Origin of the sequence: Agrococcus sp. KRD186 (genome assembly GCF_017168255.1) — a bacterium.
GTDB lineage: Bacteria > Actinomycetota > Actinomycetes > Actinomycetales > Microbacteriaceae > Agrococcus.
In genome coordinates this window covers 1,103,342-1,159,544 of the sequence record NZ_JABFAP010000001.1, presented here as the reverse complement: position 1 = coordinate 1,159,544, position 56,203 = coordinate 1,103,342, and the positions used below count along the sequence as shown (strand labels likewise).

The 56,203-nt window shown below is 72.1% G+C and carries 50 protein-coding genes, 3 tRNA genes and 1 other RNA gene (1 of these 54 only partly in view); 37 read left to right on the top strand and 17 right to left on the bottom strand.

The annotated features are described in order from the left end of the window. A protein-coding gene (locus tag J1M46_RS05545; RefSeq protein WP_206446917.1) for a ComEC/Rec2 family competence protein crosses the window boundary here: on the top strand, window positions 1-2,233 show its 3' portion. It extends 122 nt beyond the left edge of the window; 2,233 of the gene's 2,355 nt are visible here — the last part of the coding sequence; its start codon lies off the left edge, out of view; it ends in the stop codon at window positions 2,231-2,233. 10 nt (window positions 2,234-2,243) lie between these two features. Then, a complete protein-coding gene (gene holA / locus J1M46_RS05540) occupies window positions 2,244-3,236 on the top strand; it encodes a DNA polymerase III subunit delta (protein WP_206446916.1) in 993 nt (330 codons plus the stop codon). 432 nt (window positions 3,237-3,668) lie between these two features. On the opposite strand, the gene rpsT is transcribed toward holA, so the two are convergent. After that, window positions 3,669-3,929: a 30S ribosomal protein S20 gene (gene rpsT / locus J1M46_RS05535; RefSeq protein ID WP_206446915.1), complete on the bottom strand. Its 261-nt coding sequence runs from the start codon at window positions 3,927-3,929 to the stop codon at window positions 3,669-3,671. A 231-nt stretch (window positions 3,930-4,160) separates the two neighbouring features. Between rpsT and lepA the strand changes: the two genes are divergently transcribed. The 3 genes from lepA to hemW are packed head-to-tail and all read left to right on the top strand — an operon-like array spanning window position 4,161 to window position 7,871. Next, a complete protein-coding gene (lepA, locus tag J1M46_RS05530; protein ID WP_206446914.1) occupies window positions 4,161-6,011 on the top strand; it encodes a translation elongation factor 4 in 1,851 nt (616 codons plus the stop codon). 13 nt (window positions 6,012-6,024) lie between these two features. Then, the gene (locus tag J1M46_RS15735) at window positions 6,025-6,663 is read left to right on the top strand and encodes a DUF1990 family protein (RefSeq protein ID WP_206446913.1); all 639 of its coding nucleotides are present in this window, start codon (window positions 6,025-6,027) and stop codon (window positions 6,661-6,663) included. A gap of 47 nt (window positions 6,664-6,710) precedes the next feature. Beyond that, window positions 6,711-7,871, top strand: coding sequence for a radical SAM family heme chaperone HemW (hemW, locus tag J1M46_RS05520; protein WP_206448595.1), 1,161 nt, complete (start codon window positions 6,711-6,713; stop codon window positions 7,869-7,871). Window positions 7,872-7,880: 9 nt separating this feature from the next. Here hemW and J1M46_RS05515 read toward each other — a convergent pair whose 3' ends face one another. Then, on the bottom strand, window positions 7,881-8,876 hold the full coding sequence (locus J1M46_RS05515) for a DUF4870 domain-containing protein (protein ID WP_206446912.1): 996 nt from the start codon (window positions 8,874-8,876) through the stop codon (window positions 7,881-7,883). Window positions 8,877-9,057: 181 nt separating this feature from the next. Here J1M46_RS05515 and hrcA point away from each other — a divergent pair, with 181 nt between their 5' ends. The 8 genes from hrcA to era are packed head-to-tail and all read left to right on the top strand — an operon-like array spanning window position 9,058 to window position 16,005. Next, window positions 9,058-10,071, top strand: coding sequence for a heat-inducible transcriptional repressor HrcA (gene hrcA, locus J1M46_RS05510; RefSeq protein ID WP_206446911.1), 1,014 nt, complete (start codon window positions 9,058-9,060; stop codon window positions 10,069-10,071). Further along, window positions 10,072-11,166 carry a molecular chaperone DnaJ gene (gene dnaJ, locus J1M46_RS05505; RefSeq protein WP_206446910.1) on the top strand — a complete coding sequence of 365 codons (1,095 nt, stop codon included), beginning with the start codon at window positions 10,072-10,074 and terminating at the stop codon, window positions 11,164-11,166. Next, on the top strand, window positions 11,166-11,891 hold the full coding sequence (locus J1M46_RS05500; RefSeq protein WP_206446909.1) for a 16S rRNA (uracil(1498)-N(3))-methyltransferase: 726 nt from the start codon (window positions 11,166-11,168) through the stop codon (window positions 11,889-11,891). Before dnaJ ends, J1M46_RS05500 begins: the two co-directional genes overlap by 1 nt. A 39-nt stretch (window positions 11,892-11,930) precedes the next feature. After that, window positions 11,931-12,275 carry a histidine triad nucleotide-binding protein gene (locus tag J1M46_RS05495; protein WP_206446908.1) on the top strand — a complete coding sequence of 115 codons (345 nt, stop codon included), beginning with the start codon at window positions 11,931-11,933 and terminating at the stop codon, window positions 12,273-12,275. Window positions 12,276-12,309: 34 nt separating this feature from the next. Continuing rightward, the gene (locus tag J1M46_RS05490; protein ID WP_206448594.1) at window positions 12,310-13,293 is read left to right on the top strand and encodes a PhoH family protein; all 984 of its coding nucleotides are present in this window, start codon (window positions 12,310-12,312) and stop codon (window positions 13,291-13,293) included. Continuing rightward, window positions 13,293-13,778 (top strand): rRNA maturation RNase YbeY, encoded by a 486-nt coding sequence (gene ybeY / locus J1M46_RS05485; protein WP_206446907.1) that lies wholly within the window; start codon window positions 13,293-13,295, stop codon window positions 13,776-13,778. The genes J1M46_RS05490 and ybeY overlap by 1 nt, the downstream gene beginning before the upstream one ends. Continuing rightward, window positions 13,778-15,058, top strand: coding sequence for a hemolysin family protein (locus tag J1M46_RS05480; RefSeq protein ID WP_206446906.1), 1,281 nt, complete (start codon window positions 13,778-13,780; stop codon window positions 15,056-15,058). The genes ybeY and J1M46_RS05480 overlap by 1 nt, the downstream gene beginning before the upstream one ends. Then, window positions 15,055-16,005 carry a GTPase Era gene (era, locus tag J1M46_RS05475; RefSeq protein ID WP_206446905.1) on the top strand — a complete coding sequence of 317 codons (951 nt, stop codon included), beginning with the start codon at window positions 15,055-15,057 and terminating at the stop codon, window positions 16,003-16,005. The genes J1M46_RS05480 and era overlap by 4 nt, the downstream gene beginning before the upstream one ends. A gap of 3 nt (window positions 16,006-16,008) precedes the next feature. On the opposite strand, the gene J1M46_RS05470 is transcribed toward era, so the two are convergent. Continuing rightward, window positions 16,009-16,761: an FkbM family methyltransferase gene (locus tag J1M46_RS05470; RefSeq protein WP_206446904.1), complete on the bottom strand. Its 753-nt coding sequence runs from the start codon at window positions 16,759-16,761 to the stop codon at window positions 16,009-16,011. A gap of 207 nt (window positions 16,762-16,968) precedes the next feature. Between J1M46_RS05470 and J1M46_RS05465 the strand changes: the two genes are divergently transcribed. The 7 genes from J1M46_RS05465 (at window position 16,969) to J1M46_RS05435 (ending at window position 24,873) form a co-directional block, all read left to right on the top strand. Next, the gene (locus J1M46_RS05465; RefSeq protein WP_206446903.1) at window positions 16,969-18,210 is read left to right on the top strand and encodes a sensor histidine kinase; all 1,242 of its coding nucleotides are present in this window, start codon (window positions 16,969-16,971) and stop codon (window positions 18,208-18,210) included. 10 nt (window positions 18,211-18,220) lie between these two features. Beyond that, window positions 18,221-18,868: a response regulator gene (locus J1M46_RS05460; RefSeq protein WP_206446902.1), complete on the top strand. Its 648-nt coding sequence runs from the start codon at window positions 18,221-18,223 to the stop codon at window positions 18,866-18,868. A 211-nt stretch (window positions 18,869-19,079) separates the two neighbouring features. Then, a complete protein-coding gene (locus J1M46_RS05455; protein ID WP_241249026.1) occupies window positions 19,080-19,868 on the top strand; it encodes an ABC transporter ATP-binding protein in 789 nt (262 codons plus the stop codon). Further along, a complete protein-coding gene (locus tag J1M46_RS05450) occupies window positions 19,865-21,331 on the top strand; it encodes an ABC transporter permease (RefSeq protein ID WP_206446900.1) in 1,467 nt (488 codons plus the stop codon). The genes J1M46_RS05455 and J1M46_RS05450 overlap by 4 nt, the downstream gene beginning before the upstream one ends. Before the next feature lie 252 nt (window positions 21,332-21,583). Further along, window positions 21,584-23,344, top strand: a complete 1,761-nt coding sequence (leuA, locus tag J1M46_RS05445) for a 2-isopropylmalate synthase (protein WP_206446899.1) — start codon at window positions 21,584-21,586, stop codon at window positions 23,342-23,344. Next, window positions 23,345-24,076, top strand: coding sequence for a DNA repair protein RecO (gene recO / locus J1M46_RS05440; protein ID WP_206446898.1), 732 nt, complete (start codon window positions 23,345-23,347; stop codon window positions 24,074-24,076). Further along, window positions 24,073-24,873 carry an isoprenyl transferase gene (locus J1M46_RS05435; protein ID WP_206446897.1) on the top strand — a complete coding sequence of 267 codons (801 nt, stop codon included), beginning with the start codon at window positions 24,073-24,075 and terminating at the stop codon, window positions 24,871-24,873. The genes recO and J1M46_RS05435 overlap by 4 nt, the downstream gene beginning before the upstream one ends. A gap of 28 nt (window positions 24,874-24,901) precedes the next feature. On the opposite strand, the gene J1M46_RS05430 is transcribed toward J1M46_RS05435, so the two are convergent. Then, window positions 24,902-25,513 carry a nucleotidyltransferase domain-containing protein gene (locus tag J1M46_RS05430; RefSeq protein ID WP_206446896.1) on the bottom strand — a complete coding sequence of 204 codons (612 nt, stop codon included), beginning with the start codon at window positions 25,511-25,513 and terminating at the stop codon, window positions 24,902-24,904. 183 nt (window positions 25,514-25,696) lie between these two features. Between J1M46_RS05430 and J1M46_RS05425 the strand changes: the two genes are divergently transcribed. From J1M46_RS05425 to dnaG, 4 genes are read left to right on the top strand one after another with little or no spacing between them, the layout of a single operon-like run. Next, the gene (locus J1M46_RS05425; protein WP_206446895.1) at window positions 25,697-27,076 is read left to right on the top strand and encodes a glycine--tRNA ligase; all 1,380 of its coding nucleotides are present in this window, start codon (window positions 25,697-25,699) and stop codon (window positions 27,074-27,076) included. 17 nt (window positions 27,077-27,093) lie between these two features. Then, complete coding sequence (gene dusB / locus J1M46_RS05420) at window positions 27,094-28,242, top strand: tRNA dihydrouridine synthase DusB (protein WP_206446894.1); 1,149 nt, start codon at window positions 27,094-27,096, stop codon at window positions 28,240-28,242. Beyond that, window positions 28,232-29,476 carry a deoxyguanosinetriphosphate triphosphohydrolase gene (locus J1M46_RS05415; protein ID WP_342384286.1) on the top strand — a complete coding sequence of 415 codons (1,245 nt, stop codon included), beginning with the start codon at window positions 28,232-28,234 and terminating at the stop codon, window positions 29,474-29,476. Before dusB ends, J1M46_RS05415 begins: the two co-directional genes overlap by 11 nt. A gap of 10 nt (window positions 29,477-29,486) precedes the next feature. Next, window positions 29,487-31,337: a DNA primase gene (gene dnaG / locus J1M46_RS05410; RefSeq protein WP_206446893.1), complete on the top strand. Its 1,851-nt coding sequence runs from the start codon at window positions 29,487-29,489 to the stop codon at window positions 31,335-31,337. Window positions 31,338-31,342: 5 nt separating this feature from the next. Here the strand turns inward: dnaG and J1M46_RS05405 are convergent, their stop codons facing one another. Together J1M46_RS05405 and J1M46_RS05400 are read right to left on the bottom strand one after the other, a co-directional pair. Then, window positions 31,343-32,041, bottom strand: coding sequence for a hypothetical protein (locus tag J1M46_RS05405; protein WP_206446892.1), 699 nt, complete (start codon window positions 32,039-32,041; stop codon window positions 31,343-31,345). A 97-nt stretch (window positions 32,042-32,138) separates the two neighbouring features. Beyond that, complete coding sequence (locus J1M46_RS05400; protein ID WP_206446891.1) at window positions 32,139-33,908, bottom strand: HNH endonuclease signature motif containing protein; 1,770 nt, start codon at window positions 33,906-33,908, stop codon at window positions 32,139-32,141. 118 nt (window positions 33,909-34,026) lie between these two features. Between J1M46_RS05400 and J1M46_RS05395 the strand changes: the two genes are divergently transcribed. After that, window positions 34,027-34,099 (top strand) — tRNA-Asn (locus J1M46_RS05395). An 87-nt stretch (window positions 34,100-34,186) separates the two neighbouring features. Here J1M46_RS05395 and def read toward each other — a convergent pair. Continuing rightward, window positions 34,187-34,750 (bottom strand): peptide deformylase, encoded by a 564-nt coding sequence (def, locus tag J1M46_RS05390; RefSeq protein WP_206446890.1) that lies wholly within the window; start codon window positions 34,748-34,750, stop codon window positions 34,187-34,189. A 42-nt stretch (window positions 34,751-34,792) separates the two neighbouring features. On the opposite strand from def, the gene J1M46_RS05385 reads away from it, so the two are divergent. From J1M46_RS05385 to J1M46_RS05370, 4 genes are all read left to right on the top strand, one after another. Then, entirely contained in the window at window positions 34,793-35,734 is a 942-nt protein-coding gene (locus tag J1M46_RS05385; RefSeq protein WP_342384285.1) for a DMT family transporter, read from the top strand. Next, complete coding sequence (locus J1M46_RS05380; RefSeq protein WP_206446889.1) at window positions 35,727-36,926, top strand: glycosyltransferase; 1,200 nt, start codon at window positions 35,727-35,729, stop codon at window positions 36,924-36,926. The genes J1M46_RS05385 and J1M46_RS05380 overlap by 8 nt, the downstream gene beginning before the upstream one ends. Before the next feature lie 26 nt (window positions 36,927-36,952). Further along, a tRNA-Ile gene (locus J1M46_RS05375) sits at window positions 36,953-37,026 on the top strand. Between the two features lie 35 nt (window positions 37,027-37,061). After that, window positions 37,062-37,886: a phosphatase PAP2 family protein gene (locus J1M46_RS05370; RefSeq protein WP_206446888.1), complete on the top strand. Its 825-nt coding sequence runs from the start codon at window positions 37,062-37,064 to the stop codon at window positions 37,884-37,886. Between the two features lie 75 nt (window positions 37,887-37,961). Here the strand turns inward: J1M46_RS05370 and J1M46_RS05365 are convergent, their stop codons facing one another. Beyond that, window positions 37,962-39,146: a low temperature requirement protein A gene (locus J1M46_RS05365; RefSeq protein WP_206446887.1), complete on the bottom strand. Its 1,185-nt coding sequence runs from the start codon at window positions 39,144-39,146 to the stop codon at window positions 37,962-37,964. 72 nt (window positions 39,147-39,218) lie between these two features. On the opposite strand from J1M46_RS05365, the gene J1M46_RS05360 reads away from it, so the two are divergent. After that, window positions 39,219-40,301 carry an alanine racemase gene (locus J1M46_RS05360; protein WP_206446886.1) on the top strand — a complete coding sequence of 361 codons (1,083 nt, stop codon included), beginning with the start codon at window positions 39,219-39,221 and terminating at the stop codon, window positions 40,299-40,301. A gap of 64 nt (window positions 40,302-40,365) precedes the next feature. Here the strand turns inward: J1M46_RS05360 and J1M46_RS05355 are convergent, their stop codons facing one another. After that, a complete protein-coding gene (locus tag J1M46_RS05355; protein WP_206446885.1) occupies window positions 40,366-41,190 on the bottom strand; it encodes an LLM class flavin-dependent oxidoreductase in 825 nt (274 codons plus the stop codon). Between the two features lie 65 nt (window positions 41,191-41,255). Here J1M46_RS05355 and J1M46_RS05350 point away from each other — a divergent pair, with 65 nt between their 5' ends. Together J1M46_RS05350 and J1M46_RS05345 are read left to right on the top strand one after the other, a co-directional pair. After that, window positions 41,256-42,080 carry a DUF1684 domain-containing protein gene (locus J1M46_RS05350; protein WP_206446884.1) on the top strand — a complete coding sequence of 275 codons (825 nt, stop codon included), beginning with the start codon at window positions 41,256-41,258 and terminating at the stop codon, window positions 42,078-42,080. A 94-nt stretch (window positions 42,081-42,174) separates the two neighbouring features. Further along, the gene (locus tag J1M46_RS05345; protein ID WP_206446883.1) at window positions 42,175-42,702 is read left to right on the top strand and encodes a DUF3145 family protein; all 528 of its coding nucleotides are present in this window, start codon (window positions 42,175-42,177) and stop codon (window positions 42,700-42,702) included. A gap of 71 nt (window positions 42,703-42,773) precedes the next feature. Here the strand turns inward: J1M46_RS05345 and J1M46_RS05340 are convergent, their stop codons facing one another. The 6 genes from J1M46_RS05340 to aceE all read right to left on the bottom strand — a co-directional run bounded on the left by J1M46_RS05340 (window position 42,774) and on the right by aceE (window position 50,264). Further along, entirely contained in the window at window positions 42,774-44,009 is a 1,236-nt protein-coding gene (locus J1M46_RS05340) for a beta-ketoacyl-[acyl-carrier-protein] synthase family protein (RefSeq protein WP_206446882.1), read from the bottom strand. A gap of 67 nt (window positions 44,010-44,076) precedes the next feature. Further along, on the bottom strand, window positions 44,077-44,325 hold the full coding sequence (locus J1M46_RS05335; RefSeq protein WP_072313678.1) for an acyl carrier protein: 249 nt from the start codon (window positions 44,323-44,325) through the stop codon (window positions 44,077-44,079). 36 nt (window positions 44,326-44,361) lie between these two features. Then, window positions 44,362-45,348: a beta-ketoacyl-ACP synthase III gene (locus tag J1M46_RS05330; protein ID WP_241249025.1), complete on the bottom strand. Its 987-nt coding sequence runs from the start codon at window positions 45,346-45,348 to the stop codon at window positions 44,362-44,364. A 5-nt stretch (window positions 45,349-45,353) separates the two neighbouring features. After that, window positions 45,354-46,274 carry an acyltransferase domain-containing protein gene (locus J1M46_RS05325; RefSeq protein ID WP_206446880.1) on the bottom strand — a complete coding sequence of 307 codons (921 nt, stop codon included), beginning with the start codon at window positions 46,272-46,274 and terminating at the stop codon, window positions 45,354-45,356. A gap of 5 nt (window positions 46,275-46,279) precedes the next feature. Then, the gene (locus J1M46_RS05320) at window positions 46,280-47,461 is read right to left on the bottom strand and encodes a PucR family transcriptional regulator (RefSeq protein ID WP_342384284.1); all 1,182 of its coding nucleotides are present in this window, start codon (window positions 47,459-47,461) and stop codon (window positions 46,280-46,282) included. Between the two features lie 85 nt (window positions 47,462-47,546). Further along, window positions 47,547-50,264, bottom strand: a complete 2,718-nt coding sequence (gene aceE / locus J1M46_RS05315) for a pyruvate dehydrogenase (acetyl-transferring), homodimeric type (RefSeq protein WP_206446879.1) — start codon at window positions 50,262-50,264, stop codon at window positions 47,547-47,549. Window positions 50,265-50,414: 150 nt separating this feature from the next. Here aceE and J1M46_RS05310 point away from each other — a divergent pair, with 150 nt between their 5' ends. Next, a complete protein-coding gene (locus tag J1M46_RS05310; RefSeq protein WP_206446878.1) occupies window positions 50,415-50,873 on the top strand; it encodes a peroxiredoxin in 459 nt (152 codons plus the stop codon). 14 nt (window positions 50,874-50,887) lie between these two features. On the opposite strand, the gene J1M46_RS05305 is transcribed toward J1M46_RS05310, so the two are convergent. Then, window positions 50,888-50,963 (bottom strand) — tRNA-Val (locus tag J1M46_RS05305). Between the two features lie 56 nt (window positions 50,964-51,019). Between J1M46_RS05305 and J1M46_RS05300 the strand changes: the two genes are divergently transcribed. From J1M46_RS05300 to rnpB, 4 genes are all read left to right on the top strand, one after another. Then, window positions 51,020-51,856 carry a Nif3-like dinuclear metal center hexameric protein gene (locus J1M46_RS05300; RefSeq protein WP_206446877.1) on the top strand — a complete coding sequence of 279 codons (837 nt, stop codon included), beginning with the start codon at window positions 51,020-51,022 and terminating at the stop codon, window positions 51,854-51,856. Continuing rightward, a complete protein-coding gene (locus J1M46_RS05295) occupies window positions 51,847-52,587 on the top strand; it encodes a zinc ribbon domain-containing protein (protein WP_206446876.1) in 741 nt (246 codons plus the stop codon). Before J1M46_RS05300 ends, J1M46_RS05295 begins: the two co-directional genes overlap by 10 nt. Window positions 52,588-52,650: 63 nt before the next feature. Further along, on the top strand, window positions 52,651-53,742 hold the full coding sequence (locus J1M46_RS05290) for a GNAT family N-acetyltransferase (RefSeq protein WP_206446875.1): 1,092 nt from the start codon (window positions 52,651-52,653) through the stop codon (window positions 53,740-53,742). 34 nt (window positions 53,743-53,776) lie between these two features. Beyond that, window positions 53,777-54,140: RNase P RNA component class A (gene rnpB, locus J1M46_RS05285), an RNA gene on the top strand. A 60-nt stretch (window positions 54,141-54,200) separates the two neighbouring features. Here the strand turns inward: rnpB and J1M46_RS05280 are convergent. After that, a complete protein-coding gene (locus tag J1M46_RS05280; RefSeq protein WP_206446874.1) occupies window positions 54,201-56,189 on the bottom strand; it encodes a PTS fructose transporter subunit IIABC in 1,989 nt (662 codons plus the stop codon). Window positions 56,190-56,203 lie beyond the last annotated feature (14 nt).

Here is a 56,203-nt window from a genome sequence, read left to right as displayed (position 1 = left end):
CCTGCTCGCGGCACACCTGCTGGAACGGCACGGAGCGAGCCGCAGGGAGCGCCATGGCGTGCGGCCGGGCGCCGCGGGCGCACTCGGTGCGCGGCTCGCCCTCGTCGCCACCGCGCCGCGCACCGTCGCGGCCCTGCGCACCGTCGGATTCGGCGCCGCGCTCGCGTGCCCGCTGCTGGCGGGCGCCGACGCGGTCGTCGCGACCGACCTCGAGGCATGCGACTCGCTCACGCTGCTGCTGCTCGGGCAGGCCGCGCCCACCGAGGTGCTGGTCACCGGTTGCGACGGGCGCGGCCTGCTGCGCAGCGCGATGCTGCTGCGGGTGACGGATGCGTCCCTCACCATCGGCGGCACCGCATCCGGGTCGTGCGACGCGTGGCTCGACGGCTCGCGCTGGCTGCTCGCCTGCACCGAGCTCGAGGTGGCGCAGCCGCAGGCGTGGGCGTCGTGGGCGGCGCCGCTGCGCGACGGGCTGCTGCGGGCCTCGGCGCAGCTGCCGGGGGTGGGCGGCGAGCTGCTGCCGGGACTGGCGATCGGCGACGAGCGACGGGTGAGCCCGATGCTGCGCACCGCGATGCTCGACACCGGCCTCTCGCACCTCACCGCCGTCTCCGGCGCGAACTGCGTCATCGTGGTCGGCATCGCGTTCCAGGCCGCGGCAGCGCTCGGCGCGAGGCGGGCCGTGCGCGTCGGTGCGGCGGCCGCGGCGCTGGCGGCGTTCGTGGTGCTCGTCACGCCAGAGCCCTCCGTCGTACGGGCGGCCACCATGGCCTCGATCGGACTGCTCGGCATCGTCACGGGCCGCCGGGCTGGCGCGATCGCGCTGCTGTCGCTCGCGGTGCTGGTGGTGCTCGCCCTGCAGCCGCACATGGCCACCAGCGTCGGCTTCGCGCTCTCGGCGCTCGCCACCTGCGGGCTCATCGTGCACGGCAGGCCGATCACGACCGTGCTCTCGCGCTGGCTGCCGACGCCGATCGCCGCGCTCATCGCCGTGCCGGTCGCCGCGCAGCTGTGGTGCCTGCCGGTGCTCGTCGCGCTCGACGCGCGCGTGAGCCTCGTCTCGGTGCTCGCGAATCTGCTGGCGGGTCCCGCCGCGCCGCTCGTGACCGTGGTGGGACTGGTCGCGTGCCTGGCGTCGCCGCTCGCTCCGGCGGTCGCGATCGGGCTCGCCTGGGTCGCGTGGCTGCCGGCCGCGTGGATCGCCGAGGTCGCGATGGTCTCCCAGCAGCTCCCTGCCGCCCAGGTGCCCTGGCCGGTCGCGCCCTGGGGCGTCATCGCCGCATCCGCCATGCTCGCGCTCGTCACGATCGCCCACGCCCGGCGCCGGCTCGCGCGCGGGATCGCCGCCGCACTGGTGCTCGGACTCGTGGTCGGCCTCGGCGCCGCGTGGCCGAGCATCCGACTGGGCACGCTCGCCGACTGGCGCATCGCGCAGTGCGACGTCGGGCAGGGGAGCGCCACGCTCGTGCGGCACGAGGGCGCGGTCGTGCTCGTCGACGCCGGGCCCGATCCCGCGCGAATCGACGGCTGCCTGCGCACGCTGGGCGTCGAGCGCATCGACCTGCTCGTGCTGACGCACTTCGACCTCGACCACGCCGGCGGCTCGTCGGCGCTGGCCGGTCGCGTGGGGCTGGTCGTGCACGGACCGCTCGATGAGCGGGCGCTGCCGGTGGTCGAGGCGCTCGCGGCCGGGGGTGCGGCGACGCAGGAGGCGCGGCGCGGCGACGCGTGGCAGGTGGGCGGCATCCGCGTCGAGGCGCTCTGGCCGGTGGGCGAGCACGAGCCCGGCAACGATGCGAGCGTCGCCGTCAGCATCGACCTGCCCGACGACGGCGGGGGCGGGGGCACGGCTCCCGCTCCGGGCGCTCGCGAGGGCATGCTCGAGCTCATCGTGCTCGGCGACCTGAGCGCCCAGCCGCAGTCGCGGCTGCTGCGCGCCGGCATCCCGCCCGCCGCCGTGGTGGTCGTCGCCCATCACGGCTCGGCCGATCAGCTGCCGGCGCTGTACCGCGAGGTCGGCGCCGTCGCCGGGCTCATCGGCGTCGGCGAGAACGACTACGGACACCCGACGGATGCGGCCCTGCGGCTCGTGCAGGAGGCCGGCGGCGTGCCGCTGCGCACGGACGAGCTCGGCATCATCGCCCTCGCCGTCGACGGCGACGGGGTGCGGGTGTGGTCGGAGCGGACGGCATCGGAGGAGGGAGGGTCGGTCGGGGTGGGCGGCTCCCCGTAGGCTGGTGCGCATGGCGCAGAGCATCCCCAAGATCGGCTGGGAGCAGGTGTCGCCGGCGCCGGTCGTGCTGGTGTTCGGCAAGGAGTCGTTCCTCGCCGACCGCGCCATGCAGCGGCTCAAGTCGCTGCTGGTGCTGGAGGATCCGGAGCTCGAGGTGAGCGACCTCGACGCCGGCCAGTACAGCGACGGCGCGCTCGAGCTGATCGCGAGCCCCTCGCTCTTCGACGAGCCGCGCCTGGTGCGGGTCGCGAACGGCGTCAAGGCGACGGATGCGTTCATCGCCGACGTGCTCCGCTACCTCGAGCAGCCCGTCGACGGCACCACCCTCGTCATCCGCCACGACGGCTCGACCGTGCGCGGCAAGAAGATGCTCGATGCGATCCGCACGACGGCGGGCGCGCTGGAGGTCGTCTGCCTGCCGCTGGGCAAGGGCGACATGGTGCCCTTCGCCCGCAACGAGCTGCGCATGCTCGAGCGCGAAGCGACCCCGGGCGCGATCGCGGCGCTCGTCGACGCCTTCCACACCGACATCGCAGAGCTCGCCAACGCCATCCGCCAGGTCGTGCTCGACACCGAGGGCCCGGTCACCGAGCAGGTGGTGCGCACCTATTACGCCGGCCGGGTCGAGACCACCGCCTTCGCCGTCGTCGACGCCGTGATCGCCGGTGATGTCGCGCGAGCGCTCGTCACGCTGCGGCAGGCCATCCACACGGGCGCCGACCCGGTGCCGATCGTCGCCGCGTTCGCGATGCGCTACCGCCAGCTGGCGAAGGTCACCGGTGCCACCGGCAGCGGCCCGCAGGTCGCGCGGCAGCTCGGCATGCAGGACTGGCAGCTGAACAACGCCCGCAAGGATCTGCGCGGCTTCACCGACGCGAAGCTGTGCGACGCGATCGAGGCGATCGCGCACGCCGACCACGCCGTCAAGGGCTTCGAGCGCGACCCGCAGCACGCGGTCGAGCGGCTCGTGCGTCAGCTGGCCGAGAGCCGCGCCGCGGCCTGAGCCCGTCGGCCGCGCGGCTCTGCGCGTCGGCTCGCAGCATCGAGTGGCGGCCTGCGGCCCTGCGAGGCAGAAGCCACTCAAGCGCGGACGCGGCCACTCAAGCGCGGAAGCGGCCACTCAAGCGCGGACGCGGCCACTCAAGCGCGGACGCGGCCACTCAAGCGTGGACGCGGCCACTCAAGCGCGGAAGCGGCCACTCAAGCGCGGACGCGGCCACTCAAGCGTGGACGCGGCCACTCAAGCGCGGAAGCGGCCACTCAAGCGCGGACGCGGCCACTCAAGCGCGGAAGCGGCCACTCAAGCGCGGACGCGGCCACTCAAGCGCGGACGCGGCCACTCGATCGCGGCTCGACGCGGCGCAGCGGAGACGCAGAAGAGGGGCCCCGTCGGGACCCCTCTTCGAGCATGCGGCTGGGCCGCGTGCGGCTCAGCTCAGAGCGCTGCGACCTGCTTGGCGATCGACGACTTGCGGTTCGCCGCCTGGTTCTTGTGGATGACACCCTTCGACACAGCCTTGTCGAGCTTGCGCGTGGCAACGGTGACCTTCGCCTGTGCGGCGTCCTTGTCGCCGGCCGCGATGGCCTTGTTGGCCTCGCGCACAGCGGTGCGGAGCTCGCTCTTCAGCGCGCGGTTGCGGTCGGTGGCCTTCTGGTTCGTCAGAATGCGCTTGATCTGCGACTTGATGTTCGCCATGGTGTCCTGTCTTGGTTGAAACGTGATGTGGCGGCGGCTTGCGCTCGAGCGAGCCCGCCGCGACCCGGTCCCGCACGACGGACGCGCAGGAACAGGGGAAGCCAACGAATGATGCTATCAGCGGGCGGGCGGCGCTCGCAACGCGAGCCGACGCATCCGCTGTGGAAGAATGGCCTTTTCGCACCGCCCACTCCGGCGGCCGAGCGTACGCCTCCCAGACGAGAAGGACCCGTGAGCCCCCGAGCGACCAAGGCACTCCAGCCTGCCGCGACCGACCCGGCGCAGATCCGCAACTTCTGCATCATCGCGCACATCGACCACGGCAAGTCGACCCTCGCCGACCGCATGCTGCAGCTGACGGGCGTCGTCGATGACCGCTCGATGCGGGCTCAGTACCTCGACCGCATGGACATCGAGCGCGAGCGCGGCATCACCATCAAGTCGCAGGCCGTGCGCATGCCGTGGGAGCTCGAGGGGGAGACCTTCGCGCTCAACATGATCGACACCCCCGGTCACGTCGACTTCACCTACGAGGTGAGCCGCTCGCTCGCCGCGTGCGAGGGCGCGATCCTGCTGGTCGACGCCGCGCAGGGCATCGAGGCGCAGACCCTCGCCAACCTGTACCTGGCGATGGAGAACGACCTCGAGATCATCCCGGTGCTCAACAAGATCGACCTGCCGGCCGCCGACCCCGAGAAGTACGCGGCCGAGATCGCCGGCCTCATCGGCGGCGACCCGGCAGACGTGCTGCGCGTGAGCGGCAAGACCGGCGAGGGCGTCGAGGCGCTGCTCGACCGCGTCGTGCGCACCATCCCGGCACCGGTGGGCGATGTCGACGGGCCCGCCCGCGCGATGATCTTCGACTCCGTCTACGACGCCTACCGCGGCGTCGTCACCTATGTGCGCATGGTCGACGGCACGCTCCGCCCGCGCGAGCAGGTCGTGATGATGTCGACCGGCTCGAAGCACGAGGCGCTCGAGATCGGCATCTCGAGCCCCGAGGCGATCCCGTCGAACGGCTTGAGCGTCGGCGAGGTCGGCTACCTCATCACGGGTGTGAAGGATGTGCGCCAGTCGAAGGTCGGCGACACCGTGACGACCGTGAAGACGCCGGCGACGACCGCGCTCAAGGGCTATGCCGACCCGAAGCCGATGGTCTTCTCGGGCGTCTACCCGCTCGACGGCGGCGACTACCCGGTGCTGCGCGAGGCGCTCGACAAGCTCAAGCTGTCGGATGCGGCGCTCGTCTACGAGCCGGAGACCTCCGTCGCGCTCGGGTTCGGGTTCCGCTGCGGCTTCCTGGGCCTGCTGCACCTGGAGATCATCACCGAGCGCCTGCGCCGGGAGTTCGACCTCGACCTCATCGCCACCGCCCCGAGCGTGATCTACGAGGTGCAGACCGAGGATCGCGGCGTGCACACGGTGACCAACCCGTCGGAGTTCCCCGACGGCAAGATCCACTCGATCGTCGAGCCGATGGTGCGGGCGACGATCCTGGCGCCGAAGGACTACGTGGGCGCGATCATGGAGCTGTGCCAGTCGCGCCGCGGCACCCTGAACGGCATGGAGTACCTCTCGGAGGACCGCGTCGAGCTGCGCTACCGGTTGCCGCTGGGCGAGATCGTCTTCGACTTCTTCGACCACCTGAAGTCGAAGACGCAGGGCTACGCCTCGCTCGACTACGAGGTCGACGGCGAGGAGGAGGGCGACCTGGTGAAGGTCGACATCCTGCTGCAGGGCGAGCAGGTGGATGCGTTCAGCGCCATCGTGCACCGCGACAAGGCCTACGCCTACGGCGTGCTGATGGTCGGCAAGCTGCGCGAGCTCATCCCGCGGCAGCAGTTCGAGGTGCCCATCCAGGCCGCGGTCGGCGCCCGCATCATCGCCCGTGAGACCATCCGCGCCATCCGCAAGGACGTGCTCGCCAAGTGCTACGGCGGCGACATCTCCCGCAAGCGCAAGCTGCTGGAGAAGCAGAAGGAGGGCAAGAAGCGCATGAAGATGGTCGGCCGCGTGGAAGTGCCGCAGGAGGCGTTCATCGCCGCCCTCTCCAGCGGCGAGACGAAGAAGGACGCCAAGTGACGAGGACGGCATCGTGAGCACACCCATCCGCGACCGCGCGACCAATTACGGCTCGGTCGGCGCCACCGCCCACTTCGACTTCCACCGCTTCCCGCCCAAGGGCTTCGAGGTGGTGCAGCTGCGCAGCCGCATCGGCCACGGGCGGCCGCGCTACGACGCGGCGGTCGCGGCGCTGCGCACCTGGAAGATCCAGCGGCTCGCCGGCATCGAGGTCGACGTGGTCGGCACCGAGGAGGGCACCGTCTACCGCCCGGTCGGCTTCGACGGCGACGAGGCCACCCGCGCCGCCAGCATCGAGCCGCAGCAGGACTTCGGCCCTGACGGCGAGCCGTTCCTGCAGCCGGGCGACTCGGTCGATCAGCGCATCAGCCTGCTGGGGCTGCAGATCCACGCCCCCATGCGCGTCATCGCGGTGGAGGATGAGGCGTCGAGCCACGGTGTCATCCTCGGCACCCTCGAGGGCCATCCGGAGGCCGGCGAGGAGCGCTTCACGATCGAGATCGTCGAGGACGAGACCGTCTTCCTGCACTTCCGCGCCATCGTGCGCAACGCCAAGTGGTGGGTCAAGCTGGGCGCACCGGCGGCCAAGGCCACCCGTGCGAAGTACCACGACCGCTACATGGATGTGCTGCGGTCGATCGACGTGCGCTGACCGTGGGACGCCTGCCTGAGGGCGAGCCCGCACCGGCCGACGGTGCGATGCCCGCCGGCACCGCGGCCGACGCGCCCTTCGGCGCCTACATCCACGTGCCGTTCTGCTCGGTGCGCTGCGGCTACTGCGACTTCAACACCTACACGGCCGATGAGCTGCGCGGCGCGACGAGGGCCGGCTACCCGGGCGACGTCGCGAAGGAGATCGCGCTCGCCCGCACGGTGCTGGGGGAGCTCGGGCCCCTGCGCCCGATGCAGACGGTCTTCTTCGGCGGCGGCACGCCCACGCTGCTGCCCGCCGGCGACCTCGTCGCGATGCTCGAAGGGGTGACGGATGCGTTCGGCCTGGCCGAGGGCGCGGAGGTCACCACCGAGGCCAATCCAGACTCGATCGACGCGGCCGGCCTGCGACAGCTCAAGGCCGGCGGTGTCACGCGCGTCTCCTTCGGCATGCAGTCGGCGGTGCCGCACGTGCTCGCCGCCCTGGATCGCACGCACGATCCCGCCCGCGTGCCGCAGGTCGTCGACTGGGCGCGGGATGCTGGGCTCGAGGTGAGCCTCGACCTGATCTACGGCGCGCCCGGCGAGACGCTCGACGACTGGCAGCGCTCGCTCGACGCCGCGCTCGCGATGGCGCCCGATCACGTCTCCGCCTACGCGCTGATCGTCGAGGAGGGCACCGCGCTCGCCCGCCGCATCCGGCGGGGTGAGCTCGTCGCCCCCGACGACGACCTGCAGGCCGCCATGTACGAGGCGGCGGATGCGACGCTCGGCGACGCGGGCTACACCTGGTACGAGATCTCCAACTGGGCACGGGGCGAGCAGGTCGCCCGGCACAACCTCGCCTATTGGCGCGGCTACGACTGGTGGGGCTTCGGCCCCGGCGCGCACAGCCATGTCGGCGGCGTGCGCTGGTGGAACGTCAAGCACCCCGCCGCCTACCGCGACCGGCTGCTCGCCGGCGCCTCACCCGCGCTCGCGCGCGAGGTGCTCGACGACGAGACACGACGCGTCGAGCGCGTGCTGCTGGAGTCGCGCATCGCCGAGGGGCTGCCGATCGACGTGCTGGAGCCAGAGGGCCGCAAGGCCGTCGCGGGCCTGGTCGCCGATGGCCTGGTGGACGGACGAGCCGCCCTCGCCGGCCGGGTGATCCCGACGCTGCGAGGGCGGCTCCTGGCCGACGCGGTGGTGCGGCAGCTGCTGCCCTGAGCCGCTCGCCTACTTGATCATGCGCCAGTTGAACGGGTAGCGGTACGAGCCGCCGTTGTTGACGCGCATGGCACCGATGATCGAGAAGATCACCTGCAGGAGACCGGGGACCCACCACAGCGACGGGATGAAGAACAGCAGGCCGAAGCTGACCGCGGTCAGGATCGTGCCGATGATCGTGATGCCGAGCGCCAGGATCGTCATGAAGATGCCGAAGTTGAGCGCCTCCTTCGCCTCCTGCTTGGCGAACGCGCTGCGGTCCTTGTAGATCATGTAGACGATCAGCGGGCCGATCCAGCCGCCGAAGCCACCCGTGACGATGGTCGAGAGGCCCGAGAGGTGGCCCCACATGCCGGCGTTCTTCTCGTCGACCGGCGACATGGGTGCTGCGGCCGCGTACTGCGGCTGACCGGGTGCGCCATACTGCGGCTGACCGGGTGCGCCGTACTGGGACTGACCGGGTGCGCCGTACTGCGGCTGGCCCGGCTGGCCCGGCTGACCGGGCTGGCTGTACGGCGGCTGCTGGCCGGCCTGACCCGGCTGGCCGTAGGCCGGCTGCCCAGCCTGACCGGGCTGCCCGTACTGCGGCGCGCTGGACGAGCCGTACTGCGGTGCGCTGGGCGCGCCGCCGGGCTGACCCTGCTGGGGCTGACCGAAGCCGGGAGCACTCGGGTCGTGGCCCGGCTGCTGCTGCCCGTGCTGCCACTCCTGGCCGCCGGCGGCAGGCTGCCCGAAGGCGGGCTGGCCGGGGGCCTGAGCCGGGTCGCCGGCAGGGGAGGAGAACGACTGCGCGGGCTCGCCGACAGCGGGCGCGCTGGGAGCGGCGGGCGCGCTGGGCGCCGCGTGCTGCTCGTGCGTCACCGCGAAGCCGTCGACAGGCTGCTCGCCGTCCACAGGCTGCGCGGGGTCGGCAGGCTCCGACGGGTGGATCGGCTGCGCCGGATCGACGGGCTGCCGCGCTGCGGGATCGTGCTCCTCGGGACGGGGCGCATTGGGATCGGACATGGCTTGCCTTTCGTGGGTGGTGATCGCGGAGCCGCCGGGGACGGTCCCACTGCGCCCATTGTGCGCCCTCCCGGCTGAACGCCGGATGCGAGCGGTGCGGGTCGCGATAGGATTGGCAGTCAGCAGTCGAGAGTGCCAGGGCACGGCGAAGCGCCGCCGCCCGCAGCGGAGAGGAGCGCGGATGGTCTCGGATCGCGGCCTCGAGGTCCTCCGCGCGATCGTGCAGGACTACGTGGCGATGCGCGAGCCGGTCGGCTCGAAGTCCATCGTCGAGCGCCATGCCTTCGGCGTCTCCGCCGCCACCATCCGCGGCGACATGGCGCTGCTGGAGGAGGAGGAGCTGATCGTCGCTCCGCACACCTCCTCCGGGCGGGTGCCCACCGACAAGGGCTACCGGGTGTTCGTCGACCGGCTGCAGCGCATGCAGCCGCTCACGCACGCGCAGCGCGTCGGCATCACCCGCTTCCTCGACGAGGCGGTCGACCGCGCCGACGTGCTCGACCGCACCGCGCGGCTGCTCTCGCAGCTGACCAACCAGGTGGCGCTCGTGCAGGTGCCGATCCGCCGCCACACGCTCGTGCGGCGCGTCGAGCTCGTCGCCGTCGTCGAGCACAAGCTGCTGGCGGTGCTCATCCTCGACTCCGGCAGGGTCGAGCAGCGGGTGGTCGACGCGCAGCAGCGCATCGAGCCCGACGAGGCGAACGCCCTCGGGCGGGCGTTCACCGAGCAGGTCGCCGAGCACTCGCCGGCCGAGGCCGTCCAGCGCCTTGCCGGCGCAGCCGCATCCGCCCCCATGTCCTTGAAGGCCGCGACCGCCGCCGTCGCGCAGGCGCTCACCGAGATGCTGCAGACCGGCGGCGGCGACCGCATCGTGATGGCCGGCGCCTCGCACCTGGTGCGCGAGGAGCGCGACTTCCACGGCACGGTCACCCCGGTGCTCGACGCCATCGAGGAGCAGGTGACGCTGCTGCGGCTCTTCGACGAGATGGGCGCTGAGGGCGAGGTCGCGACCCGCATCGGGCGCGAGCTCACCGGAGCGCTGGGGGAGGCGTCCGTCGTCGCCTCCACCTACAGCACCGACGGCATCGAGGGCCACGTGGGCGTCCTCGGGCCGACCAGGATGGATTACGCAGGGAACATGGCCGCGGTGCGCGCAGTTGCGCGCTACCTGACGCGGCTGCTGAGCGAGGACTGAGTGACAGACCACTACGAGACCCTCGGCGTCGCGCGCGACGCCGGCCAGGACGAGATCAAGAAGGCCTACCGCAGGCTGGCCCGCCAGCTGCACCCGGATGTGAATCCGAGTGCGGATGCGGCGGAGAAGTTCAAGGACGTCACGCACGCCTACGACGTGCTGGGCGACGCGCAGTCGCGCGCGGAGTACGACCGCGGCCCGATGCCGGGCATGGGCGGCGCGGGCGGCTTCGGCTTCGGCGACATCTTCGAGCAGTTCTTCGGCGGGGGGCGCTCGAGCGGCCCGCGCTCGCGCCGGCAGCAGGGGCAGGACAGCCTGCTGCGCGTCGACCTCGACCTGGCCGACGTGGTCTTCGGCGTGCACCGCGAGCTGCGCGTGCAGACCGCCGTGCTGTGCGAGACCTGCGACGGCGCCGCCACCGCGCCCGGCACCAGCCCCGAGCGCTGCACCCAGTGCGGCGGCTCCGGCCACGTGCAGCGGCAGGTGCGCTCGCTGCTCGGCAACGTCGTCACCAACCAGCCGTGCACGATCTGCCAGGGCTTCGGCACCGTCATCCCGCAGCCGTGCCACACCTGCGCCGGCCACGGCCGCGTGCGTGCCGAGCGCACCATCCCGATCGACATCCCCGCCGGCGTCGACACGGGCCTGCGCATCCAGCTGCCCGGTCAGGGCGAGGTGGGCGAGGGCGGCGGCCCCGCAGGCACCCTCTACCTCGAGATCAACGTGCGCCACCACGACGTCTTCAGCCGCGACGGCGACGACCTGCTCGGCACCCTCGAGGTGTCGATGCCGGATGCGGCGCTCGGCACCCGCGCGAGGTTCGAGGGCATCGACGGCCCGGTCGACGTCGAGGTGCGCCAGGGCATCCAGTCGGGCGACGTCATCACCGTCGGCGACCGCGGGGTGACCCGCCTGCGCGGCGCGGGCCGGGGCGATCTCAAGCTCGGGGTGCAGGTGGTGACGCCGACCAAGACCGACCGGCGCACCGAGGAGCTGCTGCGCGAGCTGAAGGAGCGCACCCGCGCGCCCGAGCCGCAGCTGGCGCAGTTCAAGCAGGGCCTGTTCGCGAAGATGCGCGACCGCTTCCACCTCTGATGGCCCACTGCTACTGGCACGACGCGCTCGCGGGCGCGGCAGCCGGCGATCTCGTCACGCTGACGGGCGAGGAGGCGCACCACGCCGCCGTCGTCTCGCGGATGCGTCGGGGCGAGCGGGTGCTGCTCAGCGACGGCGCCGGCGTGCTCGCCGAGGGTGTGATCGACCGGGCCGAGCGCGAGGGCGTCGACGTCGTGCTGCACGACGTGCGGTCGGTGCCCGCGCCGAGCCCGCGCATCGGCCTCGCGCAGGCGCTCGCCAAGGGCGACCGCGCCGAGCTCGCCGTGCAGGCCTCCACGGAACTGGGCGTCGACGCGATCGTGCCGTGGCAGGCGCGGCGCAGCGTCGTGCAGTGGAAGGGCGAGCGGGGCGAGAAGTCGCTCGAGCGCTGGCGGAAGGTGGTGCGGGAGGCCGGCAAGCAGGCGATCCGCGCCCGCCTGCCCGAGGTGGGCGCCGTCGTCGACACCGCGGGGCTCGCGGCGCTGGCGGGAGACTGGCAGCTGCTCGTGCTCGAACCCACCGCATCCGCCTCGATCCTCGAGGTGCCGATCGAGCGGGACGCGCTGCTGATCGTCGGGCCCGAGGGCGGCATCGACCCTGCCGAGCTCGAGGCGCTCGAGGCGGCCGGCGCCGTGCCGGTGCGCATGGGCGAGCACGTGCTGCGCACCTCGACCGCCGGGCTCGCGGGCATCGTCGCGCTGTCGGCGCGGCTGGGTCGCTGGTGAGCCAGGATGCCGACAGCGGCGCGAAGGTAGGCTGACGGCATGGCTGAGACCACCGTGTTCGAGAAGATCGTCGCGCGCGAGATCCCTGCGGAGATCGTGCTCGAGAACGACCGCATCATCGCGTTCACCGACATCGCGCCGAAGGCCCCCATGCACGTGCTGGTGGTGCCGAAGACGCCGCAGTACCGCGACGTGGTCGAGCTCGCCGCCGGCGACCCCGAGCTGCTCGCCGAGATCGTGCAGGCGGCGCAGGCGATCGCTCGCGAGCGCGCGGAGGGCGACTTCCGGCTCGTGTTCAACACCGGCGAGCTCGCCGGGCAGACGGTGTTCCACGCGCACGCCCACGTGCTCGCGGGAACCCTTGGAGAGGACTCGCTTGCCTGACGCAACGCAGTCGATCGAGATCGACGGCATCGAGATGGTGCGGCTGCTGGGGCCGCAGGACCGGCTGCTCACGCGCCTCGAGCACGAGCACCCCGCCGTGCAGGTCGCGGTGCGGGGCAACCAGGTCACGCTCACCGGGCCGGAGGAGGATGTCGAGGTCGCCGGCCGGCTCGTGCAGGAGCTCGTCGACCTCGTCCGGCAGGGCACCGAGCTGACCGGCACCGAGGTGGGCGAGGGCTCGCGCATCCTGCGGCAGGATTCCTCGCGCAGCCTCTCCGACGCGATCGGCGAGGTGATCCTCACCTCCAAGGGCAAGTCGATCCGCGCCAAGACCGAGGGGCAGCGCGCCTACGTCGAGGCGATCGAGACGAGCACCATCGTGTTCGGCATCGGTCCCGCAGGCACCGGCAAGACCTACCTGGCGATGGCCAAGGCGGTGCAGGCGCTGCACCGCAAGGAGGTCAGCCGCATCATCCTCACGCGACCCGCCGTCGAGGCAGGCGAGCGGCTCGGCTTCCTGCCCGGCACGCTCACCGACAAGATCGACCCCTACCTGCGGCCGCTGTACGACGCGCTGAACGAGATGATGGATCCCGAGCTGCTGCCGAAGCTGCTCGCCACCGGCGTCGTCGAGGTGGCGCCGCTGGCGTACATGCGCGGCCGCACCCTGAACGACTCGTTCATCGTGCTCGACGAGGCGCAGAACACCAGTCCCGAGCAGATGAAGATGTTCCTCACCCGCCTCGGCTTCGGCTCGAAGATGGTCGTCACCGGCGACGCGACGCAGGTCGACCTGCCGGCGGGCACCTCCGGCCTGCAGGTGGCCAAGCAGGTGCTCGGCCGCATCGAGGACATCCACTTCGCCGAGCTCACCAGCGCGGATGTGGTGCGGCACACGCTCGTGGGAGAGATCGTCGACGCCTACACCGAGCACGACCAGCGACAGATGGCGCGCCAGGCCCGCAAGGGGCAGTCGAACCATCGCGCGCAGGAGCACCACCGAGGGAGGCGCGGCTGATGGCCATCGATGTGCTCAACGAGTCCGGCGCCGAGGTCGACGAGGCGCAGCTGCTGCGGCTGGTCGGGTTCGACCTCGAGAAGCTCTTCGTGCACCCCGACGCCGAGGTGTCGATCGCGCTCGTCGACGTCGCGACGATGGAGCAGCTGCACGTGCAGTGGATGGACGAGCCCGGCCCCACCGACGTGCTCTCCTTCCCGATGGACGAGCTGCGACCCGGGTCGCTCGACCGGGTGACGCCCGCCGGCCTGCTGGGCGACATCGTGCTGTGCCCCGAGGTCGCCGCCGAGCAGGCGAAGGAGGCCCGGCACGGCCTCATGGCCGAGCTGCGCCTGCTCACCACCCACGGGCTGCTGCACCTGCTCGGCTTCGACCACGCCGAGCCGGCCGACCGCGACGAGATGTTCACGCTGCAGGACAAGCTGCTGGCCGCCTTCGAGGACCGCGAGCGCAGCGCACAGGGCGAGCCCGGCCGCACCGCCTGATGTTCGAGACCCTCCTCTTCATCGTCGCGGCGCTGCTGGTCGCCTTCGGCGCCTGGCTCGCCGCCTGTGACGCGGCGCTGAGCGTCGTCTCCCGCGCCGAGCTGCAGGAGGCGGCCGGGCAGGCCCGGCGAGGCAGGGCGATGCTCGCCATCGCCGACGACCTGCGCAGCCACAGCATGACGCTGCAGTTCGGCCGCATCATGTGCGAGACGGTCGCTGCGGTGCTCATCACGCTCGCGGTCGACTCGCTCGTGGTCGAGTGGTGGATCACGCTGCTGGTCGCCGGCGGCGCCATGATCGTCATCTCCTTCGTGCTGGTCGGCTCCAGCCCTCGCGCGGTCGGCCGCACCCACGCCGTCGGCCTGCTGCGCGCATCCGCCGGCTTCATCCGCTTCTGGCGGGTGCTCACCGGTCCGATCGCCTCGCTGGTCGTGACGATCGGCGACAAGGTGACGCCCGGCAGGCAGCGCGAGACCGCGTTCTCGACCGAGGCGCAGCTGCTGTCGATGGTCGACGCGGCCACCGAGAGCGAGGTGCTCGAGGACGACGACCGCGAGCTCATCCACTCGATCTTCGAGTTCAACGAGACGCTCGTGCGCGAGGTGATGGTGCCGCGGCCAGACATGATCGTCGTCGAGCGCGACACCAGCGCGCAGGACGCGCTGCGGCAGTTCCTCGACAACGGCCTCTCGCGCATGCCCGTGGTGGGGGAGTCGAGCGACGAGATCGACGGCATCCTCTACCTGCGCGACGTGGTGCGCAGCCGCACCTGGCGCCCCGACGCGGTCGAGACCGCAGCAGAGCTCGCGCGCCCGGCGATCCTCGTGCCCGAGTCGAAGAAGGCCGACGACACGCTCGCGCTCATGCAGGCTGAGCGGATGCACGTGGCGATGGTCGTCGACGAGTACGGCGGCATCGCGGGCCTGGTGACGCTCGAGGACCTGGTGGAGGAGCTCGTCGGCGAGATCCACGACGAGCACGACCGCGGCCGCGCAGAGGCGGTCGACGCCGGCGACGGCGTCTGGCATGTCTCCGCCCGGCTGCAGATCGACGAGCTCGGCGACCTGTTCGGGCTCAACCTGGACGACGAGGACGTCGACACGGTCGGCGGACTGATGCAGAAGGAGCTCGGCCGCATCGCGGAGGTCGGCGACATCGTCACCGTCGAGGGGCTGCGGCTGGAGGTGCGATCGCTCGACGGGCGCGGCCGCAGCGTGGGCGAGATGGCGGTGCAGCGCGCGGCCGAGCCGGCCCCGCGCACGGGCGGAGGAGCAGCATGACCGACGACGACCAGCATGAGGACACCGGGCGCGCGGCGCAGGAGGCCGCGGCGCGGGCCGAGCGCCACCGCAGCGGCTTCGTCACCTTCGTGGGTCGCCCGAACGCCGGCAAGTCGACGCTCATGAACGCGTTGGTGGGCGAGAAGATCGCCATCACCTCGTCGAAGCCGCAGACCACCAGGCACGCGATCCGCGGCGTCGTGCACCGCGACGACGCGCAGCTCGTGATCGTCGACACCCCCGGCATGCACAAGCCCCGCACGCTGCTGGGGCAGCGCCTCAACTCGGTCGTGAAGACCACCCTCGGCGACGTCGATGTGATCTGCCTGTGCATCCCCGCCGACGAGCCGATCGGCCCGGGCGACCGCTACATCGACCAGCAGCTCGAGGGCTTCCCGCGCGCGCGGAAGATCGCCATCGTCACCAAGACCGATCGCGCCTCCAAGAAGGCCGTCGCCGCGCAGCTGCTGGCCGTCTCCGAGCTGCGCGAGTGGGATGCCATCGTGCCGATCTCGTCGGTCACGGGCACGCAGCTCGACGTGCTCGTCGAGCAGCTGATCGCGCTGCTGCCGGTCGGCCCGCCGCTCTACGAGGCCGACACCACCACCGAGGAGTCGCTCAGCGTGCGGCTCGCCGAGCTCATCCGCGAGGCAGCGCTCGAGGGTGTGCGCGACGAGCTGCCGCACTCGATCATGGTCACGATCGACGACATCGTGCCTCGCGAGGGCCGCGAGCTCACCGACGTCTACGCGAATCTCTGGGTCGAGCGCGACAGCCAGAAGGGCATCGTCATCGGCAGGGGCGGCTCACGCCTGCGGCAGGTGGGGGCGGATGCGCGGGCCGAGATCGAGCGCGTGCTCGGCACGCAGGTGCACCTCGACCTGCGGGTGAAGATCGCGAAGGAGTGGCAGGGCGACCCGAAGCAGCTCGGCCGCTTCGGGTTCTGAGGCTCACCCCTGCGGCGCCTGGAACAGGTAGTTCCGCGTGCCGGTGACGACCCGGTCGGCCGCCTGCCAGGCGCCGCCGCGCCAGACAGCCATCTCGTAGCCGCGGTCCCGCAGGCTGTCGGCGACCTCGGCGCCGGTGAGGCCGTAGCGCTGCAGGTGCCGGTCCTCGATCTCGAGCAGCACCGCCGGCCGGTCTCGCTCGAGCGCCTCGGCGGCACCCTCCAGCACGGCGTGCTCGAAGCCCTCCACGTCGGCCTTCACGAACCGCACCCGCTCGATGCCCTGCTCGCGGCACACGTCGTCGATCGTCGTGACCGGCACCCGCAGGCGGTCGGCGTCGCGGCTGCCGGCGCTGCCGGCCAGGTGCGCGTGGCCGCTGATGCGCAAGCCGTAGCGGGTCACCAGCACCAGCTCGTGCTCGCCGGCGACGCGCCCGACCGCCGAGTGCGAGATCCGCACGTGCGCGGCGCCGAGCAGGGAGCGCGCTGCCGAGAGCACGGCCCGCGGGCGGCGCTGAGGCTCGAACGCATGCACAGCACCGGTCGGCCCGACGGCTGCCGCGAGCGGGATCGCGTACATGCCGTAGGCGGCGCCGACGTCGAAGCAGACATCGCCCGGGCCGACCACGCCGCGCAGGCCCTCCAGCTCGGGCTCCAGCAGCCGCAGCCGCGCTGCGCCGCGCATCACTCGATCCGCCGTCTGCAGCCGGCCGGGCAGTGCCCAGCCGGCGCTCGTCGCCGTGGTCGTTCGCGTCATCGAAACCTGCTTCCGCATCGGTCGCGCCGCAGTGGCCGTCTCAGGAGCGTACGGTCGAACGCTGCGATCGGCCTGGAACCTCCTCCCGGAGGAGGAGCAGACGGCATCGGCGGTCGGAGGGCGCAGCCGCTCGCGCGCCGTCCGACCAGCGGATGATTCCGCGTCCGCCGCGCGGTCGGCCAGACCGGCGCGACGTAGCCTGAAGCCATGTCCACCGACGTGCGCCCGGAGGCCGAGCCCGCCCCGGCGGCGGCGGCAACGCATCCGCCGGCCCGTCCGTGGATCGACCGCTCGGCGCTGAGGGCTGACGGCATCCTGGCCGCCGTCACCGTCGGCGTGCTCGCCATCCCGTCGCTGCTGCTGGCGATCGTGATGACCGAGAGCATCCAGTGGGCGCTCTCGCTCGTGGTGACGGCGGCGATCATCGGCGCCATCCTGCTGCGCCGCACCCGCCCGGTGCTGGCGCTCGCCGGGCTGACGCTGCTCGCCGTCGCCCATGTCGCGATGCACGCGTGGATGTACCCGGTCTGGTTCGGCGTGCTCGTGGTGCTCTACTCGGTCGGCCGCTTCAGCCGCTGGCCGGGCAGGCTCATGGGCTTCGGCCTCGCCCTCGTCGCATCGCTGCTCGCGGCCTACTGGCTGGTCGTCGAGACCTCCGTGCAGGGCTTCGAGACCGTGGTCGGGGTGCTGGACGTGCTGGCGTTCCTGTGGATCCCGCCGATGCTGCTGTTCAGCGTCGCCATCCTGACCGGCTGGGGCGTCGCCGCCGTCGACCGCTCGACCGCCGCCACGCAGGTCGCGCAGGTCTCGCTGCGGCGCGCCGACCAGGAGGAGGAGCGCGCGGCGCTCGCCCGCGACATGCACGATGTCGTCGCGCACTCGCTCGCGGTGGTGATCGCGCAGGCCAACGGCGCGCGGTACACGCAGGACCCGGCCGCGAAGGACGCCTCGCTCGCGTCGATCGCGGGCACCGCGAAGGAGGCGCTCGGCGACGTGCGGCTGCTGCTCGCGCAGCTGCGGCACACCGAGGCGCCCGACCCGATCGCGTCGCTCGCCGGCGTCGACGCGCTCATCGAGCGGATGCGCGAGGCCGGCCTCGACGTGCGGCTCGAGCACGTCGGTGTGCCGGTGCCGCTGCCGCGCACGGCCGACATCGCCGCCTACCGCATCCTGCAGGAGGCGCTGACGAACGCGCTCCGGCACGGCGACCGCGACCAGCCGGTCCACGTGCGGATGCGCGGCGTGCCGCTGCCGGGCGGGCAGGGTGGCATCGTGGTCGATGTGCACAACCGCGTCGTGACCGCGCTCGGCCAGCAGGGGCCGGGCCAGCCCGGCCACGGCGTGCGCGGCATGCACGAGCGCGCCCGGCTCGCCGGCGGCGAGGCGTGGACCGGCATCGAGGACGGCTGGTTCCGCGTGCGCGCGGCCTTCCCGGCCGGGCTGCAATGAGGGAGCGGGCGTGATCCGGGTACTGATCGTCGACGACCAGGCGCTGTTCCGCGGCGGCATCCGCATGCTCATCGAGTCGCAGCCAGACCTGACGTGCGTGGGCGAGGCCGCCGACGGCGCGCAGGCCGTGCGGCTCGCCGACGAGCAGCAGCCCGACGTGGTGCTGATGGACGTGCGGATGCCGGTGCTCGACGGCATCTCGGCGACCGCCCGTATCGTCGCGGCGAGACCGCAGAGCCGGGTGCTCGTGCTCACCACCTTCGATCTCGACGAGGCCGCGGCGCGCGCCATCCGTGCCGGCGCATCCGGCTTCATCCTCAAGGACGCCGAGCCCGAGCTCGTGCTCGCCTCGGTGCGCACCGTGCACGCCGGCAACGAGGTGGTCGCCGCGAGCGCGACCCGCGAGCTGTTCAAGGCCTTCGGCGCGCAGCGCCGCTCGGCGCCGGCCGCCTTCGACGCGCTCACCGACCGCGAGCGGCAGATCTTCGCCCTGGCGGCGAAGGGGCTCTCGAACACCGAGATCGCCCGCAGCGAGTTCGTCTCGGAGGCGACCGTGAAGACCCACATCTCGCGCATCCTGACGAAGCTCGGGCTTCGCGATCGCGTGCAGCTGGTCGTGTTCGCCTACGAGCACGGCCTGACCGGCGAGCGCGCATGAGCCGACCGCGCCACGTTCCGACAGGTATAGGGCGGTTTGCTCAAAAATCGGGCCGGATAGCGCGGATCGCCCTATAGCTGTCGCTCGAAGCGGCCCGACGTGTTGGCGCGCACCCCCCATCAGCGAAGCTGTCGGGCTCATCCCAGCGGATGACGCCGGTTCCGACCAGCGCCTGACGATGCCGGCCCCGCGCATCCGTTGAATGGGAACCATGCACAGCACCGCACCGCGCACCCCCGCACTGGCCACCCCCGCACTGGCCACCCCCACAATGGTCCCTCCCGCACTGGCGATCCGCGACGTCTCGAAGCGCTACGGCACCGGCGACGCCACCGTCACCGCCCTCGACGGCGTCGACCTCGAGATCGCGCCGGGCACGCTCACCGCCGTCATGGGGCCGTCGGGCTCGGGCAAGTCGACCCTGCTGCACCTGGCCGCCGGGCTCGACGCGCCCACCGCCGGCGACGTCGTCATCGGCGGCACCTCGGTGGTCGGGCTCGACGACGACGCGCTCACGGCGCTGCGCCGCGAGCAGGTGGGCGTGGTGTTCCAGTCGTTCAACCTGGTGCCGAGCCTCACGGCGCTCGAGAACGTCGAGCTGCCGGCGCTGCTCGCCGGACGCGCGCCCGACCGCGCCCGCATCGCCGAGCTGCTCGCCGACCTGGGCGTCACCGGGCTGGAGTCGCGCCGCCCGCACGAGCTCTCCGGCGGCCAGCAGCAGCGGTTCGCGATCGCCCGTGCGCTCGCGCAGCGGCCCGCGATCGTGCTCGCGGATGAGCCGACCGGCGCGCTCGACTCCGTCACCTCGATCGAGGTGCAGGAGATCCTCGTGCGGCAGGCCGCGGCCGGCCAGGCCATCGTCGTCGTCACGCACGACCCCGCGGTGGCCGCCCGCGCCGAGCGCATCGTGCTGCTGCGCGACGGCCGCATCGACGGCGACCTGCCGGCGACCGACGCCGCCTCGATCGCGCAGCGCATGCTCGCGGCAGGCGCCCGATGAGCGCGATCGTCCTGCCGACAGCACCGCAGCGCGGGCACAGCGGCGCCGTGCGGCGCGACACCGACACGCGCCGCGCCGACGGCGCCTCCCGCGCCGGGCAGGGCCTCGCCTTCGCGGTGTCGGTGCTCGCCGCAGCCTTCGGCACCTCGCTCGCGACGCTCATGGAGCACGCCGCCCGCGCGCTCTACGGCGAGGCGATGATCGCCGGCAGCGGCACCGCCCGCATCATGCTCGCCATCGCGGGCGTGCTGCTGATCGGCGTCTCGGTGGTGGTCGGCGCGATCGTCGCCCGGCAGGCCTTCACCGGTGCGGTGGAGGACCTGCGCGGCGAGCTCGCACTGCGCCGGCTGTTGGGCGCCTCCTCCCGCGGCGAGCGGCGCCGGGTGCTGCGCGGCTTCGTGCTGGTCGGCACCGGCGGCGCAGTCGCCGGCTGGCTCGCCGGGGTGCTCATCGCCATCCCCGTGAGCGCGCTGCTCGCCTCGCTCGGCGAGCGGATGGACCTCGCGGGCATGCCGGTGATCGAGCCCTGGGCGACGGTGCCCGCGATCGCGGTCGCGGTCGCAGCTGCGCTGTCGGCGCTGCTCGCCACCCGCGACGTGCTCGCCGTGTCGCCGCTCGAGGCGCTGCGGGGGGCAGGCGTCGACGTCGAGACCACCGTGCCGCGGCGTCGCACGGGCGGCGTCGTGACCCTCGCCATCGGCGCCGCGCTGCTGGCCGGCTCGGTCGCGCTGTCGCTGCTGAGCCCGCTCGCGGTGCTGGTCGGCTTCGCCGGCGGCGTCGTCTCCGTCGCGGGCATCATCGCCCTCGCCCCCGCCATCGCGCCGCCGCTCGTCGCGATCGCCTCGCGGGCCTTCGGCCGGGGTGTGCCCGCGCGAGCCGCCGCCGGCACCCTGGCGACGCATCCGGGTCGCACCGCTGCGCTCGTGCTCTCGCTGTTCGCCGGCGCGGCGGTCGTCACCATGATGGTCACCGCCGGCTCATCGCTCACCTCAGCGGTCGTGTCGATCGAGCGCACCCCCGAGTTCAAGGCGGAGCTCGAGTCGATCTACGGGGGAGTGACGACCGTGATCACCGCCATCGTCGGCTTCTCGGCGGTGCTCGCCGTGCTCGGCTTCGTCGCCGCGATGCTGCTGTCGGTGCGGCGCCGCACGCGCGAGATCGGGCGGCTGCGCATGCTCGGCCTGCGCCGCGGCCAGACGCGCACGATGCTGCTCGCCGAGGCCGGCGCGATCACCCTCGTCGCCGTCACGACCGGCTTCGGCGTGGGCGTGCTCTACGGCTGGATCGGCACGCAGTCGATGGTCGCCTCCGTCGCCGGCGTCGTCTCCGCCGCACCTGTCATCCCCTGGGGGCTGCCCGTCGCGCTGCTCGTCGGCGGCTTCGTGGTCGCGCTCGCCGCGAGCCTGCCCGCGGGCGCGCGCGCCGCATCCGTGCCCCCGCTCGCCGCGGTCGCCGCGGACTGAGCGGTCTTCGGCGTGCGCCCGACGGCGCGGCGCCGCCCGACCGCGATGCCTGGCCGACCCGACCGCGATGCCTGGCCGACCCGGCGGCGAACGCCCGGCCGCGATGCCTGCGCGCGCTCGGCGGTGGGTATACGCTGGAGGCATGCAGAGCGTGCTGCTCCTTCGTCGCCGCGACGAGGCCTGACTACCCGGGCTTCCTCGTCGCGGAGGCTGTCCTGCCCGGACTCAGGAGCAAGCGACAGGAGCACAACGATGAAGAACATGCAGCAGCCGAGCGGAATGCCGGCGCACCGCTACACCCCGTACCACGAGCAGATCGCGGTCGACCTCCCCGATCGCACGTGGCCGACGAAGCGCATCGAGCGCGCGCCGCGCTGGTGCGCCGTCGACCTGCGCGACGGCAACCAGGCGCTCATCGACCCGATGACGCCCGACCGCAAGCTGATGATGTTCCAGCTGCTGGTGCAGATGGGCTACAAGGAGATCGAGGTCGGGTTCCCCTCGGCGAGCCAGACCGACTTCGACTTCGTGCGCAAGCTGGTCGACGAGGGCCTCATTCCCGACGACGTCACCATCCAGGTGCTGACGCAGTGCCGCGACCACCTCATCCGCCGCACCTTCGAGTCGATCGAGGGCGCCAAGCAGGCGATCGTGCACATCTACAACTCGACCAGCGTGCTGCAGCGCGACGTGGTCTTCCGCAGCGACCGCGAGGGTGTCAAGCAGATCGCCACCGACGGCGCGAAGCTGTGCCTCGAGCTCGAGGGCATGCTGCAGGGCACGAAGGTCTTCTACGAGTACAGCCCCGAGTCCTACACCGGCACCGAGCTCGACTACGCGCTCGAGGTCTGCAACGCCATCATCGAGACGCTCGACGCGCGCCCCGAGCGCCCCGTCATCATCAACCTGCCCTCGACGGTGGAGATGGCGACGCCGAACGTCTACGCCGACTCGATCGAGTGGATGCACCGCAACCTCGCACGCCGCGAGTCGGTCATCCTGTCGCTCCACCCGCACAACGACCGCGGCACGGGCGTGGCGGCGGCCGAGCTGGGCTACCTGGCCGGCGCCGACCGCATCGAGGGCTGCCTGTTCGGCAACGGCGAGCGCACCGGCAACGTCGACCTGGTGGCGCTGGGGCTCAACCTCTTCACGCAGGGCATCGACCCCGAGATCGACTTCTCCGACCTCGACCACGTGCGCCGCGTCGCCGAGCACTGCAACCAGCTCAAGGTGCACGAGCGCAGCCCCTGGGCCGGCGACCTGGTCTACACCGCCTTCTCGGGCTCGCACCAGGATGCGATCAAGAAGGGCTTCGAGCGGATGGCCTCCGACGCCGCCGCTGCCGGCAAGACCGTGGACGAGATGACGTGGGCGGTGCCGTACCTGCCCATCGACCCGAAGGACGTCGGCCGCAGCTACGAGGCAGTCATCCGCGTCAACTCGCAGTCGGGCAAGGGCGGCGTCGCCTACCTGCTGAAGGCCGACCACGGGCTCGACCTGCCTCGCCGGCTGCAGATCGAGTTCTCGAACATCGTGCAGGCCCGCAGCGACAGCGAGGGCGGCGAGGTCTCGAGCGACGAGATCTGGTCGATCTTCGGCGACGAGTACCTGCCGAACCCCTCGCGCCTCGCGACCGACCAGTGGGGCCGCTTCGAGCTGCGCGAGGTCTCGGCCTCGTCGACCATGGGCGGCGACACCACGCTCGAGGTGGTGCTGCGCGACGAGCAGACGCTGCGCAACGTCACCGCGAGCGGCAACGGGCCGATCGACGCGCTGCTGTCGCTGCTGCGCGCCGAGGGCGTCGAGGTCTCGCTGCACGACTACGTCGAGCACACGCTCTCGGCAGGGCAGGATGCGCAGGCGGCCGCCTACGTCGAGCTCGAACTGGGCGGGGAGCGCTACTGGGGCGTCGGCATCGACCACTCCTCGAGCCACGCCTCGCTCGCCGCGATCGTCTCGGCTGTCAACCGCGGGCTGCGCACCCGAGTCATCGAGCACGCGACGGTCTAGGTGCCCACGTACCGCGACGAGGGCGTCGTCCTCCGCACCCACCAGCTGGGGGAGGCCGATCGCATCGTCACGCTGCTGACGCGCGAGCACGGCAAGGTGCGCGCGGTCGCGAAGGGCGTGCGGCGCACCTCGTCGCGGTTCGGCGGCAGGCTCGAGCCGTTCATGGTCGCCGACCTGCAGTTCGCGGTCGGCCGCAGCCTCGACATCGTCACGCAGGCGGTGACCATCGGCTCCTACGCGCCGGTGATCGTCGCCGACTACCGCGCCTACACGGCGGCAGCGGCGATGGTCGAGACCGCCGACCGGCTCACCGACGAGGACGGCTCCAGGCAGCAGTACCTGCTGCTGGTGGGCGCGCTGCGCAGCCTCGCGCGCAGCGAGCACGACCCCTCGCTCACGCTCGACTCCTACCTGCTGCGGGCGCTGTCGGTGGCTGGCTGGGCGCCCTCCTTCGGCGACTGCGCCGTGACGGGGGAGCCCGGCCCGCACCGCGCGTTCGTGCCGCAGCTCGGCGGCGTGGTCTCCGACAGTGCTGCCCCGCCCGGTGCGCTGCGCATCGATGCGCCGACGCTCGAGCTGCTGACGGCGCTGCTGACCGGCGACTGGGCCGCCGCAGAGGCGACGCACCAAGGCGTGCGCAGCCGCGCGTCGGGCGCGGTCGGCGCGTACGTGCAGTGGCACCTCGAGCGCGGGCTCCGCAGTCTCGAGCACGTCGATCGGGGCGGCCGGTGAGCGGTCAGGACCGCGACCCGGGCATCGAGCGCAAGCCGATCGACTGGACGGGCGAGCATCCGCCCGCCTACGAGCGGGACAGCCTGCCGAAGCACGTCGCGATCATCATGGACGGCAACGGCCGCTGGGCCAACCAGCGCGGCCTCACCCGCACGCAGGGGCACGCAGCCGGCGAGGCGGTGCTGCTCGACGTGGTCGCCGGTGCCCTGCAGGCTGGCATCCAGCACCTCTCGGTCTACGCCTTCTCCACCGAGAACTGGAAGCGCAGCCCCGACGAGGTGCGCTTCCTGATGGGCTTCAACAAGGCGGTGCTGCGCCGCCGGCGCGACCAGCTCGACGCCTGGGGCGTGCGGGTGCGCTGGGCCGGCAGGCGGCCGCGCCTGTGGGCCTCGGTCATCAAGGAGCTCGAGGAGGCCGAGCGGCGCACGGCCGGCAACCGCACGATGACCCTGCAGATGTGCGTGAACTACGGCGGCACGGTGGAGATCACGGATGCGGTGCGCTCGATCGCCGCGGACGTCGCGGCCGGGAAGGTGAAGCCCTCGGGCGTCACCGAGCAGCTGCTGCGCAGCCGCATGTACAACCCGGATGTGCCGGACGTCGACCTGTTCATCCGCTCCTCCGGCGAGCAGCGGATCTCGAACTTCCTCACCTACCAGGGCGCCTACGCCGAGATGGTCTTCCTCGACCGGCTGTGGCCCGACTTCACGCGCAACGACCTCTGGCACGCGCTCGACATCTACACCGGCCGCGACCGCCGCTTCGGCGGCGCGACGGACACCCCGGTCGCCGAGTAGCCGACGCAGTCGGCGTATCGAGGCGGGATCAGCGGGCGGGCGCCTGCAGCCGCTTCCGCCAGGGATGGTCGTCGGCCAGCCGCTCGGCGAGCCACGCGCGCGCATCGGCGTCGAGCGAGGGCAGCGCCTCGTCGAGCCACTCCACGTCGGCATGGTCGGCGGCCGCATAGGCCAGCACGACCTGGGGCTGGGCGAATCGGATCCCGTCCTGCACCGTGAGCGCGTCCGCCAGCGGCATCGTCACCGCGGTGTCGCGGCGGAAGCGCCAGGTCTCGGCGTCGCTGGGGTCGAGCAGCACCTCGTACTCCCACAGCCCGTAGGCGCTGCGGCGCAGCCAGATGCTCGTGGTGCCGATCGGCAGCACGTCGGAGTCGTGGGTCAGCAGCGGCTTCAGCGCACCCTGGAAGGCGCACCACAGCTGCCACTTGCCGCCCAGCCAGCCGCGCAGCAGGCTCAGCTCGCTGCGGGGGATGACGATGTCGATATCGCCGTGCCGGCGCTCGCGGCCGAGCGCGGTGTCGATCGCCCAGCCTCCGCCGACCCACCAGGCTCCCGAGTAGCCGTCGAGCAGCTCCGCCGCATCCCTCGGCCAGCGTTCGGCCCAGGCGCCATAGAGCTCAAGCTGCTCGTCGCTCTGCATCAGCCCTCCTCGCCGTGGGATCCGGGCGCGCGCGCCCAAGCCGTGAGCCTATCCCAGGGCGCTATGCCGTGGCAGTCCACGGATGCGCTGCCGGCGGCCACGCGCACGGCGCCCGGTCGGTAGAATCGAAGTTCACGTGCCGCGCTCCAGCCAGGGGCGCACGGCCGACCCTGAGGAGCATCCGTGGCCCAGAACCGTCTCGACGCCGTCATCAACCTCGCGAAGCGACGCGGCTTCGTGTTCCAGGCGGGCGAGATCTACGGAGGGTCCCGCTCGGCGTGGGACTACGGGCCCCTCGGCGTGGCGCTGAAGGAGAACATCAAGCGCCAGTGGTGGAAGACGTTCGTGCAGGGCCGCGACGACATGGTGGGCCTCGACTCGGCGATCATCCTCCCGACCCCGGTGTGGAACGCATCCGGTCACGTCGCCACCTTCACCGACCCGCTGGTCGAGTGCCTGCAGTGTCACAAGCGGCACCGCCAGGACCACCTCGAGGAGGCGTACGAGGCGAAGAAGGGCCGCGCCGCCGCCTCGATGGAGGACATCACCTGCCCCGACTGCGGCACCACCGGCAAGTGGACCGAGCCGCAGCTGTTCTCGGGCCTGATGAAGACCAACCTCGGCCCGGTCGACAACGAGACCGGCCTGCACTACCTGCGCCCGGAGACGGCGCAGGGCATCTTCACGAACTTCCTGAACGTCGTGACCGTCTCGCGCAAGAAGCCGCCGTTCGGCATCGGCCAGGTCGGCAAGGCGTTCCGCAACGAGATCACGCCCGGCAACTTCATCTTCCGCACCCGGGAGTTCGAGCAGATGGAGATCGAGTTCTTCGTGCCGCCGGCCGAGGCGCCCGAGTGGTTCGACACCTGGGTCGAGGCGTGCTGGGCGTGGTTCCTCGACCTCGGCATCACCGAGGCGAACATGCGCCGCTTCGACGTGCCGGAGGACGAGCGCGCGCACTACTCGGCCGCCACCATCGACTTCGAGTACCGCTTCGGGTTCCAGGGCTCCGAGTGGGGCGAGCTCATGGGCGTCGCGAACCGCACCGACTACGACCTGGGCGCGCACTCGAGCGCATCCGGCAAGGACCTCGTCTACTTCGACCAGGCCTCCGGCGAGAAGTACACGCCGTACGTGATCGAGCCATCCTTCGGCCTCACCCGCAGCATGATGGCGTTCCTGGTCGACGCGTACGACGAGGAGGAGGTGCCCAACGCCAAGGGCGGCACCGACACCCGCACGGTGCTGCATCTCGACGCGCGCCTGGCGCCCGTCAAGGTCGCCGTGCTGCCGCTGAGCCGCAACGAGCAGCTCTCGCCGCTCGCGCGCGAGATCGCCGGGCGGCTGCGGGGCCACTGGGCGATCGACTTCGACGACGCCGGCGCCATCGGCCGCCGCTACCGCCGGCAGGACGAGGTGGGCACGCCCTACTGCGTCACGGTCGACTTCGACTCGCTCGAGGACGGCGCCGTGACGGTGCGCGAGCGCGACTCGATGCAGCAGACGCGCGTGAAGGTCGACGAGCTCGAGGCGCACCTGGCGCAGGGGCTCATCGGGGCGTGAATGTGGGGAGCGTGAGCATGGCGGCGAGCACACTGCCGGCGCTGTCGATCGGGCCCATCGCCCTCGACACGCCCGTCGTGCTCGCGCCCATGGCGGGCATCACGAACACGGCCTTCCGGCGGCTGTGCCGCGAGTACGGCGCCGGGCTCTACGTGAGCGAGATGATCACCACCCGCGCGCTCGTCGAGCGCACGCCCGCGACGATGCGGCTGATCAGCCACCACCCCTCGGAGTCGCTGCGCTCGGTGCAGCTCTACGGCGTCGACCCGAAGACCGTCGAGCAGGCCGTCGCCATCCTGGTCGACGAGGATCGCGCCGACCACATCGACCTGAACTTCGGCTGCCCGGTGCCGAAGGTGACCCGTCGCGGCGGCGGCAGCGCCCTGCCGTGGAAGCGCGAGCTGTTCGCCGCCATCGTGGAGCGCGCGGTGCAGCGCGCCGGCGACATCCCCGTCACCGTGAAGATGCGCAAGGGCATCGACGACGAGCACCTCACCTACCTCGACGCCGGCCGCATCGCCGAGGATGCCGGCGTGGCAGCCGTCGCCCTGCACGGCCGCACGGCCGCGCAGCACTACTCCGGTCAGGCCGACTGGGATGCCATCGCGGCGCTGAAGCAGCACGTCACCTCGGTGCCGGTGCTCGGCAACGGCGACATCTGGCAGGCGGAGGATGCGCTGCGCATGCTCGAGCAGACCGGCGCCGACGGGGTCGTGGTCGGCCGCGGCTGCCTGGGCCGTCCGTGGCTGTTCGGCGACCTCGCCGCGGCCTTCTCCGGCAGCGACGAGCGGCACCGCCCGAACCTCGGCCAGGTGGCGGATGCGTTCCGTCGCCACGCCGAGCTGCTGGTCGAGTTCTTCGACGAGGAGGATCGCGCCTGCCGCGACATCCGCAAGCACGTCGCCTGGTACTTCAAGGGCTACCCGATCGGCGGCGACGCCCGGCGCGCGCTCGCAGCGGTCTGGTCGCTCGCGGAGCTCGACGAGCTGCTCGGCGCGCTCGACCACGCCTCGCCCTACAACGCCGAGGGCGTCGAGGGGCAGCGCGGCCGCGCCGGCAGCCCGCGCAAGCCGGCGCTGCCCGACGGCTGGCTCGACAGTCCCGAGCTGAGCCCCGCGCAGCGCGAGGCTCTGATCGAGGACGAGAGCGATACCCGTGGCGGCTGACGAGCGGGGCTACGGCGAGCACGACGCCGAGCGGCGCCTGCCCGAGGTGCATCGCTCCGCACGCACCGACTTCGCGCGGGATCGCGCGCGCCTGCTGCACTCGAGCGCCTTCCGCAGGCTCGGGCAGAAGACGCAGGTGCTCTCGCCCACCATGGGCTTCGACGACTCCCGCACCCGCCTGACGCACTCGCTCGAGGTCGCGCAGGTCGGCCGTGAGATCGCCGTCGAGCTGCGCCTCGACCCCGACGTCGTCGACACCGCGTGCCTCGCCCACGACATCGGGCATCCGCCCTTCGGCCACAACGGCGAGAAGGGCCTCAACGAGTGGGCGCTGGCGATCGGCGGCTTCGAGGGCAACGCGCAGACGCTGCGGGTCATCACGCGGCTCGAGCCGAAGGTGCTGCAGGGCGGCCGCCCGTACGGCTTGAACCTCACGCGCGCGAGCGTCGATGCCGCGTGCAAGTATCCGTGGCCGGCCGCGTCCGACGTCCACGACGCATCCGGCCGCATCAAGTTCGGCTTCTACGCCGACGACCGCGAGGTCTTCGAGTGGATGCGTCAGGGCGCGCCCGAGGGCAGGCCGTCGATCGAGGCGCAGGTGATGGATCTCGCCGACGACATCGCCTACTCGGTGCACGACTTCGAGGATGCGGTGGTGGGCGGCTACGTCGACGTCGCGAAGCTGCAGAGCCGCGTCGGGCACGACGAGCTCGTCTCGATGATGATGACCTGGGTCGGGCCCGAGTTCACGCGCGACGACCTGCTCGCCGCCTTCGACCGGCTCGACGACCTCGAGACCTGGGTGCGCTCGTTCGACGGCTCGCGCGCCGACCACGCCCGCCTGAAGAACCTCACCTCCAAGCTCATCGGGCGCTTCGCCAACGCGGCGATCCGGCTCACGCGCGAGTCGCACGAGGGGCCGCTGGCGCGCTTCGGCGGCACGGTCGAGGTGCCGAGCGAGGTTCGCGCCGAGATCGCGGTGCTGAAGGGCACGGCGGCGAGCTTCATCCTCGCCGAGCGGCGCCAGCCCGTGTACGCGAGCCAGCGCCGGGTGCTGCAGGAGCTGGCGGATGCGCTGCTGCGCATCGGGCCGGACGCCCTCGATCGCGCCTACGCCGACGACTGGGCGCACGCTGGCGACACGGCCGCGCGAGCACGGGTCGTCGTCGACCAGGTGGCGAGCCTGACCGATCGCGGCGCCTTCGCGTGGCATGAGCGGTACGTCGGGGACTGAGGGAGCGGCGATGGCGGGGAGGATCCGGCGCAGCGACATCGACGAGCTGCGCGCACGCATCTCGATCGTCGACGTTGTCGGCGAGCACGTCACGCTGAAGAACGCGGGCGTCGGCAGCATGAAGGGGCTGTGCCCGTTCCACGACGAGCGCACTCCGTCGTTCCACGTGCGGCCTGCTGTGGGCCGCTACCACTGCTTCGGCTGCGGCGAGGATGGCGACGCCTTCCAGTTCGTGATGGCGATGGATCACACCTCGTTCGCCGAGACGGTCGAGCGCTTCGCGGCGCAGCTCGGCTACACGCTGCACTACGAGGACGGCAAGCCGCAGGAGGAGACCAGCGGCCGGCTGCGGCTGCTGGAGGCGAGCCGGGCCGCAGAGACCTTCTTCCAGGAGCAGCTGCTCACGCCTGCCGCCGCGCTCGGCCAGCAGTTCCTGGGGGAGCGCGGCTTCGACCTCGCGGCGGCGCAGCGCTTCGGCGTGGGCTACGCCCCGGCGTCGTTCGAGGCGCTGAAGCAGCACCTGCGCGGCAAGGGCTTCACCGAGGCCGAGCTGCTGAGCGCCGGTCTGCTCAGCGAGGGGCAGCGCGGCAGCTACGACCGGTTCCGCGGCCGCTTGATCTGGCCCATCCGCGACGTGGCGGGTGCGACGGTCGGCTTCGGCGCGCGCCGGCTCTCGGATGACGACAAGGGCCCGAAGTACCTGAACTCGCCCGAGACGCCGATCTTCCGCAAGAGCCAGGTGCTCTACGGCCTCGACCTCGCCAAGCGCGACATCGCCAAGGGGCACGAGGCGGTCGTGGTGGAGGGGTACACGGATGTGATGGCCTGCCACCTCGCGGGCGTCACGACCGCGGTCGCCACCTGCGGCACGGCCTTCGGCGTCGACCACATCAAGGTGCTGCGTCGCGTGCTCGGCGACGTCTCCACCACCGACACGCGCTCGCTCGGCCGCGTCATCTTCACGTTCGACCCGGATGAGGCGGGGCAGCAGGCCGCCGCGCGCACCTTCGCGGAGGAGCAGCGCTTCGCGGCGCAGACCTTCGTCGCGGTGCCGCCGGAGGGCCTCGACCCCTGCGATCTGCGGCTGGAGCGCGGCGACGACGCGGTGCGCAAGTTGGTGCAGCAGCGCCGCCCGCTGTTCGAGTTCATGCTGCGGCGCATCGTCGCCGAGCACGACCTCGAGACCGTGGAGGGGCGGGTCGCAGCCATGCGGCGCGCGGCCCCGGTGCTGCAGTCGATCCGCGACCGCGCGCTGTCCGACGGCTACGTGCGCACGGTCGCCGGCTGGCTGGGGGTCGGTCCGGATGAGGTCAGCCGCGCGGTGCGGCAGGCCGGGCCGCGCCCGACGCCCACCTCCGACGGCGCCGCACCCGCGCATCCGCCGGCCGATGTGGCGCTGCAGCAGCTCGAGCGTGATCCGGCGTCACGGCTGGAGCGCGATGCGGTCGCGGCGCTCCTGCAGCAGCCTGCCGTGCTCGGGAAGGATCTCGCCGCTCGCGGCGCCTCGGCGTACATCGCCAACCCCTCGCTCGCCGTGGTGCGCGACGGCGTGCTGGCCTCGTTCGATGCGATCGAGGCGTCGGACTTCTCGGAGCGCGTGGCAGAGACCGTGCCGGCGGAGATCGTGCCGCTTGTGCGCACGCTGGCGATGTCACCCATCCCGCAGGGATCGGCCGAGGGTGTGAAGGCCTACGTGCGCGGTGTCGTCTCGTCGCTCGTCGACCGTGACATCCTGCGACGCAAGGCCGAGATGCTCGGCAGCTTGCAGCGGCTGGGCGCGAGCGATCCCGAGACTGCGAAGCGACTGCAGGAGCAGCTGGTCGAGCTCGAGCGCGAGCGGCGGTCGCTGCGCTCGGAGTGACGTGCCTACGGCACCAGGAAGTTGATCTGGAAGTGCTCGCCGACGACGGCGTCCACGTACTCGATGTCTCCGGCACCCGCCGGGCACTCCGCGCGGATCGAGCTGGTCATCGAGCCCGACTGGAAGTTGCGGGCGTACCAGGCCTGCACGCTGCCGTCCTCGGGCTCATCGAAGATCGAGAGCATCTCAACGGATGAGCCCTGCGACGATGCATCGAGCGTGAAGATGTCGGCCTCCCACTCGTCGGGGCTCGAATTCGAGAGGATGCCCAGGGTGACCTCCGAGTTCTCGCCCTCGTCGGTCGAGTCGCTGTCCTGCGCGCCCTGGTAGGCCCAGAAGGAGCAGCCGGTCGCGGTCTCGACGACGCTGATCGTGGGGCCGACGGGGAAGTCCGAGTCGGGTTGCAGCTCGAAGGCATCGTTCGTGATGATGCTGGGCTCCCAGCCGCCGACCGTGCCAGGTGGCAGCTCGGTGCCGATCGCGACGAGCTCGGGCAGCGCACCGTCCGCACTCGGGGGCGGCGTCGGAGCCGAGGTCGTCTCGACCGGGTCGGTGGTGGCCGTGGGCTGCGGTGAGGCCGACGGCGCCTGTGGCGGGGCAGTCGGCAGCGCCGGCGGCATGATGCATCCGGAGAGCGAGACGGCGATCCCCGTGGCGAGGACGACGAGCGGAAGCGCCTTCGACGGGCGAGTGACAGGCGACATGCGAACTCCAAGGCGCGGTGCAACGGGTTGCTCGCACGCTAGCGCAGGCGCGCTCACAGTCGGGTGGGAACGGGCCAGTGTGGTCGAAGCCGCCGCGTCACAGCCGCATCACGATGTGTGCCGGTGGCCCGAGATCGAGCGCCACCTTCGGATCGGACGGGCAGGACCGGTGGTCGACGAGCGCGCGGAGCCGCGACTCGATGCCACGCGGTCGCGGTCGCGGTCGCGCGACGCTGCCATGCGATTGCGATTGCGATTGCGATTGCGATTGCGGTTGCGGTTGCGGTCGCGGTCGCGCGGCTGTGCGACGGCGCGGCGGCCGGGTCACGGGTGTCGATGGAGATGTTGGGGCGCCGAACGCCTCGTCGGGCAGCTTGACGGCGAGTGACGGCATCGCCTCTGCCGCGACGCTGCCGGGGCTGCGCTGCGCCGGCGCCGCGCCGTTGCGGCTGGTGCGTGCGTAGCGGTCGGTGGTGCGCAGCTGGGGGATGATGCGCCAGTTGCCGGGTTCGGGTCCTGCGGCTTCGATGCGGAGGCGGCCGGCGTGGATCTCGTGGTGGTGGTAGACGCAGACGAGGATGCCGTTGTCGATGTCGGTGGGGCCGCCGGTCTCCCAGGGGGTGATGTGGTGGGCCTCGCACCAGGAGGCGGGCAGGCCGCAGCCGGGTACCCGGCAGCCCTTGTCGCGGGCGGCCAGCGCGCGCCGCTGGGCACGGTTGAACAGCCGCTCGGTGCGGCCGAGGTTCAGTACCTGGCCGGCGCTGTTGACGACGGCGTGGTGGATGACCGCGTCGCAGGCGAGCCGGGCGGCGGTCTCGATCGGCACCAGATCACCCGTGTGCTCGATCGTGAGGGTGCGATCGGGCGAGGGCCGGTCGTGGAGGTAGGCGTTGAACGCGTCGATGGTGCCGGTGAGCACGAGGGTGGGCGCTTCGCCGCCGGCGACCGGCGCGTCTCCGGAGGCGGCGTGGGCGCGGGCGAGGCCGATGAGCACGTCGTGGGCGCGCTGCTCGCGCGTGCGGTCATCGACCACGTTCGAGTCGTCGCCGGCGGGGGTGCCGTTGGCGTCCACCTGCCGGCCAGCGTCGCAGTCGTCGCCGCAGTCATCGCTGCAGCCGTCGTGGCCGGTGTCTCGGAAGGCGACCTTCACCCGCGGCCCCTGGTGCGCGTCGACCACCGACTTCAGCGAGGAGCCATCCTCCGCCGGCGACCAGCCGCGGTAGCCCCAGCCGCCGCGCTCGCGCCAGATGCGGAACGAGCGCTCCGTGCGCTGCCGCTCGGCCGCCGGCAGCACCCCGTCCGGGTCGATCGCCGCCGCGTAGAGGCGCGCCTGATCGGCCAGCAGCTCGGGCACCAGCGGGAAGTCGGGATCGGTGGCGGCATCGACCAGCAGGCCCTCCGCCCACGCCAGCCGCTCCAGATCCGCCCGCGGCGCCGCCGGCTCCAACGTGCCGACGATCACGCGCGCCTGCGCGAGCGAGAGGGCACCGGCGTCGATCGCTGCCGCCACCCGCGGGTACTTGACCGCGATCTCGCCACCAGTGAGCGACATCCCCGGGCTCGTCATCGCCGCCAGCGACAGCAGCTGGTGCGCATCCCGGGCATGGATGCCGAACGACTGCGCGATCGCCTCCTTCGCGCTCCGACGACCCATCGCGCGACAGATCTGCTGATCGGCGGGGCCCTTCGAGCCCTCATCGATCACGCCCGCCAGCCGCACCTGCAGCGCATCCACGATCCGGGAGAGCGCTGCCGTGCCCTCCAGCACGTCCTCGACCTCGACAACCGACGCGGTCACCAGAGAGTCGACCCGCGCGAGCACGGCACGCGCGGCATCCACTGCTGCGCCCATCTGCTGCTCGGTCATCATCGACTCCGTCCGTTGCGACGAGAGTAGATCGGGCCACTGACACGGCAGGCCGACGGGCGCTCGATGTGACCTGAGCGAGTGAGTGATGCTACGATTGACGTCGCTCCTGCAGCGATCCTCGATAGCTCAATTGGCAGAGCAGCCGGCTGTTAACCGGCAGGTTGATGGTTCGAGTCCATCTCGGGGAGCGATCGGCCCTCACCCCTCGGGGTGGGGGCCATTATCGTCCGTGTCGGCGGTGGCGCTGCCGACGCGATCGCCTTCCTGTCGAGGCGTCAGTCCTCCAGGTCGTCGACACCGGGCATCCAGCTCAGGCCGGGCACGCCCCACTTGTTCTTCTTGATCGCCTTCTGCACGCCCTTCGTGCCGAACGCATCCAATCGGTCCGCATAGAGGACGCCGTCGAGGTGGTCATACTCATGCTGGAGGATGCGCGCGAGCCAGCCCGAGGCCTCGAGCTCGTAGTGCTCGCCGTGCTCGTCCTGCGCGTGCAGGATCGCACGGTCGCTGCGCTTGAGGGCGAAGCGCTCACCCGGGATGGAGAGGCAGCCCTCCTCGTCCTCCTCGTCGGGGATCCCGAGCGGCGGGGGAGAGATCCACAGCTCGGGGTTCGCGGCGACCCCGCGCGTTCGCATGCCTTCCGCATCCGTCCAGTCGTAGACGAACAGCCGCCGGCCGATGCCGATCTGCGGCGCTGCCAGGCCCACACCGGGGGCTGACCCCATGGTCTCGAACATGTCGGCGACGAGGGTCTCGAGCTCGGCGTCGAACGCGACGACCGGCTCAGCGGCCTGGTGCAGCACAGGCTCACCGGTGATGTAGATGGGCAGAACAGTCATGTCCTCCAGGGTATCGATGGCCGCGCAGAGTACTGTCTTCAAGTGCACTTCACCGCGCTCGACGACCTGGCTGCTGAGATCTCGCTCACGCCGCTCCAGGCCCTCGGGATCCCGGTCGCCATCGTGGGCGCGATCTTCCTCTCGGTGGGCACGCAGTTCCAGCATCGCGGCGTCGGCCACTTCGAGGGCGGCGACCAGCGCGGCGCCCAGCTGGGCGGCTCAGCGCTGCTGCGGCTGCTGCGGAACCCGGCATGGGTGATCGGCACGCTGCTGCTGGGTCTCGCGATCGTGCTGCAGCTCGGAGCGCTCGCCCTCGCGCCGCTGATCGTCGTGCAGCCGCTCGGCGCCGTCGCGCTGGTCGTGACGGCCATCCTGAACTCGCGCCTCGCGAACATCCGGCTCGACCACCGCACCATCCGCGCGATCGTGACCTGCCTGGTCGGCATCGGCCTCTTCGTCACCGTCGCCGCGATCTTCGCGGTGGAGCGGCCGATCCAGGATCGGCAGCTACTGACGGTGCTGTCGCTGCTGGTGGTCGCGCTCACGGGGCTCGGCATCGTGTGGTGGGTCTACCGCAGCCGGGCGAACGCTGTCTTCTATATCGTCTCCGCCGGCGTGCTCTACGGCTTCGTCGTCACGCTCTCGAAGATCGTCATCAACCGCATCATCTCCGGCAACTTCGACTGGCTGACGATCGTCTGCGGCGCAGCCTTGCTCGTCGCGATGCTCGTCGGCAGCTACGCCGTGCAGCTCGCGCACGCCTCCGGCCCGCCCGATCTCGTCATCGCCGGTCTCACCGTGGTCGACCCGCTCGTGGCCGTCCTCATCGGCGTGACCGTGCTGGGCGAGGCCGCCGAGACGCCGCCCTGGGCGATCATGGTGTTCGCCGCAGCCGGGGCACTCGCCGTCTGGGGCGTCCTCCAGCTCGCCAGGCACCACCCACAGATCCGGACGCTCGAGTCGTCCGAGGAGACCAATGACTGAACGCCCCCTGCGCATCCTGATCGCCACCGACACCTTCGCCCCCGACGTGAACGGCGCGGCGAAGTTCACCACGAGGCTCGCGGCCAGACTGACCAAGCGAGGGCACGAGGTGCACGTGGTGGCGTCGGCGCTCGGCCGCGGAAAGCAGGGCACCCGTGTCGAGGAGCACGAGGGTCAGCGCTTCAGCGTGCACCGCCTGCGGTCGATGCTCTACCCGGGCCACGAGTGGCTGCGCTTCGCCCACCCGTGGCGGATGTTCGCGAACGCCGCCTCGCTCCTGGACGCCCTCAAGCCGGATGTCGTGCACTTCCAGTCCCACATCATCCTGGGCCGCGCGTTCTCGACCGAGGCCAAGAAGCGCGGCATCCGCGTCGTCGGCACCAACCACCTGATGTTCGAGAACCTCATGGACCACTCGAACATCCCCGCCTTCCTGCAGCACCAGACGGTCGACCGGCTCTGGCAGGACGCCGCGACCGTGCTGAGCCGCTGCGACGTCGTCACGACGCCGACCCGGCGCAGCGCCGACTACCTCGAGCTCAAGACCGGGCTGCGCGACGTGCACGCCATCTCGTGCGGCCTGCCTGGCGACGAGTACAGCCCGAACCCCGAGCGCCAGCGCGGGCGCATCGTGTTCGTCGGACGCGTCACGAGCGAGAAGCGGCTCGAGACGCTCGTGCACGCCGTCGCCCAGCTGCCGCAGGATCTGCCGTGGCACCTCGACATCGTCGGCGGCGGCGACCAGATCGACGAGCTCGGCGCGCTGGCGCGCAGGCTGCACGTCGCCGACCGCGTGACGCTGACCGGCTTCGTCTCTGACGAGGAGCTGCGCCAGCGACTGCGCTCCGCCGAGGTGTTCGCGATGCCGTCGACGGCCGAGCTGCAGTCGATCGCGACCATGGAGGCCATGGCGACCGGACTGCCCGTCGTGGCCGCCGACGCCATGGCGCTGCCGCACCTGGTCACCGACGGCGTCAACGGCTGGCTCTTCCGACCCGACGACGCCGCCGACCTCGCCCAGAAGCTCGAGCGCATCCTGCGCCTGAGCGACGAGGAGTACGCGATGTATCAGCAGCACAGCCTGCAGATGGTCGCGCCGCACGACATCGAGGCGACGATCACCGCGTTCGAGCGCTTGTATCGCGGCGAGCACGTCGCCGATCCCGACACGCACGTCGAGATCGCCGACTAGGCTCGATTCCCGGGCCGAAGGCCCACGGGGCGGTAGCTCAGCTGGTTAGAGCAGCGGACTCATAATCCGTCGGTCACGGGTTCAAGTCCCGTCCGCCCTACACATCTGCTCGAGGCACGGGAGGACGGAAGACCCATGCCCACCGATCGCGCCCAGCCCGAGCACGGCCCCGCTGGCGAGCGCCGGCAGGACACCAGCGTCGGCTCGATCGAGCTGACCCACTGGCGCCGCCGGCTCGGCCACCGCATGGCGCAGCTCGCGCGCTGGCTCGGCGAGGTCGTGACGCCCTACGGCATCCTGCTCATCACGCTCGCTGTCGGCGCGGCGATCGCCTTCGGCTTCAGCCTGCTGGCCGTCGAGGTCTACGACGCGGTCACCGACGAGGACGGCATCGCAGGCATCGACCGGCCGGTGCTCGATGCGATCCTCACCATCCGAAGCCCTGGGGCGGATGCGTTCGTCACCGGTTTCACGGATCTCGCGGGCACGGTGGGCATGCCGCTCGTCGCGGTCGCGGCACTCCTGATCCTCAGCATCCGCCGCCGCTCGTGGACGCCGACGGTGCTCATCGTCGCGACCGGCGCCGGCTCGCTGCTGATGACGGTCGCGGGCAAGCTGCTCATCGGCCGCGACCGTCCGCCGATCATCGATGCCGTGCCGCCCTACGAGGTCTCCGCCTCGTTCCCCAGCGGTCACACGCTCAACGCGGCGGCGATCCTGGGCGTCATCGCCTACCTGCTCATCCTCCGCCGGCTCACGACCTGGTCGAGGGTCCTCATCGTCGTGGTCGCCGTGGTGGCATCGCTGCTCGTGGCGGCCAGCCGCGTCTACCTCGGCCACCACTGGGTGACGGATGTGGTCGCCGGCTGGGCGCTCGGTGCGGCCTGGCTCGCACTGGTCATCACCGCGCATCGGCTCTACCTCACCTCGCGGCTCCGGCACGACGAAGCGGCCGCCTGAGCCGTCTCGGCTGCCGGCGCGTGGCACCTCCGCACGGGCGCGCTCGGCTGCCGTGCGCGGCGCGAGCGGGTGCGCTCAGCCGCCGCTGCGGCGCCGGCGCCTGATGCGCTGCACGGTCTCCATGGCCGCCACGCCGACCAGCACGAGCGTCGCGGCAGCGCTCGTGCCGAGCGACGACAGCAGCGGCGACACGCAGGCGACGGCGACGAGCGCGAGCGCGCCCACTGCCTGCGGCACGATCCAGCGGCGCTCGAGCAGCCGCCGGAACCAGAACGTGCCCACGAGGAACAGCAGCGGGCCTCCGACCACCGCGACGACCGCCGAGACGCTCTGCTGGTCGGGATGCGCGAGCACCTCCTTGTCGCCCACGCTGACGAGCACGATGCCGGCGATCACGAGCAGGTGCACGTAGGTGTAGGCCGTGCGCGCGAGGCGACCGGGCGCCTCTGACGCCTCCATCGCCTCCGAGCCGATGCGCTCGCCGTGGTCGAAGTAGACCCACCAGAGCGCGGCCGCGGTGCAGAACGCCAGCAGCATCGCGATGACCGCCTGCGGCGTGATCTCGAGGTCGACGAAGGCGAAGCCGGTGACCAGCAGCCCCTCCCCGAGCGCGATCAGCACGAACAGCGCCGAGCGCTCGGCGATGTGCGCACCGGAGAGGTCCCACCGGCCCATCTCGACCCGGCCCGTGCGCGGCACCGGGAACCCGAGCCTGGTGCCCAGCAGCTCGATGCCGAGCGCGGCGGCCCACAGCGGCAGCTGCGCGGGCAGCGGCAGCAGCGCCCCGACGATCCAGAGCACGCTGCTGGCGGCCGTCCAGACGAGCACGCGCGTGAAGTCCAGCGCCACCTCGCGATCCTCCCGCCGGGTCGCGAGCACGATGAAGCCCGTGCGCCCGAGCTGCATGACGACGTACGCCGCGGCGAACACCCACGCCCGCTCGCCGAAGGAATCGGCGATCGACACGCTCATCACGAGCGCCACGAGCGCGATCGCGATGACCGCGCCGCGCACCGGCAGCTTGATCGGGTCGAGCCAGTTGGTCACCCAGGTGGTCGCGACCCACGCCCACCACAGCGCAGTCACCATGATGGTGCCCTCGAGCGCGCCCAGCGGCGTCTGATGCTCGTACAGATAGGCGGAGAGCTGGGTGAGCGCGAAGACGAAGACGAGGTCGAAGAACAGCTCGACGTAGGTGACGCGATCGGAACGCGATGCGTCCGCGGGCCGGAGCAGGGCGTCGCGTGCGTCTGCGGTCATGCCAGATGATCGCACGCGCTGCGGCATCGCCGCCGCACGCCGTGGCGCGCCGCCGCCGCCTAGCATCGAGCCATGGCTCTCAGCACGCCCTTCCTGGCGATCGATCTCGAGCGCATGCAGGCGAACATCGCGCGCGTCGCCGAGGCGGCCACCGCCCGCGGCATCGCGCTCCGCCCGCACGCGAAGACCCACAAGACGATCGAGATCGGGCGGATGCAGGTGGCAGCCGGCGCGCACGGCCTCACCGTGGCCACGGTGGGGGAGGCGGAGGTCTTCACCGCTGCCGGCCTCGACGACCTCTTCATCGCCTACCCGCTCTGGCTCGACGCCGGCAAGGCCGCCAGGCTCAGCGCGCTCGCCGCCCGCGGCGCGTCGATCTCGATCGGCGTCGACTCGGTCGAGGGCGTCGCCCGGCTCGTGCACGCGGGCCTCGCCGGCCGCGTCTCGGTGCGGGTGGAGGTCGATGCCGGTCATCACCGCTCCGGATGCGCTCCGGCAGCAGCAGGGGAGGTCGCCTCGGCCGCGGTGCGGGCGGGCGTCGACGTCGAGGGCGTCTTCTCCTTCCCCGGCCACTCGTACGCGCCGGAGGCGCGCGAGCGCGCCGCCCGCGACGAGGCGGAGGCGCTCACCGCCGCCGCGGCGTCGCTGCGCGCGGCCGGCATCGAGCCGATGGTGGTCTCCGGCGGCTCGACGCCCAGCCTCGCCGCTTCGCTCGAGCTCGACTCGCCGGTGAACGAGCTGCGGCCGGGCGTCACCGTCTTCGGCGACGCGCAGCAGTGGGAGCTCGGCTCGGCGGAGCCTGAGGACATCGCGCTCACGTGCCATGCCACCGTCGTCTCGCACGCGGGCGGGCGGCTGGTGCTGGACGCCGGCTCGAAGGTGCTCGGCCCGGACCGCGCCGACTGGGCAAGCGGCCACGGGCGGCTCCTCGATCATCCAGACGCGCGCATCGTGCAGCTGAGCGAGCACCACGCGGTCGTCGAGCTGCCCGGCGGTTCCGGCGAGCTGCCGGCGCTGGGCACCGTGGTGCGCGTCGTGCCGAACCACGTGTGCATCGCGGTGAACATGGTCGACGAGCTCGTCGTCTACGACCGCGGCGGCGATAGCGAGCCCGCGGCGCGCTGGCGCGTGGCGGCGCGAGGGCGCAACGCGTAGGAGAGCGGCATCAGGCGCCGGGGGCCCCGCCGGCGCATCAGGCGTCGGCGGCTTCGCCGGCGACTCAGGTGCCGATGGCGCCGATCGTCTCGGTCAGCCGCAGGATCCCGTCGCCCGCCTCGATGCGCCCCTCGCCGTCCGTGGCGATCAGCCCCAGGTTCGTCACGCCCAGCTCCCCGTACTCGGCCGCGAGCCGCGTGATCTCGGACGACGACGCATCCGCCGGCACGCTCGCGAACAGCACGATCGCGTACGGCTCGTCGAGGCCGACCGCCGCGCGCGCCTCGCGCACGGTCGCGATCGCGGCACGCGTCACCTCGAGCTGCTCCTCGGGCGCCGCGTCGCTGGTCAGCAGCACGCCGTCGCCGAGCTCACCGGCGAGCGCGAGGGTCTTCGGCTTGAGGCCGCCGATCAGCAGCGGCGGCACCTCGCTCGGCGGCCAGCGCAGCTGCACGCGGTCGAGGTGCACGTAGCGGCCGTCGACGCTCAGCTCGTCGCCCGCGAGCAGCGTGCGCAGCGCGGTGGCATGCTCGGTCAGCAGCGTCAGCGGCGACGCCTCGCGCACACCGGCCTGCGCCATCCAGTCGAGCACGCCGTGGCCGATGCCCGGCAGCAGCCTGCCCGGAAACATCCGCGCGATGGTGGCGATCTCCATCGCGGTCAGTGCGACGGTGCGCAACGGCACCGGCAGCAGCCCGATGCCCACCCGGATGCGCTCGGTCGCGGCGAGCACGGCGGCCGCGGTCGAGGTGCCCGACTGCCCGAAGCAGTCCTCCCAGAGCCAGAGCTCGGCGAGGCCGACGGCATCGGCGGCGCGGGCGACATCGAGGAAGCGCTCGGGCGCCTGATCGGGCGGGAGGACGAGGCCGAGCACAGGTGAGTTCTGCATGGCTCGACCGTACGCGAGGCCCCTGACGGCCGCTCCCACCGGGTCGCCGTCGGTAGACTCGAGGCATGACCGACTCCGCCGTGACCGCTCCCGCCGACGCCGCCATCGCCCAGCACGAGGCCTTCCGCCGCAAGCGCGACCAGAGCGTGCGCGCGCCCCAGGGAGCGCTCGCGCTGACGACCACCGCGTGGGTCTCCGCGGCCACCGAGGTCGAAGGCGTGGCCGGCACCTGGGCGCCCTCGCCGACCGGCGACGGCCTGCAGGTGACGGCGGATGCGTCGGCCGAGATCATCGTCGACGGCGAGACCGTCGACGGCACGGTGAGCGTCTACGCGCAGGAGTCGATGACGCCCAGCACGGTGCGCTTCGACGATCGCCGCACGGCCTTCGTGATCGGGCCAGACTTCAAGGGCCGCTTCGCGCTGCGCGTGTGGGATGCGGAGGCGGCGACCGAGCGCGGCTTCGAGCAGATCACCGCCTTCGACTACGACCCGGCATGGCACGTGCAGGGCACCTTCGAGCCCGTCGAGGGCGGCGTCGACTTCGAGTACGGCAAGTCGCAGGGTGGGTCGCTGCGCCGGGCGACCTCGCCCGGCACGATCCGCTTCGAGCACGAGGGCGAGCAGGTCGAGCTCGTCGCGCTGCCCGACGGCGACAGCCTGCAGATCGTCTTCGCCGACGCCACGACGGGCGAGGAGACCTACGACGTGGGCCGCTTCCTGTTCGTGCGCCCGCGCCACGACGGCACCGTCGACCTCGACTTCAATCGCGCGATCGTGCCGCCGTGCGCGATGAGCGACCAGTACAACTGCCCGCTGCCGCCGGCCGGCAACCGCCTCGCCTTCCCGATCCGCGCGGGCGAGCAGCGACCGGTGTTCACAGGCGAATGACAGGCTTGTCACTCCCGCGCGCCATGTGAGACACTCAAGGCGTCTCGAGCCCGGTTCGACCGATGGGGAAGTCGCATCGAACGAGGGAGAGACGATGACTGCTGCGAACACGCTCAGGCGACGCTCCGCGACCACCGCGGGGGTGGCCTGGATCCACGCGTCCCCGCGCGCGATGCGCACGCATCTGGAGTGGGCGATCGGCCAGGCCGTCGGCGACGCGCTGCGCTTCCTCTGGCAGCCGCAGCCGGTCGAGCCGGGCATGGAGCGCACCGAGGTGCACTGGTCCGGCCCCGTCGGCACCGGCGCCGCGATCGCCTCCGCCCTCGCGGGCTGGCGCGACGTGCGCTTCGAGGTGACCGAGGATCCGACGCCCGGCAGTAACGGCATGCGCTGGATGCACACGCCGCAGCTCGGCATCAGCGCCCAGCGCATCGACGCCGCCGGCTCCCTCGTGGTGCCGGAGGAGCGCATCCGCGGTGCCATCGAGGCCGCAGGGCCTGATGCCCGCGCGCTGCTCGCGGCGCTCGACGACGCCATGGGCGGCGCCTGGGATCGTGAGCTCGAGTCCTATCGGCACGCTTCCGACGGCTCGCCCGTCATCGCGCTGCACCGGGTCGGCTGACGCCCCGCCACCGCCCCACAGACCGCTGAGGCCCCCGCTGAGTACAGCGGGGGCCTCAGCTATGCACGGACTCAGACCGAGCGGATCGCCACGACCGCGTTGTGCCCGCCGAATCCGAACGAGTTCGACACGGCCAGCTGCGGTCCGTCGTCCAGCGGCATGGGCGTGCCCGAGATGCGCAGCGGCGCCTCCGGGTCCTGCTCGGTCACGTTGATCGTCGGCGGAGCAGTGCGCTCGTGCAGGGCGAGCACGGTGAAGGCCGCCTCGAGCGCACCCGTGCCGCCCAGCAGGTGGCCGTGCGCCGCCTTCGTCGCCGAGACGGGGATCTCGCTGATGCGCTCACCGAAGATGCGGTGCAGCGCGCGCACCTCCGCCACGTCGCCGACGGGCGTGGAGGTGGCGTGCGCGTTGATGTGGGTCACGTCGTCCGCGCTGGCATCCGCGTGGTCGAGCGCGAGCTGCACGGCGCGGCTGGCGCCCAGGCCCTCGGGCTCGGGCGCGGTGATGTGGAACGAGTCGGCGGTGACGCCGCCGCCGGCGAGCTCCGCGTAGATGCGGGCGCCGCGGGCGAGCGCGTGCTCCTCGGTCTCGAGCACCAGCGCGGCTGCGCCCTCGCCCATGACGAAGCCGTCGCGGGTGATGTCATAGGGGCGGGATGCGGTGGCCGGGTCGTCGTTGCGGCGCGAGAGCGCTTGCATGGAGGCGAAGGACGCGAGCGTGATCGGGTGGATCGCCGACTCGCTGCCGCCCGCGATCACGACATCCGCGAGCCCAGCCTGCAGGTGCTCGAAGGCGTTCACGAGCGCCTCGGTGCTGGAGGCGCAGGCGGAGGCGACGGTGCGCGCGTAGGCGCGCGCCTGGAAGTGCATGGAGATGGCCGCGGAAGGACCGTTCGGCATCAGCATCGGCACGGTCATGGGCAGCACGCGGCGCGGGCCCTTCGCGCGCAGGGTGTCCCAGGCGTCGAGCAGGGTCCAGAGACCGCCGATGCCGGTGGAGAAGTCGACGCCGAGGCGCTCGGACGGCAGCTCGGGGGAGCCGGCGTCGGCGAACGCCTCCTTGGCAGCCACGAGCGCGAACTGGCTCGAGGGGTCGAGGCGCTTGGCGACCGGCCGCTCGAGCACCGTGTCGGGGCGCACCTTCGCCTGCGCGGCGAACGTCACCGGCAGCTCGTACTGCGCGACCCAGTCGTGCTCGAGCGTGCTCGCGCCGGATTCGCCGGCCAGCAGCGCCTCCCAGCTCTCGCGCATGGTGCCGCCCAGCGGCGATGACGCGCCCAGGCCGGTGATGACGATCTTCTTCGTCATGACTCTCCTCGCAGATGCCGCGTGCGGCCGGTCGCCCGGCCGCACGCGCGTTCGATGAACGTGGGGCTCAGGCCTGTGCGCCCGTGATGTAGTCGACGGCGTCCTGCACGGTCTTGAGGTTCTTGACCTCGTCGTCGGGGATCTTGACGTCGAACTTCTCCTCGGCGTTCACGACGATCGTCATCATCGAGATCGAGTCGATGTCGAGGTCGTCGGTGAACGACTTCTCGAGCTGCACGTTCTCGGTCGCGATGCCGGTCTCGTCGTTCACGAGGTCGGCGAGTCCGGCGAGGACCTCGTCCTTGGTGAATGCCATGGGGTGTCTCCTTCTGATGGATTGGACGGGTTGAGTCTAAGGGAGCACGACGACCTGGGCGCCGTACACGAGCCCGGCGCCGAAGCCGATCTGCAGCGCGAGGCCGCCCGAGAGCTCGGGCTGCTCCTCGAGCAGGCGGTGCATCGCGAGCGGGATCGAGGCGGCGGATGTGTTGCCGGTCGTCTCGATGTCGCGCGCGATCGCGACGGTGTCGGGCAGCTTCAGCTGCTTGGCGAACTCGTCGATGATGCGCATGTTCGCCTGGTGGGGGATGAAGGCGGCCAGGTCGCCCGGCTCGATGCCGGCGGCGTCGAGCGCCTCGCGGGCCTTCTTCGCCATCTCCCACACTGCCCAGCGGAAGACCGTCGGGCCGTCCTGCCGCAGCGTCGGCCAGGGCGCGCCGTCGCGCATCGAGCCGAGCGTGTTCGTCATCCGGATGGTCTCCCAGTGGGAGCCGTCCGAGCCCCACACCGAGGGGCTGATGCCGGGCTCGTCGGAGGGGCCGACCACCACGGCGCCGGCGCCGTCGCCGAGCAGGAAGCTGATCGAGCGGTCGGTCGGGTCGACCACCTCAGAGAGCTTCTCGACGCCGACCACGAGCACGTGCTCGGCCATGCCGCTGCGCACGAGCGCGTCGGCCTGCGCGACGCCATAGGCGTATCCGGCGCACGCGGCCGAGATGTCGAAGGCGGGGGCCGGCGTGGCGCCGACCCGCTCGGTGAGCAGCGCCGCCATCGACGGCGTCTGCACGGTGTTGCTGATGGTCGAGACGATCACGGCGCCCAGCTGCGAGCCGTCGATGCCGGCGCGCTCGATCGCCTCCTTGGCGGCGGTCTCGGCCAGGTCGACCGCCTCGCTGCCGTCGGAGACCCGCGCGCGGGTGATGATGCCGGTGCGCTGCCTGATCCACTCGTCGGAGGAGTCGATCGGGCCGACGAGCTCGTCGTTCGGCACCAGTCGGTCGCCGCGCGCGGCGCCCACGGAGAGGATGCGCGATCCGGCTCGGGTGGGAAGGCTCTTCATCGTGGTCATGCTGCCGCTCCGCTCTCCAGCAGCGCGACGGCTGCCTCCAGGTCGTCAGGGGTCGTGATGCCGGCGGCGGGCACGCCGCGCAGGCCGCGCTTGGCGAGGCCGGTGAGCGCGCCGGCGGGCGCCAGCTCGACGATGCCGGTCACGCCGGCCTCGGCGAAGCCGGCCATGCACAGGTCCCAGCGCACGGGGCTCGAGACCTGGCCGACGATCAGCTCGAGGAATTCGGTGCCGGATGCGACCACGCCGCCGTCCCGGTTCGTCCAGAGCGTCGTGGTCGGGTCGGTCGTCGCCGTGGCGGCGGCCTGCGCGCGGAAGCGCTCGACGGCGGGAGCCATGTAGTCGGTGTGGAAGGCGCCGGCGGTCTGCAGCGGGATGACGCGCGCGCGCTCCGGGGGAGCCTCGGCCAGCGCGGCGAGCGCGTCCAGCGCGCCGGCGACGACGATCTGGCCGCCGCCGTTGTAGTTCGCCGGCTGCAGGCCCAGCTCGGCCAGGCGCGCCTCGAGCGCCGCCTCGTCGGCCCCGAGCACGGCGGCCATGCCCGTCGGGGTCTCGGCCGCCGCATCCGCCATCGCACGAGCGCGCTCGCCGACGAGCGCCATGGCGTCCTCGGGCAGCAGCACGCCGGCGGCGACCGCGGCGGTGATCTCGCCCACCGAGTGCCCGGCGAAGCCGCTCGCGAGCGCTGCCCGGTCGGCGAGCGCGTCGAGGGTCAGGATGCCGGCGGCGACGATGAGCGGCTGCGCGACGAGGGTGTCCCGGATGGTGTCGGCATCGGAGACCGTGCCGTGCTCGACGAGGTCGACGCCTGCGGCCTCGCTGAGCGAGCGGAGCCGCTCGGGCACGCCCGGCAGCTCCAGCCAGGGAGCGAGGAAGCCGGGCTTCTGGGAGCCCTGGCCGGGCGCGACGATGACGATCACGGGTCTCATCCTGCCACCGGGCCCTTGCCGCGTGGGGCATGACGGGTCGGCTGCGGCTGCCGCTGGGTGCGGTCGCGCGTGGCGTCCTGGACGGAGCCGAGGATGATCGCGGTGTGGAGCGCGAGGGCCTCGCGCGCGCCGGTGGCGTCCCAGCCGATGATCTCGCTGATGCGCTTGAGGCGGTAGCGCACCGTGTTCGGGTGCACGAACAGCTCGCGGGCCGTCGCCTCGAGCGAGCGGCCGGTGTCGAGGTAGCAGGCGAGCGTCGTGAGCAGGTCGCTCGAGTGGTCGCGCAGCGGCTGGTAGATGCCGCGCACGAGGTCGGTGCGCGCGAGCGGGTCGCCGGCGAGCGCACGCTCGGGCAGCAGGTCATCGGCGCGCACCGGGCGCGGCGTGCGGCGCCACGCGTCGGCGACGGCGAAGCCGGCCAGTGCCGCCTTCGCGCTGCGCGCGGCCTCGACGACGCTCGGCACGGGCGGCCCGAGCACCAGGTGCCCCTCGCCGAAGCCCTCGGCGAGCTGCGCGGCGATGGCGAGGAAGTCGATCGGCTCCTGCTCGGTCGCCTCCGCGGCCGGCTCGTCGGTGCTGGGCGCGGCACGGCCGATCACGACGACCAGCCGGGTGCCCTGCACCCCGATCAGCACGTCGCATCCGGCATGCCTCGCCTTGCGGCGGATGACGTCGACGTCGACGGTGCGCGGTGCCAGGCCGACCAGCACTGCGCACTCACCGCGCCCGTGCCAGCCGAGCGCTGCAGAGCGGCTGGGCAGCTCGTCGTCGTGCTCGCCGGTGAGGATGGAGTCGACCACGAGGGCCTCGAGCCGCGCATCCCACAGGCCGCGCGACTCGGCGGCGCGCGCGTAGACGTCGGCGGCGGCGAAGGCGATCTCGCGGGAGTAGCGCAGGATCGGCTCGCGCATGGCCGGATCGGCGTCGCCGATGCGCTCCTCGAACACCGCCACGGTGGTGCGGATGAGCTGCAGCGTCTGCTGCAGGCTCACGCTGCGCAGCAGCTCCCTGGGCGCGGCGGCGAAGACGTCGGCGGCGATCCAGGGCTGCGCCTCGGGATCCTCGTGCCAGGCGATGAAGGAGGTGATGCCCGACTGCGCCACCAGGCCCACCGCGCTGCGCCGCGACGGGGGCATCGTGCGGTACCAGGGGAGCCGGTCGTCGAGCGCCCGCGTCACCTGGGTCGACAGGTCGCCGGAGATGCGCCGCAGCCATGCGAGCTGCTGCGGCTTCAGCTCCTCCTGCTCAGCCAGCGCCGGAGCCCTACGCGTCGCCGCCGCCGGTGCCCGACTCGCCAGCGTTCACGTCGTGCAGGCTGTACTTGTCGATCGCCTGCATGACCATGCCCAGCGGCACCTTGCCCTGCTTCGCGAGCGCGTCGAGCGCGCGCACGACCACCGAGTGGCTGTCGATGGTGAAGAACCGGCGGGCGGCCGAGCGCGTGTCGGAGAAGCCGAAGCCGTCGGCGCCGAGCGTCGCGTAGTCGCCGGGCACCCACTCGCGGATCTGGTCGGGCACGGCGCGCATGTAGTCGGTCGTCGCCACGAACGGGCCCTCGGCCTCCGACAGTCGCTGCGTGACGTAGGGCACCTTCGCGGGCTCCTGCGGGTTGAGGAAGTTGTGCTCGTCGGCCGACAGGCCGTCGCGGCGCAGCTCGCTCCAGGAGGTGACCGACCAGATGTCGGCCGAGACGCCCCAGTCGCTGCCGAGCAGCTCCTGCGCGTGGTGGAGCCACGGCAGGGCGACGCCGGAGCCGAGCAGCTGCACCTTGATGGGGTGGTGGTCGCTGGTCGAGACGCGGTGCAGGCCGCGCTGGATGCCCTCGACGTCGACGTTCTCGGGCTCGGCCGGGTGCACGATCGGCTCGTTGTAGACCGTCATGTAGACGATGACGTTCTCGGGGTTCTCGCCGTACATGCGCTCGAGGCTGTGCTGCACCAAGTGCGCGATCTCGTAGCCGTAGGCCGGGTCGTACGCGAGCACCGCAGGGTTGGTCGAGGCGAGCAGCGGCGAGTGGCCGTCGGCATGCTGCAAGCCCTCGCCCGTGAGCGTGGTGCGGCCGGCAGTGGCGCCGATGAGGAAGCCGCGCGTCATCTGGTCGGCAGCCGCCCAGATGGAGTCGCCGGTGCGCTGGAAGCCGAACATCGAGTAGAAGACGTAGATCGGGATGAGCGGTTCGCCGTGGGTCGAGTACGACGTGCCGGCGGCGGTGAACGCCGCGACGGCGCCCGCCTCGTTGATGCCGACGTGCACGATCTGCCCGTCCGGCGCCTCGCGGTACTTCAGCAGCAGGTCGCGGTCGACCGAGGTGTAGTTCTGGCCCTTGGGGTTGTAGATCTTCGCCGTCGGGAAGAAGGCGTCGATGCCGAAGGTGCGCGCCTCGTCGGGGATGATCGGCACGATGCGCTCGCCCCAGCCCTTGTCGCGCAGCAGATCCTTGAGCAGCCGGACGAACGCCATGGTGGTGGCGATCTCCTGCTTGCCGGAGCCCTTCTTGGGCATGGCGTAGGTCTTCTCCTCCGGCAGCGGGATGATCGTGTGCTTCGCGCGGCGCTCGGGCGTGAAGCCGCCCAGCTCGCGTCGGCGCTCGAGCATGTACTCGAGCTCAGGGGAGTCGGCGCCGGGGTGGAAGTACGGCGGGCGGTACGGGTCGGCCTCGAGCTGCTTGTCGGAGATGTCGAGCTGCATCGAGTCGCGGAACGACTTCAGGTCGTCGAGCGTGAGCTTCTTCATCTGGTGGGTCGCGTTGCGGCCCTCGAAGCTCTTGCCCAGGCCGTAGCCCTTGACCGTCTTCGCGATGATGACCGTCGGCTGGCCCTTGTGCTCCACGGCCGCCTTGTAGGCCGCGTAGACCTTGCGGTAGTCGTGGCCGCCGCGCTTCAGCGCCCAGATCTCGTTGTCGCTCAGGTGCTTGACCATCTCGAGCGTGCGAGGGTCGCGGCCGAAGAAGTGCTCGCGCACGAACAGGCCCGACTCCGCCTTGTAGGTCTGGTAGTCGCCGTCGGGCGTGGCGTTCATGAGGTCGCGCAGCGCGCCCTCGTGGTCGTTCGCCAGCAGCGAGTCCCACTCGCGGCCCCAGACCACCTTGATGACGTTCCAGCCGGCGCCGCGGAAGAACGACTCGAGCTCCTGGATGATCTTGCCGTTGCCGCGCACCGGGCCGTCGAGGCGCTGGAGGTTGGCGTTGATGACGAAGTTCAGGTTGTCGAGGCCGTCGTTCGCGGCGAGCTGCAGCGCGCCGCGCGACTCGACCTCGTCCATCTCGCCGTCGCCGAGGAACGCCCACACCTGCGAGTCGGCGACATCCTTGATGCCGCGGTTCGCGAGGTAGCGGTTCGCCTGTGCCTGGTAGATCGCGTTGATCGGGCCGATGCCCATCGAGACCGTCGGGAACTGCCAGAAGTCGGGCATCATGCGCGGGTGCGGGTAGGAGGGGATGCCGTTGGGCGCCTTCGACTTCTCCTGCCGGAAGGCGTCCATCTGCGTCTCGCTCAGGCGGCCCTCGAGGAACGCGCGCGCGTACATGCCGGGGGATGCGTGCCCCTGGTAGAAGATCTGGTCGCCGCCGCCGGGGTGGTCGTAGCCGCGGAAGAAGTGGTTGAGGCCCACCTCGTAGAGGGCGGCGGATGAGGCGTAGGTCGAGATGTGGCCGCCGACGCCGATGCCGGGGGCCTGCGCGCGGTGCACCATGATCGCGGCGTTCCAGCGGATCCAGCGGCGGTAGGTGCGCTCGAGCTGCTCGTCGCCGGGGAACTCGGGCTCGTCCTCGGCCGCGATCGTGTTCAGGTAGTCGGTGGTCGGCACCATCGGCACGCCCAGGTGCAGCTCCTTCGAGCGCTTGAGCAGGCTCAGCATGATCTCCCGACCGCGCTGCGGGCCGTGCGCCGCGACGAGCTGGTCGAGCGACTCCTGCCACTCAGCGGTCTCGCTCGGGTCTGCGTCGTTGGTGTGGCCCGAGTAGGGGTCCTGGTCGTTCAGCACCGAAGCTCCTGACGTCGATCTGGAGGCGCGCCTGGGTGTCGGCGCCCGCAACCTCCACCATATCGACCGAGCCGCGTCCGTGAGTTCTCGCGGGCACACGCTCTGGCACGATGAGGATGCGACGAGGCCGCAGGAGAGACGAGGACGCGCATGGCACTGCAGATCGGCGACGAAGCACCCGATTTCACGCTCAGGGACCACACGGGTGAGGCGGTCACGCTCTCCGAGCTCCGCGGCCGCCCCGTGGTGCTGGTGTTCTACCCGGCGGCCTTCACGGGCCGCTGCACGGGCGAGCTGTGCTCGATCCGCGACGAGCTGGCCGACTTCCAGGGCGCGGACGCCCAGGTGTTCGGCATCTCGGTCGACACCGCGGCCTCGCTCGGCGTCTTCCACGAGCAGGAGGGTTTCACCTTCCCGCTGCTGAGCGACTTCTGGCCGCACGGCGAGGTGGCGCAGGCCTACGACGCCTTCCTGCCCGAGCGCGGAGTCGCGACGCGCGCGACCTACGTCATCGACCGCGAGGGCCGCATTGCCGCGCACTTCCGCGTCAGCCCATCCGAGTCGCGCGACATGGCCGCGTACCGGGCGGCGCTCGCGCAGCTGGCCTAGCGCGACGACGCCGATGGTGGGCGGTGCCGGGCTCGAACCGGCGACCCCTTCGGTGTAAACGAAGTGCGCTACCAGCTGCGCCAACCGCCCGCGCACCATTGTGCCATCGGCCGGGACGGCCCTCGCGCATCCGTAGGATGGAGCGCATGACCAGCGTCGCCGATGTGCAGCTGGCGGTGGAGTCGCTCTGGCCCGCCGCCACCGCCGAGGACTGGGACGCCGTGGGGCTGGTCGCGGGCGATCCCGCCGATCGGGTGCAGCGCATCCTGCTCGCCGTCGACGCCGTCGGCGCGACCGCGGCCGAGGCCGTCGAGACCGGCGCCGACCTGCTGCTGGTGCACCACCCGCTGCTGCTGCGCGGCGCCACGAGCGTCGCCGCCACGAACCCGGCTGGCCGCGTGATCACCCGGCTGGTGCGCGAGCGCGTCGCGCTGCTCGCCGCCCACACCAACGCCGACGCGGTCGACCGCGGCACGAGCGGCGAGCTGGCCGCGATGCTCGGCCTGCTCGATGCCGCACCGATCGTCGTCAACCGGGTGGATGCGGCCAAGGGGCTCGGGCGGGTCGGCGACCTGCCGGCGCCCACGACGCTGGGCCAGCTGGTGCGGCGGCTCGCCGAGCTGGTGCCCGCCGTCGCCGGCGGCCTGCGCGCGGCCGGGGACCCCGAGCGGCAGGTGCGCCGCGTCGCCATCTGCGGCGGAGCGGGCGACTCGCTGCTGCGCGAGAGCGCCGTGACCGGCGCAGACGTCTACATCACCAGCGACCTGCGCCACCACCCGGCCTCCGACGCGAAGGAGCGGCACGCCGCAGGGGAGGGGCCGGCGCTCGTCGACGTCTCCCACTGGGCGAGCGAGTCGCTGTGGCTGCGGCCGGCGGCCGAGCAGCTGCGGGCTGCGCTGCCCGGCGTCGAGGTGCTCGTGAGCGAGATCAGGACAGACCCATGGGACTTCGCGGTCCCGCAGGAGGAGCAGGCATGGCACTGAAGGCGACCCCGAACGACCAGCGGCGACTGCTGACCCTGCAGGAGGCCGACACGCTGATCGTGCGCCTGCAAGGCAAGCTCAAGTCGCTGCCGCAGACGCAGCGCATCGACGAGCTCGACACCGAGCTGTCGGTGCTCGACCGCGCCGTGCTCGAGCGGCTCGGCGCGCACGACGACGCCACCGCAGGGGTCGCTCGCATCGAGAGCGACGTGCAGGTCGTCCGGGCTCGGCTGCAGCGCAACCGCGACCGCCTGCCGACGATCACCGACGCCAAGACCGCCACGGCGACCGAGCACGAGAACGAGACGCTCGAGCGCCGCCAGGGCATCCTCGAGGACCTCGAGCTCGAGGCGATGCAGCAGCAGGAGGACGCCGCGACGGCGCTCGCCGAGGCGCGCCGCGAGGCGGAGACGGCGCGCGCCGAGCGCGACCGGCTCGCCGCCGAGCGCGAGCTCGCCGCCGGCGACCTCGAGCAGCAGCTGCAGGCCGCGCGCGCCGAGCGCGGCGAGCGGGCCGCCGAGGTGCCGACCGATCTGCTGGCGCTCTACGATCGGCAGCGGGAGCGCTACGGCATCGGCGCCACGCTCCTGCAGCGTCGCACCTCGGTCGCCTCCGGAGTCGAGCTGACGGCGGCGGAGCTGTACGAGATCCGCCAGGCGGCGGATGAGGACGTGCTCCTCGACCCGAACTCCTCGGCCATCCTCGTGCGCACGGACGAGAGCGGCATCTAGCACCGCGCATCCGCCCCGCCGCCGACGCCCTCGTCGTACGATCTGAGCGGAGGGGGTGCGCCGATGGACGTGGTCGAGGTCGCAGACGAGGCCGCCCTCGCCGAGTTCCTCCGCCTGGGCAAGGAGACCCACGAGGGCCGTGCGGTGCCGCTGCGCGAGCGCACCGTGCGCGACTGGTTCCGCGGCACCTCGGCCCACCGGCACCCGATCACGCTGCTGCTCGCGCGCGACGACGACGGCAGGCCCGTGGGCCGCGCAATCGTGCACCGTGACGACCGCCTCGATGACCGGCTCGGCACCCGCGCGCTCGTCTTCGGCGCACTCGCGGCACCCGACGCATCCGTCCTCGACACCCTGCTGGACGACATCGAGCGACGAGCGCGGGCAGCCGGTGCGACCGAGCTCTTCGGCCCTGCCCAGCTGCTGCCGAACCAGTCGGGCGGGCTCATCACCTCGGGCTTCGAGGAGCGCGGGTTCCCCGACGCGGGGTGGAACCCGGAGTGGATGCCGCCGGCGTTCGAGGCACGCGGCCTGGAGCGCTGGTACGAGGGCGACACCTGGGTGGTCGACGTGCTCGACGGCGACGGTCCGAGCGTCGCAGAGCTCGACCGCGCCGGCATCCGCATCGACGAGGTGACGCGCTTCGGGCTCGCGCGCGGGCTGCGGGCGCTGCTGCCGCTGCTCAACGGCTCCTTCGCGCAGCTGCCCTACTTCACGCCGTTCACGCGCGACGAGCTGCGGTCGCAGTTCGCGGGGCTGTGGCTGCTGCACGAGCCCGGCCTGTTCCTGATCGCCCGCGACGAGGAGGAGCAGCCGGTGGGGTTCGTCTTCGCGGTGCTCGACGCCTCGCGCGTGCTGCAGGACTCCGGCGGTCGCTGGGGTGTCCGCGAGCGGTGGCGGTTCGTGCGGCACCGGCGCGAGCTGCGGTCGGATGCGGTGCTGGTCATCCAGGGCGCGCTGCCGGACGCGCAGGGCAAGGGCATCGTCACGCTGCTGAGCCGCCGCCTGCACGCGAACCTCGCCGACAGCGGCTGCGCGCGGCTGCGCTCGACGCATGTGGGGCGGCAGAATCCCAGCTCGGCCAGGCAGTTCTCGCGCTTCGGTGGCCGGCCGCTGCATGCGACGGCCTACTACCGCAAGCAGCTGCCGCGCTGAACGGGCCGCTTGCCGGTACCCTGGACGCAGCGAATCGGTCGGCCAGGCGGTCGCGTCGCGGAGCTTCGGCTCCGTGCCGAGGAACGTCCGGGCTCCGCAGAGCAGGGCGGTGGATAACGTCCACCCGGGGCAACCCGCGAGAAAGTGCAACAGAGAGCAGGTCCACCTGCCAGGGCCTTCGGGCTCGGGCAGGCCAGGAGTGAAACGGTGGGGCAAGAGCCCACCAGCGCGGCGTGCGAGCGCCGCGGCTAGGCAAACCTCGCCCGGAGCAAGACCAGACAGCGGATCACGGGGCTGCTCGTCCCATCCGCGGGTAGGTCGCTAGAGGGCTGCAGCAATGCATCCCGTAGAGAGATGACCGTCCACGACAGAACCCGGCGTATCGGCCGGCCGGTTCGCCCGCACGACCGATCGCCCCGAGGCTGATGCCCGGGGCGATCGGTGTCGAGCGGATGCGTTCAGGCGGCCACGAGGGCGGGTTCGGCCTCCGCAGGCGTCGGCGTGCGCCGTGCCCAGCGCTTGAGCGCGATGACCGCGAGGCCGGTGACGATCGTGCCGGCGATGATCGCGAGCGTGAACATCAGCAGGTTGCCGATCGCGAAGAAGACGAAGAAGCCCCCGTGCGGTGCCTGGCTGGTCACGCCAGCCGCCATCGAGATGGCACCGGTGGTCGCCGCACCCAGGATCGACGCGGGGATGACACGCAGCGGGTCGGCGGCCGCGAACGGGATCGCGCCCTCCGAGATGAACGAGGCGCCCAGCAGCCACGCCGCCTTGCCGTTCTCTTGCTCAGCCGGTGTGAAGAGCTTCCGATCGAGCAGGGTACCCAGCGCCATGCCCAGCGGCGGCACCATGCCTGCGGCCATCACAGCGGCCATGATCATCCAGGGCGCGGGGTCCTCGGGGGAGCCCGCGCCGAGCCCGGCGACGGCGAAGCCGTAGGCGACCTTGTTGATCGGCCCGCCGAGGTCGAAAGCCATCATCGTGCCCAGCAGCAGACCCAGCAGCACCGCGCCAGCGCCGGTGAGCGACCCGAGCCAGCCGGTCAGCCCGGCCATCAGCGCGGCGATCGGCCCGCCCAGCAGCACCACCATCAGCCCTGAGGCGAAGATGGAGGCCAGCAGCGGGATGATCACGACCGGCATGAGGCCGCGCAGCCACTTCGGCACGCTCCAAGTGCCGATCCACCAGGCGGCGAGGCCGGCGAGCAGGCCTCCGACGAGACCGCCGATGAAGCCCGCGCTCATGAGCAGCGCCACCGCACCGGCGACGAACCCGGGCGCGATGCCGGGGCGGTCGGCGATCGCGTAGGCGATGTAGCCCGCGAGTGCTGGCACCAGGAACGCCATCGAGGCGTTGCCGATCGAGAACAGCACCGCGCCGAGGTACTCGGCCAGGCCGCCGTCGGGCAGGTTCCAGAGCGAGTTCTGCACGATCACGTCGCCCGCGACGTCGGTGATGTCGAATCCACCGACCAGGAAGCCGAGCGCGATGAGCAGCCCGCCGCCGGCGACGAAGGGGATCATGTAGCTGACGCCCGTGAGGAGCGCGCGCTTGACGGTGCCGCCGAGCGAGCCGCCACCGGCACCTCCGGTTGACTGCTGCGCGTCGGCCCCGCCCGAGACGTCGCCGGCCAGCCGCGGCCCAGACGGGTTGTCGGCGTGGCCGAGTGCCTCGGCGATCAGGGCGTCCGCGGAGTCGATGCCGCGCTTGACCGGCACTTGCACGTAGGCCTTGCCGGCGAAGCGGCCGCGCTCTCGCACATCCACGTCGACCGCGAACACGACGGCGTCGGCTGCGGCGATCACCGCAGGATCGAGACGCTTGGTGCCGCTGGAGCCCTGCGTCTCGACCGTGACGCGCACGCCGGCGCGCTCTCCCGCGGCCTTGAGCGCATCCGCTGCCATGTAGGTGTGCGCGATGCCGGTCGGGCAGGCGGTGACGGCCACGATGCTGCGCTCGCCCTCGGCGACCGGCGCGGGTTCTGCCTCATCCTTGTCGGCGACCACCCGCTCGACGAGCGCCACGACCTCGTCGGCGCTCGCGGCGCTGCGCAGCGCCCCGGTGAACTGCTCGTCGATGAGCGAGCCGGCCAGGCGAGACAGCACCGCGAGATGCGTCTCGGCGGCGCCGTCGGGCGCCATGATCATGAACACCAGGTCGGCGGGTCCGTCGGGCGCGCCGAAGTCGACCGCCGGTTCGAGGCGGGCGAACGCGAGGCTCGGCTCGAGCACCGCAGCCGACTTGCAGTGCGGGATGGCGATGCCGTCGCCCATGCCGGTCGGTGTGAGTGCCTCGCGCTCGAGCACCGCGGCCGCGAGGCCGTCGCCGTCGGCGACGCGATCGGTGGAGGCCGCGCGAGCGGCGAGCGCGCGGATGACGGCCTCCTTGTCGGCGCCGAGGTCGGCGTCGAGCACGACCAGTTCGGGGGTGAGGATCTGGGGCATCAGTGCTCCTGGTG

Excerpts from the sequence above, each read along its gene's own strand:
- J1M46_RS05515 (WP_206446912.1), bottom strand. The coding sequence starts at position 8,876 with ATGTCCGATCCCAATGCGCCCCGTCCCGAGGAGCACGATCCCGCAGCG.
- J1M46_RS05345 (WP_206446883.1), top strand. The coding sequence starts at position 42,175 with ATGACTGCTGCGAACACGCTCAGGCGACGCTCCGCGACCACCGCGGGG.
- J1M46_RS05330 (WP_241249025.1), bottom strand. The coding sequence starts at position 45,348 with ATGAAGAGCCTTCCCACCCGAGCCGGATCGCGCATCCTCTCCGTGGGC.
- hemW (WP_206448595.1), top strand. The coding sequence starts at position 6,711 with ATGCCCGCCGGCACCGCGGCCGACGCGCCCTTCGGCGCCTACATCCAC.
- leuA (WP_206446899.1), top strand. The coding sequence starts at position 21,584 with ATGAAGAACATGCAGCAGCCGAGCGGAATGCCGGCGCACCGCTACACC.
- J1M46_RS05455 (WP_241249026.1), top strand. The coding sequence starts at position 19,080 with ATGCACAGCACCGCACCGCGCACCCCCGCACTGGCCACCCCCGCACTG.
- J1M46_RS05370 (WP_206446888.1), top strand. The coding sequence starts at position 37,062 with ATGCCCACCGATCGCGCCCAGCCCGAGCACGGCCCCGCTGGCGAGCGC.
- J1M46_RS05280 (WP_206446874.1), bottom strand. The coding sequence starts at position 56,189 with ATGCCCCAGATCCTCACCCCCGAACTGGTCGTGCTCGACGCCGACCTC.
- J1M46_RS05380 (WP_206446889.1), top strand. The coding sequence starts at position 35,727 with ATGACTGAACGCCCCCTGCGCATCCTGATCGCCACCGACACCTTCGCC.
- J1M46_RS05335 (WP_072313678.1), bottom strand. The coding sequence starts at position 44,325 with ATGGCATTCACCAAGGACGAGGTCCTCGCCGGACTCGCCGACCTCGTG.
- J1M46_RS05295 (WP_206446876.1), top strand. The coding sequence starts at position 51,847 with ATGGCACTGAAGGCGACCCCGAACGACCAGCGGCGACTGCTGACCCTG.
- holA (WP_206446916.1), top strand. The coding sequence starts at position 2,244 with ATGGCGCAGAGCATCCCCAAGATCGGCTGGGAGCAGGTGTCGCCGGCG.
- era (WP_206446905.1), top strand. The coding sequence starts at position 15,055 with ATGACCGACGACGACCAGCATGAGGACACCGGGCGCGCGGCGCAGGAG.
- J1M46_RS05405 (WP_206446892.1), bottom strand. The coding sequence starts at position 32,041 with ATGTCGCCTGTCACTCGCCCGTCGAAGGCGCTTCCGCTCGTCGTCCTC.
- J1M46_RS05465 (WP_206446903.1), top strand. The coding sequence starts at position 16,969 with ATGTCCACCGACGTGCGCCCGGAGGCCGAGCCCGCCCCGGCGGCGGCG.
- J1M46_RS05350 (WP_206446884.1), top strand. The coding sequence starts at position 41,256 with ATGACCGACTCCGCCGTGACCGCTCCCGCCGACGCCGCCATCGCCCAG.
- J1M46_RS05430 (WP_206446896.1), bottom strand. The coding sequence starts at position 25,513 with ATGCAGAGCGACGAGCAGCTTGAGCTCTATGGCGCCTGGGCCGAACGC.
- J1M46_RS05365 (WP_206446887.1), bottom strand. The coding sequence starts at position 39,146 with ATGACCGCAGACGCACGCGACGCCCTGCTCCGGCCCGCGGACGCATCG.
- dusB (WP_206446894.1), top strand. The coding sequence starts at position 27,094 with ATGGCGGCGAGCACACTGCCGGCGCTGTCGATCGGGCCCATCGCCCTC.
- J1M46_RS05480 (WP_206446906.1), top strand. The coding sequence starts at position 13,778 with ATGTTCGAGACCCTCCTCTTCATCGTCGCGGCGCTGCTGGTCGCCTTC.
- J1M46_RS05470 (WP_206446904.1), bottom strand. The coding sequence starts at position 16,761 with ATGACGCGAACGACCACGGCGACGAGCGCCGGCTGGGCACTGCCCGGC.
- dnaG (WP_206446893.1), top strand. The coding sequence starts at position 29,487 with ATGGCGGGGAGGATCCGGCGCAGCGACATCGACGAGCTGCGCGCACGC.
- J1M46_RS05400 (WP_206446891.1), bottom strand. The coding sequence starts at position 33,908 with ATGACCGAGCAGCAGATGGGCGCAGCAGTGGATGCCGCGCGTGCCGTG.
- hrcA (WP_206446911.1), top strand. The coding sequence starts at position 9,058 with ATGGTCTCGGATCGCGGCCTCGAGGTCCTCCGCGCGATCGTGCAGGAC.
- J1M46_RS05450 (WP_206446900.1), top strand. The coding sequence starts at position 19,865 with ATGAGCGCGATCGTCCTGCCGACAGCACCGCAGCGCGGGCACAGCGGC.
- J1M46_RS05340 (WP_206446882.1), bottom strand. The coding sequence starts at position 44,009 with ATGACGAAGAAGATCGTCATCACCGGCCTGGGCGCGTCATCGCCGCTG.
- J1M46_RS05360 (WP_206446886.1), top strand. The coding sequence starts at position 39,219 with ATGGCTCTCAGCACGCCCTTCCTGGCGATCGATCTCGAGCGCATGCAG.
- J1M46_RS05300 (WP_206446877.1), top strand. The coding sequence starts at position 51,020 with ATGACCAGCGTCGCCGATGTGCAGCTGGCGGTGGAGTCGCTCTGGCCC.
- J1M46_RS05490 (WP_206448594.1), top strand. The coding sequence starts at position 12,310 with ATGGTGCGGCTGCTGGGGCCGCAGGACCGGCTGCTCACGCGCCTCGAG.
- J1M46_RS05310 (WP_206446878.1), top strand. The coding sequence starts at position 50,415 with ATGGCACTGCAGATCGGCGACGAAGCACCCGATTTCACGCTCAGGGAC.
- J1M46_RS05495 (WP_206446908.1), top strand. The coding sequence starts at position 11,931 with ATGGCTGAGACCACCGTGTTCGAGAAGATCGTCGCGCGCGAGATCCCT.
- def (WP_206446890.1), bottom strand. The coding sequence starts at position 34,750 with ATGACTGTTCTGCCCATCTACATCACCGGTGAGCCTGTGCTGCACCAG.
- rpsT (WP_206446915.1), bottom strand. The coding sequence starts at position 3,929 with ATGGCGAACATCAAGTCGCAGATCAAGCGCATTCTGACGAACCAGAAG.
- J1M46_RS05355 (WP_206446885.1), bottom strand. The coding sequence starts at position 41,190 with ATGCAGAACTCACCTGTGCTCGGCCTCGTCCTCCCGCCCGATCAGGCG.
- J1M46_RS05500 (WP_206446909.1), top strand. The coding sequence starts at position 11,166 with ATGGCCCACTGCTACTGGCACGACGCGCTCGCGGGCGCGGCAGCCGGC.
- J1M46_RS05290 (WP_206446875.1), top strand. The coding sequence starts at position 52,651 with ATGGACGTGGTCGAGGTCGCAGACGAGGCCGCCCTCGCCGAGTTCCTC.
- ybeY (WP_206446907.1), top strand. The coding sequence starts at position 13,293 with ATGGCCATCGATGTGCTCAACGAGTCCGGCGCCGAGGTCGACGAGGCG.